At 71.0% G+C, this 54,366-nt stretch carries 58 protein-coding genes and 1 pseudogene (1 of these 59 running past the window's edge); 22 read left to right on the top strand and 37 right to left on the bottom strand.

All coding sequences use genetic code 11. From position 1 onward, the window contains the following. The first annotated feature begins 173 nt into the window (after window positions 1-173). Window positions 174-551: an STAS domain-containing protein gene (locus tag A3CE_RS0111130; RefSeq protein WP_020640162.1), complete on the top strand. Its 378-nt coding sequence runs from the start codon at window positions 174-176 to the stop codon at window positions 549-551. A gap of 52 nt (window positions 552-603) precedes the next feature. Here the strand turns inward: A3CE_RS0111130 and A3CE_RS50835 are convergent, their stop codons facing one another. Next, window positions 604-855, bottom strand: a complete 252-nt coding sequence (locus A3CE_RS50835) for a 2OG-Fe dioxygenase family protein (RefSeq protein WP_020640161.1) — start codon at window positions 853-855, stop codon at window positions 604-606. A gap of 86 nt (window positions 856-941) precedes the next feature. On the opposite strand from A3CE_RS50835, the gene A3CE_RS56420 reads away from it, so the two are divergent. Then, window positions 942-1,427 carry a hypothetical protein gene (locus A3CE_RS56420; protein ID WP_169523885.1) on the top strand — a complete coding sequence of 162 codons (486 nt, stop codon included), beginning with the start codon at window positions 942-944 and terminating at the stop codon, window positions 1,425-1,427. Window positions 1,428-1,464: 37 nt separating this feature from the next. Here A3CE_RS56420 and A3CE_RS0111120 read toward each other — a convergent pair whose 3' ends face one another. Continuing rightward, the gene (locus A3CE_RS0111120) at window positions 1,465-1,782 is read right to left on the bottom strand and encodes a hypothetical protein (protein WP_020640160.1); all 318 of its coding nucleotides are present in this window, start codon (window positions 1,780-1,782) and stop codon (window positions 1,465-1,467) included. A 123-nt stretch (window positions 1,783-1,905) separates the two neighbouring features. Here A3CE_RS0111120 and A3CE_RS0111115 point away from each other — a divergent pair, with 123 nt between their 5' ends. Both A3CE_RS0111115 and A3CE_RS0111110 read left to right on the top strand, forming a co-directional pair. After that, window positions 1,906-2,823 carry a hypothetical protein gene (locus tag A3CE_RS0111115; protein ID WP_020640159.1) on the top strand — a complete coding sequence of 306 codons (918 nt, stop codon included), beginning with the start codon at window positions 1,906-1,908 and terminating at the stop codon, window positions 2,821-2,823. 68 nt (window positions 2,824-2,891) lie between these two features. Beyond that, window positions 2,892-3,329 (top strand): L,D-transpeptidase, encoded by a 438-nt coding sequence (locus tag A3CE_RS0111110; protein ID WP_026468367.1) that lies wholly within the window; start codon window positions 2,892-2,894, stop codon window positions 3,327-3,329. On the opposite strand, the gene A3CE_RS0111105 is transcribed toward A3CE_RS0111110, so the two are convergent. Beyond that, window positions 3,284-3,727 carry a hypothetical protein gene (locus A3CE_RS0111105; protein ID WP_020640157.1) on the bottom strand — a complete coding sequence of 148 codons (444 nt, stop codon included), beginning with the start codon at window positions 3,725-3,727 and terminating at the stop codon, window positions 3,284-3,286. The two genes, A3CE_RS0111110 and A3CE_RS0111105, sit on opposite strands and share 46 nt — an antisense overlap. Beyond that, window positions 3,724-4,161 (bottom strand): hypothetical protein, encoded by a 438-nt coding sequence (locus tag A3CE_RS0111100; protein WP_020640156.1) that lies wholly within the window; start codon window positions 4,159-4,161, stop codon window positions 3,724-3,726. The genes A3CE_RS0111105 and A3CE_RS0111100 overlap by 4 nt, the downstream gene beginning before the upstream one ends. Before the next feature lie 66 nt (window positions 4,162-4,227). Between A3CE_RS0111100 and A3CE_RS0111095 the strand changes: the two genes are divergently transcribed. Continuing rightward, a complete protein-coding gene (locus A3CE_RS0111095; protein WP_026468365.1) occupies window positions 4,228-5,589 on the top strand; it encodes an NAD-dependent succinate-semialdehyde dehydrogenase in 1,362 nt (453 codons plus the stop codon). Between the two features lie 26 nt (window positions 5,590-5,615). Here the strand turns inward: A3CE_RS0111095 and A3CE_RS0111090 are convergent, their stop codons facing one another. The 7 genes from A3CE_RS0111090 to A3CE_RS0111060 form a co-directional block, all read right to left on the bottom strand. Continuing rightward, window positions 5,616-5,870: an AMED_5909 family protein gene (locus A3CE_RS0111090; protein ID WP_020640154.1), complete on the bottom strand. Its 255-nt coding sequence runs from the start codon at window positions 5,868-5,870 to the stop codon at window positions 5,616-5,618. Then, entirely contained in the window at window positions 5,857-6,135 is a 279-nt protein-coding gene (locus A3CE_RS0111085; protein WP_020640153.1) for a hypothetical protein, read from the bottom strand. The genes A3CE_RS0111090 and A3CE_RS0111085 overlap by 14 nt, the downstream gene beginning before the upstream one ends. 378 nt (window positions 6,136-6,513) lie before the next feature. Further along, window positions 6,514-6,786, bottom strand: coding sequence for a hypothetical protein (locus A3CE_RS0111075; RefSeq protein ID WP_026468364.1), 273 nt, complete (start codon window positions 6,784-6,786; stop codon window positions 6,514-6,516). A gap of 102 nt (window positions 6,787-6,888) precedes the next feature. Continuing rightward, window positions 6,889-7,446 carry a flavoprotein gene (locus A3CE_RS0111070; protein WP_020640150.1) on the bottom strand — a complete coding sequence of 186 codons (558 nt, stop codon included), beginning with the start codon at window positions 7,444-7,446 and terminating at the stop codon, window positions 6,889-6,891. Between the two features lie 4 nt (window positions 7,447-7,450). Further along, the gene (locus A3CE_RS0111065; protein ID WP_026468363.1) at window positions 7,451-8,686 is read right to left on the bottom strand and encodes a helix-turn-helix domain-containing protein; all 1,236 of its coding nucleotides are present in this window, start codon (window positions 8,684-8,686) and stop codon (window positions 7,451-7,453) included. Window positions 8,687-8,742: 56 nt separating this feature from the next. Further along, window positions 8,743-10,986: a hypothetical protein gene (locus A3CE_RS56415; protein ID WP_125591981.1), complete on the bottom strand. Its 2,244-nt coding sequence runs from the start codon at window positions 10,984-10,986 to the stop codon at window positions 8,743-8,745. Between the two features lie 739 nt (window positions 10,987-11,725). Continuing rightward, window positions 11,726-12,307, bottom strand: a complete 582-nt coding sequence (locus A3CE_RS0111060; RefSeq protein ID WP_020640148.1) for a dihydrofolate reductase family protein — start codon at window positions 12,305-12,307, stop codon at window positions 11,726-11,728. Between the two features lie 269 nt (window positions 12,308-12,576). On the opposite strand from A3CE_RS0111060, the gene A3CE_RS0111055 reads away from it, so the two are divergent. Next, on the top strand, window positions 12,577-12,948 hold the full coding sequence (locus tag A3CE_RS0111055; RefSeq protein WP_020640147.1) for a DUF742 domain-containing protein: 372 nt from the start codon (window positions 12,577-12,579) through the stop codon (window positions 12,946-12,948). Between the two features lie 58 nt (window positions 12,949-13,006). Here A3CE_RS0111055 and A3CE_RS50830 read toward each other — a convergent pair whose 3' ends face one another. After that, window positions 13,007-13,867, bottom strand: a complete 861-nt coding sequence (locus A3CE_RS50830) for an alpha/beta fold hydrolase (protein ID WP_020640146.1) — start codon at window positions 13,865-13,867, stop codon at window positions 13,007-13,009. Window positions 13,868-13,929: 62 nt separating this feature from the next. Beyond that, window positions 13,930-14,544, bottom strand: a complete 615-nt coding sequence (locus A3CE_RS0111045; RefSeq protein WP_020640145.1) for a TetR/AcrR family transcriptional regulator — start codon at window positions 14,542-14,544, stop codon at window positions 13,930-13,932. 32 nt (window positions 14,545-14,576) lie between these two features. On the opposite strand from A3CE_RS0111045, the gene A3CE_RS0111040 reads away from it, so the two are divergent. Further along, entirely contained in the window at window positions 14,577-15,431 is an 855-nt protein-coding gene (locus A3CE_RS0111040; RefSeq protein WP_020640144.1) for an SDR family NAD(P)-dependent oxidoreductase, read from the top strand. 6 nt (window positions 15,432-15,437) lie between these two features. On the opposite strand, the gene A3CE_RS0111035 is transcribed toward A3CE_RS0111040, so the two are convergent. Together A3CE_RS0111035 and A3CE_RS0111030 are read right to left on the bottom strand one after the other, a co-directional pair. Next, complete coding sequence (locus A3CE_RS0111035; protein WP_020640143.1) at window positions 15,438-15,998, bottom strand: DinB family protein; 561 nt, start codon at window positions 15,996-15,998, stop codon at window positions 15,438-15,440. A gap of 18 nt (window positions 15,999-16,016) precedes the next feature. Further along, window positions 16,017-19,283, bottom strand: a complete 3,267-nt coding sequence (locus A3CE_RS0111030) for a glucodextranase DOMON-like domain-containing protein (protein ID WP_020640142.1) — start codon at window positions 19,281-19,283, stop codon at window positions 16,017-16,019. A gap of 123 nt (window positions 19,284-19,406) precedes the next feature. On the opposite strand from A3CE_RS0111030, the gene A3CE_RS0111025 reads away from it, so the two are divergent. Further along, complete coding sequence (locus tag A3CE_RS0111025; protein ID WP_020640141.1) at window positions 19,407-19,817, top strand: ATP-binding protein; 411 nt, start codon at window positions 19,407-19,409, stop codon at window positions 19,815-19,817. Window positions 19,818-19,854: 37 nt separating this feature from the next. Here A3CE_RS0111025 and A3CE_RS0111020 read toward each other — a convergent pair whose 3' ends face one another. The 6 genes from A3CE_RS0111020 to A3CE_RS0110995 all read right to left on the bottom strand — a co-directional run bounded on the left by A3CE_RS0111020 (window position 19,855) and on the right by A3CE_RS0110995 (window position 27,763). Beyond that, entirely contained in the window at window positions 19,855-20,589 is a 735-nt protein-coding gene (locus A3CE_RS0111020) for a GAF and ANTAR domain-containing protein (RefSeq protein ID WP_020640140.1), read from the bottom strand. A 245-nt stretch (window positions 20,590-20,834) separates the two neighbouring features. Continuing rightward, the gene (locus A3CE_RS0111015; protein WP_020640139.1) at window positions 20,835-21,137 is read right to left on the bottom strand and encodes an STAS domain-containing protein; all 303 of its coding nucleotides are present in this window, start codon (window positions 21,135-21,137) and stop codon (window positions 20,835-20,837) included. Beyond that, window positions 21,134-25,219, bottom strand: a complete 4,086-nt coding sequence (locus tag A3CE_RS0111010) for a SpoIIE family protein phosphatase (protein WP_020640138.1) — start codon at window positions 25,217-25,219, stop codon at window positions 21,134-21,136. The genes A3CE_RS0111015 and A3CE_RS0111010 overlap by 4 nt, the downstream gene beginning before the upstream one ends. A gap of 164 nt (window positions 25,220-25,383) precedes the next feature. Next, entirely contained in the window at window positions 25,384-25,815 is a 432-nt protein-coding gene (locus A3CE_RS0111005) for an ATP-binding protein (RefSeq protein ID WP_020640137.1), read from the bottom strand. Next, window positions 25,812-27,395 carry a PP2C family protein-serine/threonine phosphatase gene (locus A3CE_RS0111000; RefSeq protein ID WP_020640136.1) on the bottom strand — a complete coding sequence of 528 codons (1,584 nt, stop codon included), beginning with the start codon at window positions 27,393-27,395 and terminating at the stop codon, window positions 25,812-25,814. The genes A3CE_RS0111005 and A3CE_RS0111000 overlap by 4 nt, the downstream gene beginning before the upstream one ends. Continuing rightward, the gene (locus A3CE_RS0110995) at window positions 27,395-27,763 is read right to left on the bottom strand and encodes an STAS domain-containing protein (RefSeq protein ID WP_020640135.1); all 369 of its coding nucleotides are present in this window, start codon (window positions 27,761-27,763) and stop codon (window positions 27,395-27,397) included. The genes A3CE_RS0111000 and A3CE_RS0110995 overlap by 1 nt, the downstream gene beginning before the upstream one ends. A 168-nt stretch (window positions 27,764-27,931) precedes the next feature. Here A3CE_RS0110995 and A3CE_RS0110990 point away from each other — a divergent pair, with 168 nt between their 5' ends. Further along, entirely contained in the window at window positions 27,932-28,315 is a 384-nt protein-coding gene (locus tag A3CE_RS0110990) for an STAS domain-containing protein (RefSeq protein ID WP_020640134.1), read from the top strand. 22 nt (window positions 28,316-28,337) lie between these two features. Here the strand turns inward: A3CE_RS0110990 and A3CE_RS0110985 are convergent, their stop codons facing one another. Then, window positions 28,338-29,561 (bottom strand): PP2C family protein-serine/threonine phosphatase, encoded by a 1,224-nt coding sequence (locus tag A3CE_RS0110985; protein ID WP_020640133.1) that lies wholly within the window; start codon window positions 29,559-29,561, stop codon window positions 28,338-28,340. Window positions 29,562-29,643: 82 nt separating this feature from the next. Here A3CE_RS0110985 and A3CE_RS0110980 point away from each other — a divergent pair, with 82 nt between their 5' ends. Next, on the top strand, window positions 29,644-30,363 hold the full coding sequence (locus A3CE_RS0110980) for a histidine phosphatase family protein (RefSeq protein ID WP_020640132.1): 720 nt from the start codon (window positions 29,644-29,646) through the stop codon (window positions 30,361-30,363). Window positions 30,364-30,367: 4 nt separating this feature from the next. After that, window positions 30,368-31,210, top strand: a complete 843-nt coding sequence (locus tag A3CE_RS0110975) for an NAD(P)H-hydrate dehydratase (RefSeq protein WP_020640131.1) — start codon at window positions 30,368-30,370, stop codon at window positions 31,208-31,210. Window positions 31,211-31,364: 154 nt separating this feature from the next. On the opposite strand, the gene A3CE_RS0110970 is transcribed toward A3CE_RS0110975, so the two are convergent. From A3CE_RS0110970 to A3CE_RS0110960, 3 genes are read right to left on the bottom strand one after another with little or no spacing between them, the layout of a single operon-like run. Next, complete coding sequence (locus A3CE_RS0110970; protein ID WP_020640130.1) at window positions 31,365-32,084, bottom strand: SDR family oxidoreductase; 720 nt, start codon at window positions 32,082-32,084, stop codon at window positions 31,365-31,367. Continuing rightward, window positions 32,081-32,944 carry an oxidoreductase gene (locus A3CE_RS0110965; protein ID WP_020640129.1) on the bottom strand — a complete coding sequence of 288 codons (864 nt, stop codon included), beginning with the start codon at window positions 32,942-32,944 and terminating at the stop codon, window positions 32,081-32,083. The genes A3CE_RS0110970 and A3CE_RS0110965 overlap by 4 nt, the downstream gene beginning before the upstream one ends. Window positions 32,945-32,988: 44 nt before the next feature. Beyond that, window positions 32,989-33,843: a helix-turn-helix transcriptional regulator gene (locus A3CE_RS0110960; protein ID WP_020640128.1), complete on the bottom strand. Its 855-nt coding sequence runs from the start codon at window positions 33,841-33,843 to the stop codon at window positions 32,989-32,991. Window positions 33,844-34,010: 167 nt separating this feature from the next. Between A3CE_RS0110960 and A3CE_RS59270 the strand changes: the two genes are divergently transcribed. Next, a complete protein-coding gene (locus A3CE_RS59270) occupies window positions 34,011-36,242 on the top strand; it encodes an extracellular catalytic domain type 1 short-chain-length polyhydroxyalkanoate depolymerase (RefSeq protein WP_026468360.1) in 2,232 nt (743 codons plus the stop codon). Window positions 36,243-36,395: 153 nt separating this feature from the next. Continuing rightward, window positions 36,396-36,608 (top strand): hypothetical protein, encoded by a 213-nt coding sequence (locus A3CE_RS0110950; RefSeq protein ID WP_020640126.1) that lies wholly within the window; start codon window positions 36,396-36,398, stop codon window positions 36,606-36,608. 207 nt (window positions 36,609-36,815) lie between these two features. Here the strand turns inward: A3CE_RS0110950 and A3CE_RS0110945 are convergent, their stop codons facing one another. Further along, the gene (locus tag A3CE_RS0110945) at window positions 36,816-37,337 is read right to left on the bottom strand and encodes an ATP-binding protein (RefSeq protein ID WP_245589490.1); all 522 of its coding nucleotides are present in this window, start codon (window positions 37,335-37,337) and stop codon (window positions 36,816-36,818) included. Between the two features lie 98 nt (window positions 37,338-37,435). Between A3CE_RS0110945 and rho the strand changes: the two genes are divergently transcribed. Further along, the gene (gene rho / locus A3CE_RS0110940) at window positions 37,436-38,644 is read left to right on the top strand and encodes a transcription termination factor Rho (protein ID WP_260473781.1); all 1,209 of its coding nucleotides are present in this window, start codon (window positions 37,436-37,438) and stop codon (window positions 38,642-38,644) included. A gap of 172 nt (window positions 38,645-38,816) precedes the next feature. Here rho and A3CE_RS0110935 read toward each other — a convergent pair whose 3' ends face one another. From A3CE_RS0110935 to A3CE_RS0110925, 3 genes are all read right to left on the bottom strand, one after another. Next, window positions 38,817-39,017: a DUF3072 domain-containing protein gene (locus A3CE_RS0110935; RefSeq protein ID WP_020640123.1), complete on the bottom strand. Its 201-nt coding sequence runs from the start codon at window positions 39,015-39,017 to the stop codon at window positions 38,817-38,819. A 66-nt stretch (window positions 39,018-39,083) separates the two neighbouring features. Continuing rightward, window positions 39,084-39,506 (bottom strand): hypothetical protein, encoded by a 423-nt coding sequence (locus A3CE_RS0110930; RefSeq protein ID WP_020640122.1) that lies wholly within the window; start codon window positions 39,504-39,506, stop codon window positions 39,084-39,086. Between the two features lie 61 nt (window positions 39,507-39,567). Then, complete coding sequence (locus A3CE_RS0110925) at window positions 39,568-40,620, bottom strand: C40 family peptidase (RefSeq protein WP_020640121.1); 1,053 nt, start codon at window positions 40,618-40,620, stop codon at window positions 39,568-39,570. A 492-nt stretch (window positions 40,621-41,112) separates the two neighbouring features. Between A3CE_RS0110925 and A3CE_RS0110920 the strand changes: the two genes are divergently transcribed. After that, window positions 41,113-41,955 (top strand): peptidoglycan-binding domain-containing protein, encoded by an 843-nt coding sequence (locus A3CE_RS0110920; RefSeq protein WP_020640120.1) that lies wholly within the window; start codon window positions 41,113-41,115, stop codon window positions 41,953-41,955. A gap of 82 nt (window positions 41,956-42,037) precedes the next feature. Continuing rightward, a complete protein-coding gene (locus tag A3CE_RS0110915) occupies window positions 42,038-42,856 on the top strand; it encodes an LLM class flavin-dependent oxidoreductase (RefSeq protein WP_020640119.1) in 819 nt (272 codons plus the stop codon). On the opposite strand, the gene A3CE_RS0110910 is transcribed toward A3CE_RS0110915, so the two are convergent. Together A3CE_RS0110910 and A3CE_RS0110905 are read right to left on the bottom strand one after the other, a co-directional pair. After that, complete coding sequence (locus A3CE_RS0110910; protein ID WP_020640118.1) at window positions 42,810-43,757, bottom strand: threonine/serine dehydratase; 948 nt, start codon at window positions 43,755-43,757, stop codon at window positions 42,810-42,812. The two genes, A3CE_RS0110915 and A3CE_RS0110910, sit on opposite strands and share 47 nt — an antisense overlap. 129 nt (window positions 43,758-43,886) lie before the next feature. Beyond that, window positions 43,887-44,810 (bottom strand): LysR substrate-binding domain-containing protein, encoded by a 924-nt coding sequence (locus A3CE_RS0110905; protein ID WP_026468359.1) that lies wholly within the window; start codon window positions 44,808-44,810, stop codon window positions 43,887-43,889. Between the two features lie 73 nt (window positions 44,811-44,883). Here A3CE_RS0110905 and A3CE_RS0110900 point away from each other — a divergent pair, with 73 nt between their 5' ends. The 3 genes from A3CE_RS0110900 to A3CE_RS0110890 are packed head-to-tail and all read left to right on the top strand — an operon-like array spanning window position 44,884 to window position 47,295. Further along, window positions 44,884-45,807, top strand: coding sequence for a DMT family transporter (locus A3CE_RS0110900; protein ID WP_020640116.1), 924 nt, complete (start codon window positions 44,884-44,886; stop codon window positions 45,805-45,807). Between the two features lie 10 nt (window positions 45,808-45,817). Continuing rightward, entirely contained in the window at window positions 45,818-46,714 is an 897-nt protein-coding gene (locus A3CE_RS0110895) for an NAD(P)H-binding protein (RefSeq protein ID WP_020640115.1), read from the top strand. Further along, window positions 46,711-47,295, top strand: a complete 585-nt coding sequence (locus A3CE_RS0110890; RefSeq protein WP_020640114.1) for a CPBP family intramembrane glutamic endopeptidase — start codon at window positions 46,711-46,713, stop codon at window positions 47,293-47,295. Before A3CE_RS0110895 ends, A3CE_RS0110890 begins: the two co-directional genes overlap by 4 nt. A 3-nt stretch (window positions 47,296-47,298) precedes the next feature. On the opposite strand, the gene A3CE_RS0110885 is transcribed toward A3CE_RS0110890, so the two are convergent. Beyond that, window positions 47,299-47,772, bottom strand: coding sequence for a MarR family winged helix-turn-helix transcriptional regulator (locus A3CE_RS0110885; RefSeq protein WP_020640113.1), 474 nt, complete (start codon window positions 47,770-47,772; stop codon window positions 47,299-47,301). 82 nt (window positions 47,773-47,854) lie between these two features. On the opposite strand from A3CE_RS0110885, the gene A3CE_RS0110880 reads away from it, so the two are divergent. Then, window positions 47,855-48,496 (top strand): FMN-dependent NADH-azoreductase, encoded by a 642-nt coding sequence (locus A3CE_RS0110880; protein WP_020640112.1) that lies wholly within the window; start codon window positions 47,855-47,857, stop codon window positions 48,494-48,496. 109 nt (window positions 48,497-48,605) lie between these two features. Here A3CE_RS0110880 and A3CE_RS0110875 read toward each other — a convergent pair whose 3' ends face one another. Beyond that, on the bottom strand, window positions 48,606-49,325 hold the full coding sequence (locus A3CE_RS0110875; protein WP_020640111.1) for a M24 family metallopeptidase: 720 nt from the start codon (window positions 49,323-49,325) through the stop codon (window positions 48,606-48,608). Window positions 49,326-49,430: 105 nt separating this feature from the next. On the opposite strand from A3CE_RS0110875, the gene A3CE_RS0110870 reads away from it, so the two are divergent. Then, on the top strand, window positions 49,431-49,937 hold the full coding sequence (locus A3CE_RS0110870) for a hypothetical protein (RefSeq protein ID WP_026468357.1): 507 nt from the start codon (window positions 49,431-49,433) through the stop codon (window positions 49,935-49,937). A gap of 65 nt (window positions 49,938-50,002) precedes the next feature. After that, complete coding sequence (locus tag A3CE_RS0110865) at window positions 50,003-50,626, top strand: response regulator (protein WP_020640109.1); 624 nt, start codon at window positions 50,003-50,005, stop codon at window positions 50,624-50,626. Here the strand turns inward: A3CE_RS0110865 and A3CE_RS56410 are convergent. The 4 genes and pseudogenes from A3CE_RS56410 to A3CE_RS0110845 form a co-directional block, all read right to left on the bottom strand. Next, a pseudogene (locus A3CE_RS56410) lies at window positions 50,607-50,906 on the bottom strand (DUF6537 domain-containing protein); the annotation flags it as partial. The gene A3CE_RS0110865 and the pseudogene A3CE_RS56410 overlap by 20 nt on opposite strands. Further along, window positions 50,907-51,905: a hypothetical protein gene (locus A3CE_RS0110855; RefSeq protein WP_020640107.1), complete on the bottom strand. Its 999-nt coding sequence runs from the start codon at window positions 51,903-51,905 to the stop codon at window positions 50,907-50,909. Between the two features lie 90 nt (window positions 51,906-51,995). After that, window positions 51,996-53,615 carry a thiamine pyrophosphate-binding protein gene (locus A3CE_RS0110850; RefSeq protein WP_020640106.1) on the bottom strand — a complete coding sequence of 540 codons (1,620 nt, stop codon included), beginning with the start codon at window positions 53,613-53,615 and terminating at the stop codon, window positions 51,996-51,998. After that, window positions 53,612-54,366, bottom strand: partial view of a cyclase family protein gene (locus A3CE_RS0110845; protein ID WP_020640105.1) — the 3' portion only. Its footprint extends 19 nt past the window's final position; 755 of the gene's 774 nt are visible here — the last part of the coding sequence; the start codon falls outside the window, past its right edge — the gene reads right to left on this strand; it ends in the stop codon at window positions 53,612-53,614. The genes A3CE_RS0110850 and A3CE_RS0110845 overlap by 4 nt, the downstream gene beginning before the upstream one ends.

Raw genomic sequence — 54,366 nt, 5'->3', positions numbered from 1 at the left:
GCGTCACTCCTTCTCCTCGTGCGGTGCTACTGCCCGTTACAACTGCTTCCGGCCCTCGATGATTCCACGCGGGGATTACGGAAGCCTGACGTCCGGCGCCCCGGTTTCGCCATCGCTTCGCGCGGTCCGGCGTGGCACGATGGTCCCGGGACGGGACGGCTCCAGGAGGCGCGATGCGCTACGGAATCGCCTCGGAACAGTCCGGCGGAGTGCTGGTCCTCGAGGTGTGCGGCGAGCCGGGCATCACGACGGTGCTGCGCTGGGCGACGGTGCTCGAGACCGCCGTCTGCGAACTGCCGTGTCCCCGGCGGCTGGTGATCGACCTCGGCCGGCTGGACTTCCTCTCCGAGCGCGGCGCCCGCGGCCTGCTCGAGGCGTTCGGGCACTGCCGCGCCCGCGGCCTCCCGGGCTGCCTGGTCGCCCCGCCCGGCACCGGCGTCGACCGGGTGGTCCGCCACGCCGGCCTCGGCGACCACGTGCCGGTCTTCCCGGACCGCCTGGCGACGGTCGCCGCGTACCAGCCCGTGGAGGTGCGGTGGCTGGCGTGCTAGCTCGCGACGGCGACCGGGGACCTTTTCGAGGAGCGCGAGGACGCTGTCACGTTCAGCCGAGCCCGTAGGTTTGCGGATAGTCCACTGTGCCCACGAGCGCCTCACGGTGTGCGCGACGGCCGGGTGGGGCGATCAGCGGGCCGGCGGTGTGCGCGAACCGGGCGTCCTCGAAAACGATGAGCTGCCCGGGTTCCAGCCGCTGCGTGTGGACGGGCGTGTCCGGGTCGTCGGCGCGGAACAGCGCCGTCTCCGCGCCGGTGCGATCTCGGGGTGCTCGGTGAGTGTCGGGACGTCGCCATTCCACGCGTATTCGACGACGTCACGGGCTCGCTCGCGGTCGACGGGGATGTCGGCGGGGTAGCGGCGCAGGACGTCCGCGGTGAAGTACGTGTGCGGGAGAAGGTGCATCGGCGCCGGCGCCCTCTTGTCTCGAACGGCGTAGCGAATCTTCTTGTCTCGTGGATATCTCTGCTGGTGTCGATCGGCGCTGTGGGGGCGGCGATCTGGGTGACTCGTCGGAACGGTGTTTCCTTGCTGAAAGCCAATTCGCTTCGCGTGACGACCGAAGTCTTCCAGCAAGTCCGCTCGGTGGAGTTCGGTGACCACCTGGCCAAGGTTTTCGCCGGGATCGGTGAGGAACCTTCCGAGGAGGGAGGAATTGATCATCTTTCGGGAAAATATCGTGGCAGTGTGTACGCGGTATGCTACTTCTTCGATTACCTGGGAGTGTTGTTGGCTTTTGGGATGATAGAAAAAGATGTCATTTTGAGCGCCCTGGGAACGCACACCATGCGGGCCTGCGGCGGCTGGGACTGCCCGGGTTCGACATGTCCGCGGTCGGTGGCGCGAGCGAGGCGGCGAACGGCCGACCCTTGAGTTGGTGAACCGTGTTCACAGCTCGTAGGGGTTCAGGTCACTCGCCGCGCATCGAGCGGCGGATCTCGGCCAGCCGGTCCTTGGCCGCCTGGTCGCGGTCGGCGATCTTCTTGTCGAGGGTCTCGGCCGTGTTCTCGGTGCCGAGGCCGGCGACGTCGACCGAGCCGAGCGACGTCGTGTAGCGGTTCTCGATCTTGTCGCGGACGAAGTCGAAGCTCGGCACGCCGCCCTCGCTGTAGTCCGGATCCGGCAGCGATTGCGGCAGTGGCGGCGACGGGATCGCCAGTGCGGCGGTCGGTGTCTCGTCGACGATCTCGCCGTCGACCACGTCCGGGTCGCCGTGGGGTTCGCTCATCACCCGACTGTAGCGCCGGTGTGGGCAGTCCTGCCGGGACCAGTGGGTAATTCGGCCGTGGAGCGGGGCGGTGCGGTCCGGAATTCTCGGGTGCGCACAGCCGATGTCCGGAGGGAGCAGACCATGAGTGCCGGGGCCTACCACGCCGAAACGGCGGAGATGGGGACGGTCGCCAGGGCGGTCGAAGACGTCGGATCGGCCTTCCTGTCGGTGACGCGGGACCTGGAGGGCCTGGTGCTGGACGCGGTGTCCTTCGCCGGGATCGGCAGCGGGGTCGCCGCGGCGAACGCGGCCCTGCACTCGACGCTGGGCCACGCCCTCCAGAAGTTCCTCAGCCTGATCACGAACGTCAACCAGAACGTCCAGGCGGCCGCGGATGCCTACCGCGCGGCCGACTCCGACGTCGCCCGCGCCTACGGCGGCGGTCAGGACGCCGCTCACGGCGGGGGCGGCGCGGCCGCGGCGGCCCCGCCGCAGCAGCTCGACCCGCGCGTCGTCGACTCGATCATGCGGTCCGAAGGCGCGACGGGGGAGCAGGGCGGAGTGCCCGAGGCGTACGGCTTCCGGCAGAACATGCACAACGGCTACGACCGGATCATCGCCGCGCGCGAGCTGTACGGGCAGGGCAGCGCCGAGGAACGCGCGGTCGTCGCCGACCTCATGACCGCCGGCGCGCGCCGGGCGGGCGCGCTCAACTTCACCGACCCCGGCACCCAGGCCGCGATCATGTCGGGCGCCCACATGCGCGGCGCCGGCGGCGTCCGCGCGATCCTGAACCACATGGCGGGCGAGGACGTCGTGCGGAGCTCGCGCACCCTCGGAGACGCGACGATCCAGCACGTCCAAGGCCTGACGCCCGAGCAGTTCCAGCAGGAGTTCCGCGACGCTCGCATCGAATACGACCGCCAGATCTACGGCGGGACGAACACCACCCAGGGCGGCCACACGCAGAACTGGTGGGACCGCTACGGCACCGGCCTGACCCGGCGCTACGACCGCGAACAGGCCGAGTTCCTCGGGCTTTCGCAACCGCAGAACTGATTGCCGGTTCGAAGATCGCCCGGGTGGGCACTCTCATGGTGTAGCCGAACGACAACGGGAGGCACACGATGAACCGGAGGATGATCGCACTACTGGGCGGGGTCGCCGCGATGGCGGGGACCATGGCGTTCGCGGGAACGGCCGAAGCGGCGTCGACGCCGTGCAGTGCCGAAGCGAAGGCCTGCGTCCAGCGCGGTTCGAATACCGCGTGGCTGACGGACGGCGCCGGGAACGTCACCTACGGCGGCGTCCCGATCACCGTCGGGCTGCCGAAATACCCGACCCCGCTCGGAAAGTTCCACGTGCAGTACAAGGACATCGACCACTACAGCAAGCAGTTCCACGGGCCGATGCCGTACTCGGTGTTCTTCACCACCACCGGGGTCGCGTTCCACCAGGGGAGCCTGAAGGTCAAGTCCCACGGGTGCGTGCACCTTTCGCACGGTGCCGCGGTGACGTTCTACAACTCGCTGCACCCCGGTGACGTCGTCGAGGTCGTGCCCTGATCCGTCCCTTGCGGACGGTCGAGGAGCGCGCCGGTGACGGCGCCGAACACCAGGTGGTCCAGGATCTGCGGCCCGCGCGGCAACGCCCGCACGGCGGGGTACGCGCGGGCCGCGATCCCGAGGTCCAGCGCCGCGATGGCCAGCCCGGCGACCGCGCCGCCGCCGGCACCCAGCCGGTGACGGCGCACGGCCGTGGCGAGCACGCACGTCCAGAAGGTCGAGACGGCGACGTGCGCGATCAGCCCGGTGGCGATGCCGGGCCGGTCGCGCCGGCCCGGCAGCAGAGTGCCCGCCGCGCGGGTCGCGGCCAGGACGTCCCCGCCGGTGAGAAGCGCGTGGACAGTCGACGGTATACCGCTCACCATCGCCGCGACGGTTCCGGCGCGTACGGCTTTCATGCGGCCAGGTAGGCCGCGACCCGGATCCGCAGGCCCCGGACGTGGGGGAGCGTGATGGTGAACGCCCGGGCCGGGCGGTAGCCGGGCCACGGGTGGCCGTGGGTGCACGGGCCGGCGAAGTACACGAAGCCGTCTTCGTCGTCGTAGCGGCCTGACGACCAGACCGCCGCTTCGCCCGCGTGACGATCTCCGCAGGCGGCTCGGGCGATCCAGTAGGCGTCGTCCTTCATGACGCGACGCAGCTGGGCGGCGAACCCGGCCAGTTCCGCTTCGGGTAGGCCGAGGCCTCGTCCGCTCCAGACCCGCGGCGCGCGTTCCGACGTGCGTGCGGGGCAGCCGAAGGTGACCGCGTCGTCGGCGTACTGCCGGGTCCAGCGGGTTTTTTCCGGTGCAGGCGCGGCGAATTCGGGTCCGCCGGTGAGGTCCAGCGTCATGGGGAAACGATAGTCGATCAAGTCGCTGCAGGTACCGCCGCGCGGGTATCGATCATTACTCACATAGTGTATACAGTCACCGACCCTGCGACGGGTGAGCTGGTGGAGGAGGTCCCGAACGCGACCGACGAGGAGATCGGGGCCGCGATCGCGCGGGTGCACCACGGGTACGCGGCCTGGCGGGCCCGGCCGGTCGCCGAGCGCGCCGCGATCGTGCTGCGGGCGGCGGAGCTGTTCGCCGAACGCGCCGACGAGCTGGCCGCGATCATGACGGGTGAGATGGGGAAGCGGATCAACGAAGGCCGCGGCGAAGTCGGCGTCGTCGTCGACATCTTCCGCTACTACGGCGAGCGCGGCCCGGACCTGCTGGCGGACGAACCCCTGTCGATCCGCGGCGGCGAAGCGGTGCTGACCAAGGAGCCGATCGGGCCGCTGCTCGGCGTCATGCCGTGGAACTTCCCGTGTTACCAGGTGGCCCGGTTCGTCGCGCCGAACCTGGTGCTGGGCAACACGATCCTGCTGAAGCACGCGTCGATCTGCCCGCGTTCGGCGGTGGCGATCGAGTCCGTGCTGCACGATGCCGGAGTGCCCTCGGACGCGTACGTGAACGTGTTCGCGTCGAGCCGCCAGGTCCCCGGGATCCTCGCCGACCCGCGCATCCACGGCGTGTCGCTCACCGGAAGCGAGCAGGCAGGCATCTCTGTGGCGGCCGACGCCGGCCGGAACCTCAAGAAGTGCGTGCTGGAGCTCGGCGGATCCGACCCGCTGATCGTGCTGGACACCGACGACCTGGACGAAACGGTCAAGATCACCGCGACGGCCCGCATGCGCAACTGCGGCCAGTCGTGCAACGCGCCTAAGCGGATCATCGTGCTGGGCGAGCTGTACGAGGAGTTCGCCGCCCGGTTCGCCAAGCGCGTCACGGAGTACTACGTCCCGGGCAATCCGGCGGACCCGGCGACGACGTTGCCCCCGTTGGCCTCGACCGCGGCGGCGGACGAGGTGGCGGCCCAGATCGAGACGGCGATCCGCGAAGGAGCAACCCTGCGAGCGGGCGGCCACCGCATCCCGGGCCCGGGCGCGTACCTGGAGGCGACGGTGCTCACGGAGGTGACACGCGAGATGGCGGCGTACCACGAGGAGATCTTCGGCCCGGTGGCGCTGGTGTTCCGCGCGGAGACGGAGGAAGAGGCGATCACCCTGGCCAACGACACACCATTCGGCCTGGGTGCGAGCGTGTTCGGCACGGACCGCGAGCGGATGCTGCGGGTGGCGCGCCGTCTTGAGGCGGGGATGGTTTACCTGAACAAGTCGGGTGGTTCGGAGGCGGACCTGCCGTTCGGTGGCATCAAGCGGTCGGGGATCGGACGTGAACTGGGGCCGCTGGGTATCGAGGAGTTCATGAACAAGAAACCGATCCGCCTCTGAACGGGGGTTATCCCCGACTCCGCCGTCTATGTGCGTCTGGTCGGTGGCTTGCCTTCCGTCTGGAGTTCGGCCGAGACCTCACCGGCCTTCCGTTCTTCGTAGCCGGCCCAGTACAGGGCTTCGTGGTGGTGGCCACGGTCGACGTCGGCGATCGCCTTGTACAGGCGTGCGTTGCCGAGCCGGAACGCCAGCCAGTCCGAGGGGTCCGCGTTCTTCGGCGGTCGGCGCTCCAGCACGACGTCGTGGGCTTCCTGCAGCGTCTTCAGCTCACGTATCGGCACGGTCAGGCCTCTCCGCGCGGGCTTCCAGCAGGGCTTCCAGCAGGGCGGCCAGTTCGTCCGCGTGGTCGCGGAGCCGGCGCAGGAACGCCGCGCATCCATTCCAGGCGTTCTGGTTCTCCGGCGGCCTCAGCGTCACTACGCAGTGTCGGCCGGCCAGAACCAGGACGGGTGGGCACGACGCGCCCGGCCCCGTCTCCTCCACGGTCACTTCGGTGTCCGAGCACACCGTCAACCGGAGCCCCAGCCCGTCCCTCGTTGCCGTCATGCTTTTCCCAATCTCGAGCCAGATCGGCGAACCCCTCAGCCGCCGACTCCAGCGCAGCCACGCACCACCACGGCAGTCCGCGCGACTGCGCAAGTTCGTGCCACGCCCGCGACACCCGCCGAGCGGCGTTGGCCGTGTTCGCCGCACTCACCGGCGACAGCACCGCGTGGCCGTGCTCCCACGCGGCTGTGTAGTCGCGATAGGCGTGCTCCCACGTCTCAACCCTTTCGCGGAAGCTCATGTCCCTCATGCCGCCTTCGGCTTGCCGGTCACCTCGTCGACCTGTTGCCACACCGGGTGGTGGGCGGTCCGGTCCTCCCGCGACTGGTCCTCGATAGCCATGCTTAATTCCCTTTACTGGTATGGGTTTCTTTGCGCTCAGTCGCGCACTTCCGACCACTGGTCGCCGACAGGAGAGGAGTCGGTACGTGTGCGGTTCTGCGTCTCGCACCACTCACCGAACTCGTTCGCGGCCTCGGCGAGGCTCCGCGCGAACCGCGCGGTGTCGATCAGACCGCCGATCCGAGCCGGTACCTGGATCATGATCGCGGTTTCATCGCCCCCGGCCACCAGTTGGCGGACTCCCGGGGAAGGTGACATGACGGCTGCGCCGTATCCGACGAGGGGCTGAATCACCACGTGAATGCCCATGTGCTCTCCCGATGTCTCGGCTTCGACGCGTCCGATTGGGCGCGCTGAGACCAGGAGACACCCGGGAGGGAGAGATCACCCGGACAAACTGTCCGGGTGGGTTCAGCGGTCGGCCGGAATCGCCTTCTCGATCGCGTCCAGCATGGCTGACCAGGGCAGTTCCCGGCCAGGAGCGGACCGCGGTTCGTGCAGCGGCCAGACGTCGTCACCGTAGAGCAGGTCTACGCCGACCCTCTTGAGGTTCTCGATGTGCATGGTCCAGAACGGCTGCCGCGCGTGGGCCGCGTTGACGCGCGGGAATACGATCACCGGCAAATTGAGGGTTCCGATTGCCTCGTTGACCTGTGTTAACGCCTGGTTGTCGGCGATGCCGAGGGACATCTTCGCGACGAAGTTCGCCGAGGCCGGCGCCACCAGGTAGCAGCTCGGGGCGGGGTGCGGGCTCTTCTGCGACGGCGAGCGGGGCTCGACCCGCACCGGGTAGCCGGTGGCCTGTTCGATCTCGTCGAGCTGCCCGGTCGCGGCCAGCCAGCGGCCGGCGGTGGGGGTCAAGGTAACCGCGACCGTCCAGCCTGCTTCCTGGGCAGGCTTGATCAGGCGCGGAAGCAGGTCTTCGACCCCGCCGGCCCCGGAGGCGACCAGCCCGAGAACTCGCGACATGCGGCTACCTAACCGCGCCGCAGCGCTCAGCCAGTGCGAGTAGCGCCGATGACTTGCCGGCCGTCGCCGGGGCACGCCGGTACATCGAACGTACGACCTCCCGGACCATGGTGTTGTGCCGGACGATGGACGGCGACTTCTGCTCGGCGTCCAAGAGGACCTGTAGGGCGTCGCCGTCCTTGGCGAGAAGGCTGAGTGCCCGGGCGAAGTCGACCAGGTGCGTGACCTGGCGTTCCACGGGCAGGTGATCGACGTTGACGCGCGGCGCGGTCTCGATGACCTGGCTGACGTCGCCGAGGTCGAGGGCGGCCGACAGCCGGTGGAGTTCCACGTTGGCCGGCCCGAACCCGGTCTGCCAGTAGTTCGCGTCCGCGCCCAGCTGGTCAGCGGCGGTTTTCGCGTGGCCGAGTAGGTCGTTCGCGGTGTTCCGGTCTTGGTGTCGCGCCGCCGCGACAGCGGTACGGAGGTAGAGCATCCCGTACAGGCTCAGCGCAGCCGGGTCGCCCTCGGCCATCCTCGGCAGCAGCCACTTCGCCGCGACGTCGCTCAGCTCAAGCGCGTCATCGAACCGCCCCATGGCCAGGAGCGCGTGCGTGCCGGAGCGGGCGGCCGAGGCCAGGACCAGTGGGTCATCGGAGTCGTCCGCCGCCTGCATCGCGCGCTCGGCCGCGATCCAGGCGAGGTCAGCCTCACCGATCTTGCTTAACGTCGTCGCGGCCAGATGGTGCACCCGTGCCGAGATCGCCGCGCAGGCCCGCTTGTACCCGGCATCATCAGCTGCGGCAGCCTCTATCGCCTGCGTCGTCTTGATCAGCCCGGGCAGTGCGGTCACGACCCGCCCCAGGTCACCCTTCTGGTAGCTCGACCAGGCACCCTCGACCAGTGACCGAACAGGCTGGGGGTCGATGTACTCGGGCGACATGGCCGAGGAGAACAGCGTCCGCGACAGCCGGCGGGGAGCCATCAGCGCGTCCCGGATCGCCGGAACGTCGTCGTGCTTGTCCTGCTCCTCCATCAGCACCGGTTCGCCGAGCAGGTCACCCAGCGTCACACGCAGCGCCCGCGCGAGATCAGCGAGCACGTCCAGCCTGCGGATGTCCCGCTCGCCGCGCTCGATCTTGCTCAACCAGTCCTCAGTACGGCCCACCAGGTCAGCAAGCACCGCCTGCGACAGCCCACGCCGCCGCCGGTAGAACGCGATCCGCTCACCAATGCTGAGCTGGTCACCCGCACCACGCATGTCCACAGGCTAGCAGCGCACCGAGAAGTGCCCGCTGTTCGGCAACTTCTTAGTCGTCATCTCGCTCGTGCAGCCGCGATGAGCTTTACCTTGATTTCCTCCGACAAGCCCACCTCGCCGGCTTTACCCTTCGGGCCGAGCAATCGACGCGCATCTTCGAGCGTCTCCCTAATCTTTCTCCGAACAACTCGGGCGGGGAGATCTGACAGCTTCGCGCGAAGTTCATCAGCAAGAGCAAGTAGGTCCTCCGGGACAGCATCGAGAACGGACATGTTCAACATGAGAGGAAGATTTGCCGTCTTCTGACCGGCCCGCTTGCGCACCGGACCAATCGCGAGATAGTTAAGCATAAAATCGGGGCTGATGGCAGGAGTGGCCGGAGCCTTTCCGTCGATCATTCCGGCGATTTTATCTCGGATCCTAAACGCTGTCCGGTCTAGCGTGAGCCACCAACTCTTATATCCGAAAGCCGATCGATTTTCACGGCGCTCTTGTCTTCTAACTACTATTCCCACGTAGTTCTCGACGTCGTGGTTAACCAGGCGGTCACGTGTCGTAGCGTCCATTGCCGGAATACCCAGTGCGGCTTGACGGCGCTCCTTATGCTCGCGGTTCTCATACCAAACTTCAGCAACAGCTGCGCGCAGCTCAATGGGTGCTCGGTTGACGTAATCTGTCAATGGCTCATTGTCTATGCCGTGTTCTTCTAGTAAGTATTCGGCAATATCGACCTCGGGATCGACTTTGCCGCAGAAGTTGTCTAGCCAATTCTCAAGATCCGAGTCATCTTTACCGGCGAGTCTATGCGAGTTAAAAAGGAACGGCATGGAGCCATGGGCACCCTCGCGCGACATTGCTCGGAGATACGAACGGCACCGGCGAACATGGGTTGCCAGTTCTTCGATTACTCCATCGGTAACACGCAAGGATAAACCGCACTCTCTGGCTGCGGCCAAGAGTTCCGAATGCGCTCGCTGGTCATCTTCCAAAAGTTCCTCTGCAAAAAGTGGTAGAACGACAGAAGTATCAAGCCAGATATCTCCTTCTGCGAAGATTTTTACTACAGCGGATTGAACATCTGGAGTTTCGCGCATAAAGGAAAAGAGTGTATAGGTATCCGCCAGACTTCTAAGGTATGCTCGAACGTCGGGAGGCGGTGAAACCAAAAGAGATTGAAGTGTTGCGGCGATCACGTGGACGGGCAATAAAGGTTGCTTCCCGGACTTGGTTACAACACTCGATACCACGGCCTCGATGTCAGCTGGCCGTACGTCGGTTCCCTGGTCGCGTGACACGGCTACGGCAAAGGCCTCTCCGCGGCTTAGGAGGACGCTCTCAATCATTGTTCGACAAGAATCAATGAGGGTGTCGAGTTGGCGCGAGTCAATTTCAATGCCAGATTCGGAAGCGGAAGTGGTCAACGCGGAAGTCAAGTGTTCACGAAGGGTGGCATCTTGCACTTCAAGATCGGTTAGTCGGTCGGCTAGTCGAACACGCTCTGCCCATGTGAGGCAAAACTCATCAACCTTCTGCCAATGGCGCAAGTACTTCTTATTTAGTCTGTTCAGTGCGCCGTCTACCTGTTCGCGCATAGTTCTCTCGTGATGGCCCGGCAAAAGCGAGGAAACCATCTCGTACACTTGACTTCGGGTCAGTCGATTGTCGCTATCCGTATCGCGTAGAACGGATCGCACTATCGCTTCGAAGCAAACCTTCGTTAACCCCTTTTCTCGGGTGTCATCCTGCCATTGTAGACCCAGGTAGACGAAAGCTGCCTTTGCCTCAGTGTCATCCAAGGCTTGTGCCTGTCGTTTAATAAGGTCATCTGGTTCTGCAATTAAGGGGTCTACTACCAATCTTGCCAGTTCTTCGGCTTCGGCCATAGTTGCTGAATTCATGTTGCGAACCGAGATAAGCCAGTCTATGCCGCGCGGATCAAGATGTATTCCGTGATTTGCGCGAGCGGATCGACGAAGCTCTACACTTTTTGAGTCGATCGGCTGATTGGTTACGTAGACCAAGACGTTGACGTCCGGAAAGGTTTCCTTGATTCTCTTGCAGGTCTCGGAGATTTTGGCTGAGACGTCCACGCGAACAGAATATTGAATAATGGTCGATGGGTCATCTTCCACCGAGAACAGGAGGGCGTCAGCACCGCCATCGCCGGATAATCCACTTACTGGACGTATGTTCGGGAATTCACTTTCAAGGAAAACCGTCGCCATTCGCTCGAAAGGGCGCCATTGAGTAGAGTCAAGGTTTTTTAGGGCGAGCGCGAAACGCTCGGTCGTGATACTCATCTGCGACGTCCTCACGAAGGTAATCTAGCGATCGCTTCTACATCAATGAAACAAGTTCACCCGGTCAGCGGCAAGTGGCCCCCAGACGTGTTGCCGAACTTAGCTCTATGGAATCAAGGCGCGCCGCCAGCGGCGGCGCGCACGTCACCACCCGTGCGGCGGGCCCGCTCTCATGCGACACGGACGGCCTGCCGCTCCGCTTCGGCCGCCGGTCGCCGGGCGGCCCGCCGGAGGGCCGGCCGCGTACGCGCGCCGCCGGGAGCTGGTTGATCCACTCGTCCCCATACGGCCAGAGACGTGACCGAGTCGATCTGTGTTACGCCGATCAGGTCACCATCTGATGACCGCTCCCTCGTCGGCGATCGTTTAACACCGGCCGACCGCCATCAAGGGCGCCTCCGGCGTCGCTGCGCGATGGACGCAAGCGCCCACCCTTGACGCCGGCCTTCCGGTGCTAACGGCAGCAGGGACGAGGAAGACGGGGGAGGGCTGCCACCAGGCCAGACGGGCACAGGGAGCAGCAGGAAGCCAGGCCGTCTACAGGCCGTCAGACGTCCAGACGGGCCCGGACGCGACCGGACCCAACAGTCACAAAAGAGCAGGTCAGAGGCAGTGCGCCCAAGAACATCCACAGGCCCGTTGACCGCCTGGATAGTTCATGAACAAGAAACCGATCCGCCTCTGACCCGCTCTTGGTGGCGCTCGACCCCGCCGGTCCGGCGGGGCCGTCGTCGGCTGACTATGCGGTCTTCAACGGCCCCGCGGCCCGGTAAGTCGTGAGGATGATGCCCGACGGCATGCCTTTCGTCTCCGCCACCTCGAATGCCTGTGCCGGAGTCCCCTCCGAGAAGAAGCGCTTGCCCGTCCCCAGCAGGACCGGATAGGCGAGCAGCAGAACCTCGTCCGCGAGCCCGTGTTCGACCAGTGTCGAGGTCAGCGTGGAACTGCCCGAGAGGACGAGATCCGGGCCGTCCTGGGACTTCACCCGGCGGATGCCCTCGATGATGTCCTCGCCGAGGCTCTCGCACGGGCCCCATTCGAGGCTGTCCGGACGGTGGGTCGCGACGAACTTCGTTGCCGCGTTGAGGCGGTCCACCATCGGGTTGCTTGGCGCCTTCGGCCAGAAACCCGACCAGATGTCGTACGTCCGGCGGCCGAGCAGGAGGTCGAAGCTGTCGCCGTGGGCGGCGAGCATCGCGTCTCGGCCTTCGGGGCTCCGGTAGGGCGCAGTCCAGTCCGGGTAAGGGAAATCGCCGTCGTCGGCGGAGTGCTGGATCACGCCGTCCAGCGAGATGTGTTCGATGATCTTGAGGTTTCTCATTCGGGCTCCCTGGTTGGCTTGCTGTCAGCCTCCCGCTGACAGTGTGAGTTGTCAAGACAAAAAAAGTTGTCGGTACCGCTGACGGCGACTTGGTTGTCAGGGATCTGATAATCCATCCGTGGACGGGAGCCACGGATGGCCGAACCCGTTCACCGGCGCGCCGTTGACCTGCGGCTTTTCCGGCGTTGCTCTGTTCGGTCGATTGCGGCACAGTCGATCACCGTGTCGAATAATCGCCTACAGGGATTAATCGCCGTGAGGAGTTGGCCGTGCATTGGGGGACCGCGCTCGATGACGGAGGGGCGGCGGGGCTCGTCCGTCCGTACTTCCGGACCCATGGCCGGACCCGGCCGACGCGTGACCTTCCCGTCGAAACGCTCGTCTCGACCACCGCGCGGGGGCGGGCCGTCGTGCGGGGGAGTTCGCAGGAAGAGTCGGAAATCTGCGTGCTGTGCCGCACTTCGCAGTCGGTCGCCGAGGTTGCCGCGCGGCGGCGGATTCCGCTGGGGGTTGCCCGGGTCCTGCTCTCCGACCTGGCCGACCGCGGACTGGTTGCCGTGCACACCGCGAAGATGGGGGCCGGCAACCGGCCGAGCGTCGACCTCATGAAGCGCATCCTGTACGGCCTCAGCCGGCTGTGACTGTGCCGATCGTTCCTAATCCGACCACAGTCACGGCCGAATGGCTTCGTAGCAACGGTTACGTGCCGCGTGGGGGTCGGCCTACTTTTGGCCGGATTAGGAACTCCCTGATCAGCCGCGCGAACTCCGCCGGCTGGTCCAGTGGCAGCAGCGTGTAGCTGTCGGCCACCTCGACGAGCTTTCCCTTGGGCAGCAACGCAGTCAGGCGCTTGCCGTGCTCCGGGGGCATCACGCGATCTTCGGTGGCCCAGACCACGAGCGCCGGCCGGTCGAAGCCCGGCAGCCGCTCGGCGGCCTCAAGCAGGATTCCCGGTGACGCCGCGGCCGCCCGCAGGAGGCGGACCGTGTCACGGCGGATGGCGGCCTGGCTCAGCAGTGGCCTGATCCAGTCGCGCGTGGCCGCGTCGCCGCGCTTCGTCAGCCAGCCGAACGCGATCGGGAGCCGTCGCACCGGCCGGAGGCGCATCTGCTGCATGAACAGCCCGAACAAACCCGGCGAGAGCTTCCCGGTGAGGAACAGCGTCTTGCCGGTGAGTCCCGGCGGGAAGTTGTCGAACGCGTCGCACGACGCGAGGATCACGCGGCTCACCCGGGAGGCGCCGTTCGCCATCAGCAGCTGCACCAGTGCGCCACCCGTGTCGACGCCGACGAGCGTGACGTCCAGCAGGTCGAGGCGCTCGAGGAACTCGGCGAGCAGGGACGCGATGCCCGGCAGCGACAGGTCGGCGTCCTCTCGCATCGGGTGCCGGTGCGCGCCCAGCGGGAGCGTCGGGACGACGCGGCGGAGGCCGTCGAGCTCCGCGACCGGGCCGTCCCACAGTGAGCCGTCCATCAGCAGGCCGTGGACGAAGACGACGACCGGACCCGGACCGCCGGTGTCGGTGTACTCGACGGTTCCCGCGGACAGCTCGACCTGCATCCCGGCCTCCCAGTGAAGTCCCCCGGCAGAAGTGAACCATGTGGTTCGCAACCTGTCGAGGCTCAGGGGGCCGCTTCCTCCCGTTCGACCGCTCGCAGCAACGCCTCGACGCCGGCTGTCGCGAAGTCGTCATCGATCAGCAGGCTCACCAGGAAACCGCGCAGCGCGGCGAGGATCATCGAGGCGACCTCCAGCTTCCGCCGCTCCGGCCAGTCCGCGGGGCAGAACCTCACGAGCGTCGGCAGGTACTGCTGCGACGCGCCCCGGCCGAGCGCCGCGTACCGGCCGGGGTCGTACATCGCCAGGCCCATCGCCTGGTCGAGCACGCGACGTAGCTGCGTCTCCTCGTCGCGCAGGCTTTCCCAAGCCGCGCGGACGCGGTCGGCTAGGGTCGACGACGAGCCGGCGACCGCCGCCAGCGCGTTGCCGACCCGCCGCTCGCGCAGGGCGGCGACCACCTGCCGCAGCAGGTCTTCGGTGCCTTCGAAGTGGTAGAGCAGCACCTTGTGCGTCGTCCCGGCCGCCCGCGCGGCGCGCCGCAGCGAGAAGTCCACCAGACCGTTCTCGGCGACGTCGTCGGTGATCTTCGCCAGCAGTTCCCGGCGCCGGGCCTCGCCGCGCGGCGAGCCGGCCGAGCGCCGGTAACCCGCCCCACCCGAGTCGGTAGCGTTGTCCACGGGGGACAGCTTGGCACGACGAGGGGAAGACGATGCGGGTCCTGGTGACCGGGGGCAATGCCGGAATCGGCTACTTCGCGGCCGAGCAGCTGGCCTCGGCGGGCGCGGACGTGGTGATCGGCAGCCGCGACCCGGCGAAAGCCGAAACCGCCGCCGCTTCGATCCGCTCCCGGGTCGCCGGCGCGCGGGTCGGACACGTCCGGATGGACCTGGCCGCCCTCGACGCGGTCGGCACCGGCGAGCTCGACGCCGTCGTGTGCAACGCCGGGGTGGCGCTCGACCACCCGCCGCGCCGGGAGACCCCGGACGGCCACGAGCTCATGTTCGGCACCAACCACCTCGGCCACTTCGCCCTGGTCGCCCGGCTGATGCCGGTGCTGACGGCGGAGGCGCGCATCGTCACCACCGGCAGCTTCGCGGCGAAGTCCGCGAGCCTGGATTTCGCCGACCTGCAAAGCGAAACCGATTACCACCCCAAGCGCGCCTACGAGCGGTCCAAGCTCGCGCAGATGCTGTTCGCGGTCGAACTCGACCGGCGGCTGCGGGCCGCGGGCTCGAAGCGGCTCAGCGTGCTTGCCCACCCCGGCGGCGCGCTCGACTCGCTGACGCCGTCGCGGCCGCCGGTCCACACGCGAACCGCCGGCCAGTGGCTGGGCGGGCTGCCGGCCCGTCTTCTGCTGCACGGCAAGGACGCCGGCGCGCGGCCCGCCGTCCGGGCGGTGCTCAGGCCGGACGTCGAAGGCGGGCAGCTGTGGGGGCCGCGGGTGTTCGGCCTGCGTGGCCGGCCGCGGCTCGAACCGTTGTGGGCCAACCTGACCGACGAAGCGGCCGCGGCGCGGCTGTGGACCGAAAGCGTCAAGCTGACCGGGCTGGACCCGCTGCCCTGACCGGCACTACCGAAAAGCTCGAGCGGCCTGTTCGATCTCCGCGTGCCGGTCCACCCAGAACGCCGCGTCGCGACGCCGGTCGGCGCCGTTCGTGCCGTCGAGCTGTTCCCGCAGGATGTCGGCGTGCCCGGCATGCCGGTTCGTCTCGGTGAGCACGTGCACGAGGATGTTGAACAGCATCACATCCGGCCGGGGCCACCACGGCACGTGACCCGGCGCGTCGACGGCGAGCGCGTCGATTGTCGCGTCGGAGTGGGCCCACGCCCGCCGGTAGCGGCTGATGATCTCCTCGCGCGGCTCGTGCTCGGTCGCCCACATGTCCGTGCCGCGCGCGGCGAGGTCGTCCCACCGGGGCAGCGGCTCGGGGAACGGCCTGCCGAAGATCTCGCCGAAGTACCGGGCTTCGGTCAGGGTCAGGTGCTTGACGAGACCGAGCAGGTTGGTGCCGGTCCCGGTCAGGGGACGGCGGACGTCGTATTCGCCGAGCCCGTCGAGCTTTCCGAGCAGCTCTTCGCGGATCTCCCGCAAATCGCCGTGCAGGTACTGTTTCGCGAACTCGTCGATCATGGCTCCCACCATGCCAGCTCAGCCCACGGGCACGCCACGCACCGCGACCGGCCCACGCGTGGGATCCAGCTCCAGCTTCTGGTCCACCCCGGCCGGCGTCAGCACGTCGAACGCCTTCGGCGCCGTCGCCGGGTCCGCGGTGCAGATCGGCGCCGTGCCCCCGGCCGCACAGAGGCCGAACGTGTACTGCCCCGCCGTCGGCGTGAACGGCCGGGCCTGGTCGGGGGAGTTGCCGTCCTGGCCGGTGAGCACCACGGCGAACGTCCAGCCCGGGCCCGGCGTCCCGAACGCCGCCTTCGCCACGCTGACCGTGATGTACCGCGTCGCCTGCGAAGCCTGCACCGACGGCGTCGCGAGCGAAGTGCCCGAAGCATCGACAAGCGCCGGTTCCGCGAAGCCCTGGACCTCGATGCGCCGGCTCCACGCGTCCTGCGGCGCGATCGTGTACGCCCGGCTCGGGAAGGGCGCCGCGGTCGACGTCGCCGTCGCGGCCGGGTCGTGCCCGTAGACCGTCAGCAACTGGGCACCCAGCGGCGAGCCGAACGTCGGCGACAGGTCGCGGAGCAGCGCCCGGAACACCAGGGTGGTGCCGGAATCGATGACCTGGAACCGCTGCAGGTCGAACGCGCCCGCGTGGAAGTCGCCGGCCGTCGGGTAGGTGTACGTGCCCGGGCCGTTGTCGTCGCCGTCCGGGTCCGTGGTGTCCAGCAGCACCGTGCCGGTGACGAAGTCCGAGCTGATCGTCTTCTGCGCGTACCCGGTGCCCGCACCCGTCGCGGCCGCCGTGACAACGTTCGCGCCGAGCGGCGTCGGCACGGTCGCGCTGAACGTCCCCGCCGCGGAAGCCCGGGTCGACAGCACCGAAGTCGTTCCCGCGTCGGTCGCGGAGACGGCCAGGTCGACGCGGCTGCCGGCGGGCGCGGTGCCGGTGACCACGGCGGTCGCGGTCGACACCGACGCGGGTGCGTCGAGCGTGACTGCCAAAGCGGGCGGCGCGTGGACGTACCGCGTGCGGACCTCGGCGGGCTGCTCGGGCAGCCGTCCGTCGTCGAGGGCCCTGGCCAGCCGCACCGACTGCGACTGCGCCCAGCTCAGCGGTGCGACCGAACCGACAGACTGTCCCGGCGTGAAGCCGATCGACGCCGTCCGCGGGTCCGTGCCGTACGGCGACGCGGGCACGGCCGGGTTTTCCCACACCTGCTCCGGAATCAGCCCCGTGCCGCCGGTCTGGGCCCGCATCGCGCGCAGCAGGGCCGCCGCGCCGGCGCGGTCCCCGGTCTGCACGGCCTGCTCGCCGCGTTCGCCGGCGAGCACCGGCCACAGGTGCCCGGACCCGGCGTTCGTCGACGGCCACGGCGCGCCGGTGGGCGCGCAGTCCGTCGGGTCCGGCTCGTAGCAGTCGCCGTAGCCGTCCTCGCTGCCCGGCGCCGACGTCCCGTAGCGGTACCAGCCCGGCCCGGCCGGGGTGTCCCGCTTGATCACGCGGTCGACGACCCCGAGCGACGCGGCGACGTCCGGGTCGTTCGCGGGCAGCACGCCGAGGCGCGTCAGCTCGAGGAACCCGGCGTCGACGACCGCGCGCTGGTCGGCATCGACCGAGCCGTTGCCCAGGTTGTAGATCCACTCCGAGTCCGGATCGCCGTTCTTGGTCAGCCGCAGGAAGTACCGGCCGCCGTACGGCCCGGTGGACGTCACCGTCCAGCCCTTGATGCTGCGCTGGAAGTGGTCGGCGGTGGCGCGGTAGACGTTCGCGCGCGCACTGTCGCCGTTGCGGTCGGCGATCACTCCGGCCGCGACCAGCCCGGCGATCTCGGCGGCGATCGTCGAGGGCGAGTAGCCGCCCTGTTCCTCCCAGCGCTCCGAGCCGAACGCCGGTCCGTGCGCGACGACGAAGTCGGCGGCCGCGCGGATGTGGCCGGTGTAGAGCGTGCGGTCGCGGTCGAGCCCGGCCTGCAACGCCATCAGGATCGGGTACGCGCTCTCGTCGAGCTGGTCACCGCCGGAGTCGGGCGCCTTCTTGCCGTTGAGCAGCGAGTTGCGCGGGAACCGGCCGTCCGGCTGCTGCTGGCGCGCGAACAGCCACCGGACGCTCGCCCGGGCCGTCTCGCGGTCACCCGCGGACAGCAGGCCGGAGAAGCTCTCGTAGAGGTCGCGGGCGAAGATCTCGCGGTAGGAACCGAAGTAGACCGGCTTGCCGCCGGGCGCGTCGCCCGCGGACACGGCCTGTCCCCACGGGCTGCCCAGCGAAGCGACCACCGCGCCCGGGAAAGTCTTGTCTTCACTGGCTTTGAGCACGTTGACGGACTGGTAGTACGCGTCAGAGTCCTTGCCCCGCACCGGGATCAGCCCGTTGTCGTAGTCACGCCACTGGCGCGCGTACTCGCGGTAGCTCTGGTCGAACGGCGTGCGCAGGCTCGCCCCGGCCGTGGCGACGGCGGTCCGCGCGTCCGCGCCGAACCCGAGCGCGAGCACGGCCGGGCGGCGCGGCTGGAGGTCCAGCTGGGCGGTCTGCACGACGTTGCCGTTCACCGCCGACGGCGTGGTGTCGGTGAGCCGGTGGTCCCGGTCGAGCTGGGCCAGCCCGTCGCCCGCGGTGCCGGCGAACCCGCTGCCGGTGGCCAGGAACCGCCGGTCGGCGCGCAGCGCGGCGGCCAGCGGCGTGCCGTAGTCGCGGGCCGGCGCGCTGGACACCGTGTTCGCGTCGGCGCTGACCAGCGCGGACGTCGCCGCGTCGACGGTGGCGGTGTCGCCGCCGCCGTTGGCCGGGCCACCCCCGCCGTTGCCGTTGACGCTCGCGTCGAACCGCACGTAGACCTTCAGGTCCCGGCCGGAACCCCGCAGCGGATCCAGCCGGGTGCGGATGAGCACGCCGGTCCGGGCCGGGTCGGCCAGGTACTCGGTGACCAGCCGGTAGGCGCCGCTGCGCGCGGTCGACGTCACCTCGCAGGCCATCCCGCCCGCGCTCGTGCGCACGGTGTAGGTCATGTCACGGGCTTGCAGGTCGGTGAAGCCGCGCCCGTCGGTGACGGCGAACTGCAGCGTCTCGACGTTCGTGTTGTCGATCACCGGCGCGTAGACGTCGGACAGCACGCCGCCGGCCACGGTGAACCACGCCTTGCTCGCCGTGTTCCGCGCGGTGCCCAGGCAGTCCTTGCGCGCCAGGCCGAAGTGCGAGACCACGCCCGGTCCCGGGGCCGCGGTGGCCGCGTCGGATGCGGGGGCGGGCAGGAGGGCGGCCGCGGCCAGCACCGCGCACAGCACCACGGACGACGTCGACCGAGTCATCCGCTCATCCGATCACGACCGCCCGGGTCGCACCAGGTCCGAACGGCGCCAGGGGAATCACTAGCGGTGATTGAGAATCCGAACTCGTGGGTAGCAAACCTGAAGCCCCCCGAGGAGGTGAACGTGGAAGAGCTGGGATCGGACGGCTGGCGGTACCGCGGCACGATTTCGCCACGGACGATGCCGAGCCTGCGGCGGCACCTGGTGTCGTGGCTGCGGCGGCGGGCCGGTGACGAAGTCGGGCGGCAGGCCGACGACGTCGTCCTGGCCTGCTGGGAAGCGATGGCCAACGTGCTCGGCCACGCCTACCACGGCCGTCCGGGGCTGATCGACATCCGTGCCCGGATCGACCAGGACGTGCTGATCGTCACCGTGGCCGACCAGGGTCGCTGGGAGTCGGTGGCGGAGCGCGCGGACGACGGCCGCGGCCTGCGCCTGATCCAGGCCCTGGTCGACGGGCTCGACCTCCGCTCGACCGACAACGGCACCGTCATCACGCTCACCTGGCCGTTCCCTGCCCGCCACAGCGCCTGAGCCCCACAGCGCCTGGGCCCTACATCGCCTGAGCCGGTCAGGCGGGCGAGTCCGCCGAGGACAGCTCGTCGACGAACCGCGCCGCGATGTCCCGCAGCTTCACGTTGGTGCGCTGCGATTCCGTGACCAGGAGCTTCATGGCGTCGTCCGCGCTGATCCGGTGCACGGCCATCAGGATGCCCTTGGCCTGCTCGATCACCGCGCGCGTCCGCATCGCCGCCTCGAGGTCGGACGCCCGCCGGCGGGCCTGGTGGTAGCGCCGCGTGGTGCGCAGCCCGAACGAGACGACCGTGGTGTAGAGCCTCAGCAGCTGCGAGTCGGTCTCGGCGAACCCGTGGTCGCCGTAGCCGAAGAGGTTGAGGGCACCGGAAAGGTGCTCGTCGACGCGCAGCGGCGCGGCCAGGTAGCTGCCGACCCCGAGCTCCCGGGCGCGGGCGGTGAACTCGGGCCACTCCGCCCCGGCCGTCGCGAGCGGCACGCGGACGACCTTGCCGGTCTCGGCGGCCTGCAGGCACGGGCCGGCGCCCGCCGCGTACTGGGCCCGGTCGATCTCGACGGCGCGGTCGTCGGTGGAGGCCGCGGTCGACGGTTCGCCGTCCCGGATCGCGGTGATGCTGGCCATGTCGGCGCCCGGCACGGCCCGGATGGCCTCGGCGCAGACGGCTTCGAGGATCTCGGCCTCGACGGGCTCGGTCTCCAGTGCGCCGGTGAGGTCCGCCATGGCGGCGGTCAGCTCGTCGAGGTGCTCGGGCAGGATCGGCTCACCGGTCACGTGGTCATCTCCGTCCCGGACAGATGCGGCAGATGTCGGACGGCTGTGGATTCAACGCCAACATCGAAACCTTACTCGCGTCCGTCGCGTCCTCCGCAACACCGACCGGGCGGTGGCTCCGGCCCGGCGCTCGCTGCTGAACGTCGTGGGTTGGGCGCCGGGGCCACCTGGCGACAGCCGGTAGCACAACCCATCGGGCGGCCGTCGCTGCCGGAGGCTTACCCCGTGGGCCGCCGGCCAACCGCTCAGCGGATCATCACCTTCGTCACCCGGGGCAGCCCGGAGATCCGCAGCACCCGGTCGAGCAGCCGCGGCGCCACCAGCCGCAGGTCGTGCCCGTCGGCCCGGTCGAAGAGCACCGCGATCCCGGCGCTGTCGAGGTAGGTCACCCCGGTCAGGTCCAGGGTGACGGCGGTCCGTGCCGCCAGCTCGCGGTCCAGGGCCGCGCCGAACTCCGCGGCGTTGCTCATGTCGATCTCCCCCGTGGCGGTCAGGACCCGGTTCCCGTCCTCGCCCGGGCCGGCGACCACCGTGAGTGCCGTCGTCACGAACCGATCCTCCATTCCAGCGTGACGGTGGTCCCGGTCGTGTCGTGCCGGAAGCTGACCGCGTCGGCCAGCGCCTCCATCATCGGCACGCCGCGCCCGCGCAGCACGTGGTTGTCCGGCGGCGGCCGCTTCCAGTGCCCGTGGTCGGTCACCGCGACGACCAGGTGCGCGCCGGTGAGCCGGGCCGCCAGGTGCGCGGCCGCCCCGGCGCCGCCGAAATAGGCATGCTCGACGGCGTTGGCGCAGGCCTCGCCCGCCGCGACGAGCACGTCCTGCGCGAGGTCCTCTCCGATCGCCGCGTCGGCCAGCCACGCGCGCAGCCGGCGGCGGGCGGCGGCAAGGCTGTCCGGGTGCGCCGGGAAGTCCATGGCCAGCGGCGGCACCGACCGGCGGTAGAGCAGCAGCGCGACGTCGTCCTCGTAGCCGTCCTCCGGCCGGAGCCTGCTCATGAGGGTGGCCGCCAGGTCGGGCAGGTCGGCGTCCCGCGCGTCGTGGGCGACCTCGGTGACCCGCCGGATGCCGTCGTCCAGCGACTCGCGGCGGCGTTCGACGAGCCCGTCGGTGTAGAGCATCAGCAGCGCGCCGATCGGCACGACCGCCGTGGCCTCCGGCCGCGGACCGTCGACGCGGACGGCGAGCGGCACGCTGCCGCCTTCGTCGAGGAACTGCGCCGCGCCGTCGCGGTGCACGAGGGTGCCTGGCGGGTGCCCGGCGCTGCTGTAGGTGAGCGTGCCGCTCGCCGGGTCGAGGACCCCGCAGAAGACGGTGGTGCACAAGGCACCCGGGAGCCGTCCGGCGAAGCGGTCGAGCGCGGTCAGCGTGTGCGCCGGGCTGCTGGCCTCCAGCAGCAACGCGCGGCAGGCGCTGCGCAGCTGGCCCATCACCGCGGCCGCCGCGAGCCCCCGGCCGACGCAGTCGCCGACGACGATGCCGATCCGCTCGCCGGCCAGCGCGACGACGTCGTACCAGTCGCCGCCGACCTCCAGCGGCGGGTTCGCCGGCTCGTAGCGCACCGCGAAGCCGTCGGGCAGCCGGGCCGGGCCGAGGATCGAGCGCTGCAGCGCGATCGCGACCTCCCGCTGCCGGTCGTCGCGGTGGGCGCGGCGCAGGGCGTGGGCGAGCGTTCCGGCGAGCAGCGCCAGCAGCGTCCGGTCCTCGGTGCCGAAGGGACGTCCCGGTGCGGGTTCGACCCAGAGCGTCAGCCGGCCGCCGGGGTGGTCGAGGGTGGTGCCCGCCCCGCCGTCGGCCGGGCTCGCGTGCAACGCCGGGAGCGAGCGGACGTCGTCGAGGGTCGCGCGCAGCGGCGCGGGGAGGTCCGTCCAGCGCCGGTCGACCGGATCGGTGGAGGCGATCCCCGGTTCGCCGTCGTGCGGCCAGCTCACCGCGAGGGCGCGCTCGGCCTGCCACAGCTCCCGCAGCAGCTCCAGCGCGGTGCGCAGCACCTCCGGAACCCCGCTGACCCCGGCCAGGCGCTGGTTCATCGAGGCGAGCGCGCTTTCGCGCTGCACGGCGTAGCGCTCGGCCGTGACGTCGCGGATCGTGCCGACGAGCCGGCGCCGGCCTTCGTCGTCGTGCAGTTCGTTGTAGGCGACCGCGGCCCACACCCGGTGGCCGTGCCGGTGCCGCAGCGGCAGCACGAAGCTGCCCGAAGGCTCGTCGCGCGCGTGGCCGAAGGCGTCGGCGACCTGCCGGTAGGCGACGGGATCGGTGTCGCGGCCCGGCCACCACGGATGCGGCGGCGCGTAGGGCAGCCCCTCGGGGCCGAACCCCAGCAGCTCGGTGCACGCGGCGTTGATCTCCACGACCTGCCCGCCGGCGTCGCAGACGAAGAACCCCTCCTGCAGGGAGTCGATCATCGCCGCGCGCCACCGCGAATGCTGGGTCCGCAGCCGGGCCAGCCGGATGGTGGTGCGGACGCGCGCCAGCAGCTCCCGCGCCGAGAACGGCTTCACGAGGTAGTCGTCGGCGCCGGCGGCCAGCCCGTCGACGGCGGCCTCCTGCCCGGCCCGCGCGGACAGCAGCAGCACGGGCACGGCGGCGGTGCGCGGGTCGCCCCGCAGCTTGGCGAGCAGGCCGAGGCCGTCCAGCCGCGGCATCATGACGTCGCTGATGATCAGCTCGGGCGGGTCGGCGGACGCGGCGGCGAACGCTTCGACGCCGTCGTGCACCGCCGTCACCGCGTAGTCGTCGCGCAGCAGCCGGGCGAGGTAGTCGCGCATGTCGGCGTTGTCGTCGGCGACCAGCACCCGGGCGCCCGCCGCCACCGCGGGCGCCGGGCCGGGCGCGGGCCGGCCGGCCGGCAGCCAGCGCAGGGCTTCCTGCACGTACGGTTCCGCGGTCTCCTCGGCGATCCCGCCGGCCGAGGGCTCGCTGACGACGTGCTCGGCGGGCAGGTGCCGGGTGCCCAGCGGCAGCCGGATCCGGAACGTCGTCCCGGCGCCCGGCGTGCTTTCCACCGCGACGCCGCCGCCGTGGATGCCGACCAGCTCGCGCACCAGCGCCAAGCCGATCCCGCTGCCCTCGTTCGAGCGCGCCCGCACCGACGGGATCCGGTGGAACCGCTCGAACAGCCGGGGCAGCTCCGCGGCGTCGATCCCGATCCCGGTGTCGGACACCGCGACGACGGCGTGCCCGCCGTCGCGGGCGGTGCTCACCCGGATCGTGCCGTCGAAGGTGAACTTGACCGCGTTGGACAGCAGGTTGAAGACGACCTTCTCCCACATCCCGCGGTCGACGTGCACCGGCTCGCCCACCGGGCCGCAGCCGACCTCGAAGGCCAGCCCGGCCCGCTCGACGGCGGCGCGGAAGACGCTCGCCAGCTCCGCGGTGAGCGCGGCGAGGTCCACCGGCTCGAACCGGGCCTGCATCCGGCCCGCTTCGATGCGGGAGAAGTCGAGCAGGGTGTTCACCAGCCGGCCCAGCCGCAGCGCGTTGCGGTGGATGACGTCGACCTCCTCCCGCACCCGCTCGCCGGCGTCGCCCAGCGCGTCCCGCAGCTCGGCCGCGGGGCCCAGGATCAGGGTGAGCGGGGTCCGGAACTCGTGGCTGATGTTGGCGAAGAACGTTGTTTTCGCCGCGTCGAGCGCGGTCAGCTCCTCGGCGCGCTGCTGCTGGACCTGGTAGGCGATCGCGCTGTTGACCAGCGCCGTCGTCTGCTGGGCGACGAGCCCGAGGAACGTCCGGTAGGACTCGTCGAGCGCGCGCCCGGCGCTCGCCGCCAGCACGATCACGCCGGTGGCCGCGTCACCGGCGTCGCCGGGCAGTGGCAGCACCATCGCCTCGGTGGGCGGTGTGGACCAGCCGCCCGGCGGCAGCTCGCCGAGAGCTCCGTCCGGCACCGTCCGCGCGACGCCGTCGCCGAGCACCTCCGCCAGCGGCCAGGCGGCCGGGTCCCCGGCGCCTTCGCCGCCGGGGGTGACGGCCGCGAGCGCCGGCCGGCCGTCGCCGTCGCCGTCGCGGACGTGGATCGCGGCGTACGGGACGTCGGCGCCGGCCCGTCCGAGCACCCCGGCGACCAGTTCGCAGGCCTCGCCGACGGTGCGGGCGACCCCGGCCTGGGCGCCGATCTCGCGCAGCGTCGCCAGGCGCCGCTCGCCGATGACGCGCTCGGTGGTGTCGGTGACCGCGGTGAACACCGCCCGCACGGTGCCCTCGTCGTCGTGCACCGGGCTGTAGGAGTAGGTCCAGTAGGTCTCTTCCCAGTAGCCGTGCCGGTTCATCGGCAGCAGCAGGTCCTCCGACCAGGTCGCCTCGCCGCCGGCCATCACCCCGGCCAGCATCGGGCCGATGATGTGCCAGATCTCGGCCCAGACCTCGGCGCCGGGCTTGTCCAGCGCCGGGTGCTTGGTGCCCAGCAGCGGCAGGTACGCGTCGTTGTAGAGGAACCGCAGTTCCGGGCCCCACCAGACGATCATCGGGAAGCGCGAGGTGAGGCAGATGCGGACCGCCGTGGTCAGGCAGGCCGGCCAGTCCCGCGGTTCGCCCAGCGGGGACGACGCCCAGTCGAAGTCCCGCATCCGGGCGGCCATCCGGCTGGTCCCGGGAAACGCGGCGCGGTGGCCGGATTCGCTCCCGACGCTCATCACACTCCCGGTTCACGCGGCCCCGAGCGAGCCTACCCGCCCGGGAACCGGCCTGCCGTCCGTGCGGGATTCACCCGTGCGGGAGGCACCGCCGAAGGAACGTCGTGAACGACTCTTTCCTGTCATCCGACGTCATGAACGAGTCGTTCACGGCGTTTCGCGGGTCAGTCCGCCGGAAGATCCTCGGTCAGCCAGGTCATCGTGACCGTCGTGCCGTCGTCGCGGTGCACCTGGGCGCAGTGGTCGGCGAGGCTGTCGATGAGCAGCAGGCCGCGTCCGCGTATCCCGTTCGTCTCCGCCGGTGGCTGCCAGGTGCCGTAGTCGCTGACCGTCACCGTCAGCCGCCCGGGCAGCGCTTCGGCCCGGACGTCGATCGGGCCCGGCTCGCGGTCGCGGTAGGCGTGCTCGGCCGAGTTCGCCATCGCCTCGTAGCCGGCGAGGACGACGTCTTCCTGCCGGTCGACGCTCAGGCCGAGCGTGTCCAGCCAGCGGCCCAGTGCTTCGCGCAGGTCCGGCAGCCGGTCGGCGACCGCGGCCGAGCGCCGGTGGAACGAGGCCGGGGGCGCGGGGGCGCCCGGCGGGAGCGGGTCCGTCATGTGCCGTCCTCTCCGCGGTGGCGCACGTGGATGACGGCGATGTCGTCGTCGTGCCGGCCGCGGGTCAGTTCCTCGACGAGCTTGTCCCATGCCGTGCCGAGGTCGGTGGCGGTCAGCAGCTCCGGGATACCCGCCAGCAGCCACTCGACACCGATCGTGAGGTCGCGGGTGCGGCTCTCGACCAGCCCGTCGGTGTACAGCACCAGGTCCGCGCCGGGCGGGAACGCCGTGGTGCGCTGGGGAAAGACCGAGCCGACGCCCAGCGGCTGCGCCAGCGCCTCGCCGATCTGGTCGAGCGAGCCGTCCGTGCGGACCAGGATCGCGGGGAGGTGGCCGGCGTTGGCGTAGGTCAGCGTGCCGTCGGCCGGCCGGTGGACCGCGTAGAAGCAGGTCACGAAGCTTTCGCCGAGCAGCCCGACGGTCAGTTCGGAGGCGTTGCGCAGGACCTCCGAAGGGGGCAGCTCCAGCAGGGCGTAGCTGCGGACGGCGGTCCGGACCTGGCCCATCACGGTCGCGGCCGTGACGCCGTGGCCGACGACGTCCCCGATGACGAACGCGGTGGCGCCCGAGGGCAGCCGGATCACGTCGAACCAGTCGCCGCCCACCTTGCTCCCGGTGGCCGCGGGCAGGTACCGGGTGAGCACGTCGAGGCCGGGGGTGGGCGGGGCGACCGGCAGCATGCCGCGGGCCAGTTCCGTGGCGAGGGTGCGCTCGCGTTCGTACAGGCGGGCGTTGTCCAGCGCGATGGCCGAGTAGCCGGCGATGCCCTCGGCGAGGTATTCGTGCCGCGCGGTGAACCGGTCCGGTTCCGGGTGGCCGAAGAAGAAGCCGCCCAGCACCTCCCCGCTCGTCGGGCCGAGCACGGACACGGCCAGGTAGCTGCACACGGGCAGGTGGCCTTCCGGCATCCCGTGGTACGGCGCGTTCTTCCCGAACCGCGGGTCCTTCGTGATGTCGGGACTGCGGACGGTGCCGGTGCCGTCGAAGGTCGGGCCGAACACCGCGGTGTTGCGCGGCATCGGGAACCGGGCGAACGCCTCGCGCGGCACGCCCGAAAGCGTGTAGAGCGTGTACGACTCGCCGAACTCGTCGACCAGGTTGTAGAAGAACGCGCCGAAACCGGCTCCGGTCGCCTTCGTGGCCGCGTCGGTCGCGTCCTGCACGATCCGGTCGATTTCGAGCTGGGCGGTCAGCTCGCGGCCGGTGGAGTGGAGGGCGTCGAGCACCGCGGCTTCGCTCTGCAGCCGCCGCACGGTACCGGCCAGGGGCGTGGTGACGGCGTCGATGGCGGTGGCGACGGCGGACGGCAGCTCACCGGTTTCGGCAGTGGTGTAGACCACTGCGCCGTGCTCCCTGCCGTCCGCGGCGACGGCGATCGCGTGGGTGATTTCCTTACCCGGCACCAAATCCGCCAGCAGCGCGGAGTCGGTCACGGCGACCGCGACGTGACAGCCGAGCACCGCGCGCGTTTCGGCCGGGCCGAGAGCCCGGACCGCGGTGGCCACCGGAGCACCGGCGTCGTCGACGAACGCCCGGCGCACGGCGTCGAGCACGGCGTCGAACCCCGGCGGGGACGTCATCAGGAGGCCAGCGCCTCGGACAGCGACGGGTAGATCGCGAGCTCGTCGGTCAGGCAGGTCAGTTCCAGCGGCCGCAAGGTGATCCGGCCGCTGGCCACCACGCGCAGCGGCACCGACGCGGCGGGCCCGCGGTGCGCCCGGACGAGTTCGGCCATCCCGGCCGAGGCCAGGAAAGTCACGCCGGTCAGGTCGATGACGACCATCGCGGGCCGCAGCCGCGCCGCGCGTTCGACCAGCTGCCGGAGCTTGGGCGCCAGCGCGAGGTCGAGGGCGCCGTCGACGTGCAGCACGGCCGTGCCGTTCCGGTCCTCCAGTGCCACCGACCCCGCGTCGCCGAGTCCGCCCCCGGTCACGTCTCTTTCGGCCATGGCGCCCATCCTGCCTGCTCGTGGGCCCGGCGGAAAGCGGAACGGGCGCTGACACGGCGGCGTGTCCCCCGGGCGGGCATGATGGGGAGCGGTTGAGCAAACAGCCTTCGTGATCACGCACGCCCACCGGACGTTCCGGTGGAGCTGCCGAAGGCGAGGAGAAACACCATGACCGAGCACACCCACACCGAGGGCTCGGCCACCGCTGTGCCGTTCGGGGAATTCCGGATCGGCCGGACGGAGCAGGACGGCGCGATCATCGTCGAGGTCGCCGGCGACGTCGACACGACGACCGCGCCGGCGCTCGTCCAGGCCGCCGACACCGCGCTGGCGGAGCAGCCGCCGGTGCTGGTGGTCGACCTCAGCCGCGTCGAGTTCCTCGCCTCACCCGGCCTGACGGCCTTGCTGACGATCCACCGGAACGCCAGACCGGGCACCGCGGTCCGGATCGTCGCGTCCGGCCGGGCGACCCTGCGCCCGATCCAGCTGACCGGGCTCGAGGAAAGCCTGTCGCTGTTCCCGACCCGCGAGGCGGCGCTGACCGGGTCCTGAACCTCGTCGTCCCGGTCGCGGCTCAGGACCCGGCCGGGACGGCCCGGCGCTGGATGGCCAGCAGCGCGACGTCGTCCTGGGCCGGCCGGTTGCCGATCATCGCGGCCATGATCCGCGCACAGACGCGCTCCGGCTCCCCGGCGTGGACCGCCGCCTCGAGCTGGTGCATGCCGGTGTCCACCGGACGGTCCCGCCGTTCGACCAGCCCGTCGGTGTAGAAGGCGAGTACCGCACCGGGCGGCAGGGCGATCACGTTGGTACGCCGTTCGGGCCGGCCGATGGTCAGCCCGATCGGCGGGTCCGGGGGAACGTCCACCAGCCGGCCCGCCTCGCCGGGCAGGGCCAGCACCGGGGGCAGGTGCCCCGCGAGGGACAGCGTCAGCGCCTCGCGGCTCGGGCCGATGATCCCGTACGCCACTGTGGCCATCGCGCCGTGCTCGAAGTGGTTGGCCTTCCGGTCGAGCTTGGCGAGCACCTCGGCCGGGCTTTCGCAGTCGAGTGCGTAGGCGCGCAGGGCGCTGCGCAGCCGTCCCATGATCACGGCCGCTTCGAGGCCGTGGCCGGAGACGTCGCCCATCACGACGCCGAGCCGGTCACCCGGCAGGGAGAACAGGTCGTACCAGTCGCCGCCGAGGCCGGTCTCCGCGCCGGGCACGTACCGGGCGCCGAAGGCCAGGCCGGGCACCTCGGGCAGGCTGCTCGGCAGCAGGCTGCGCTGCAGGGCCACGGTGGCGGTGCGGTTCTCCTCGAGCGCCTCCACCTGGATCGCCATCGCGAGGCGGTCGGCGAGCAGCTGCAGGGTGGCCACGTCGGGCTCACCGAAGAGCCGCGGCGCGACGGAACCGACGTGCAGCACGCCGACGAGCTCCGTCCCGGCCAGCATGGGGACGCCGAGCATGGAGTGCAGTCCCCGCTCCCAGAGCAGGGAGTTCACCACGGTGCTTTCGTCGACGTGGTCGATGATGACCGGTGCCCGTTCGAGCGCGACCTTGCCGGCGAACCCGCTGCCGACCGGCACCCGCACGCCCTGGTGGACCTCCTCCTCGATGCCCGCCGCCGCGAAGGCCACGAGCTGACGGCCGTTGGCCTGGTACCGCAGCACAGTCGCGGTGTCGACCGCCATGACCTCACGCAGGCGCCGCAGCGTTTCGGTGAGCAGCTCGGCCAGACCGAGGTGGTCGGCCGGCGCACCGATGATCGTCTCCAGCTGCTGCAGCCGGTCGTGGGCGTCGAGACTTCGCGACATGGAACGACCCTAGCCGCAGGTCCTTTGCCCGCCTAACCATCCCGGGTTTCGACGGCGGGTCCCCCGGGGTAATCAGCCGGGCGTGAGCGTCGACTTGGAATGGGTGGGCGTGCTTCGGCACGGACAGAGCGCCGGGAACGTGGCGCGGGAAGAGGCGGAGTCGGCGGGGGCGGACGTGATCGACATCGCCGAGCGCGATGCCGACGTGCCGCTCACGGAACTGGGGGAGGAGCAGGCGAAGGCCGCCGGGGAGTTTCTGTCCGGGCGCCCGCTGGACGTCGTGATCACCTCGACCTACCGCCGGGCCTGGGACACCGCCCGGCTGGCCGCGCCGGACGGCGTGGCGGTCGTCCCGGATGAACGGCTGCGCGACCGCGAGCTCGGCGTCCTGGACCTGCTCACCTCGCACGGCGTCCGCGAGCGGTGGCCCGACGAGCTGCGGCGCAAGCGGCGGCTGGGCAAGTTCTACTACCGGCCGCCGGGCGGCGAGTCCTGGGCCGACGTCGTGTTGCGGCTGCGGTCCCTGCTCGCCGAACTGAGTGTCCAGCGGCCCGGCGGCCGCGTGCTGCTGGCCGCGCACGAGATGACGATCTTCGGCCTGCGGTACCTGCTGGAAGGCCTGCCGGAACCCGACCTGATGCGGGCCGCGGACGCCACCGAGGTACCGAACGGCTCGGTGACGGCCTGGGAACGCGACCGCGACGGCGGGTTCACGATGGTCCTCGCCCAGGAGGTCGGCCACCTGCACGCCACCGGCACCCCACCGACGACGGACGACGATGCCGCGCAGCAGCTCTCCTGACCCGGTGCCGATCAGCCCGGCCCTGTTGCGGGACAGGCAGATCGGCACCGAAGACCGCGGAACCGTCCTCGTCGTCGGCGGGGCCCGGACCGTACCGGGGGCACCGGCGCTGTCCGGGACCGCCGCCCTGCGCGCCGGGGCCGGCACGCTGCAGCTGGCGGTCGCCGAACGGCACGCGACGGCCATCGGCGTTTCGGTACCCGAGTCGTCGGTGTTCGGCCTGCCCGAGACGGCGTCCGGCGCGATCGGCGGCGACGCCGTCGACCGGCTCGCCGACGTGCTGCCCGGGGCCGGCGCCGTCGTCGTCGGTCCCGGCCTCACCGGCGTCTCCGAGACCGAAGACCTGCTGCGGCGGCTGGTGCCCGCCATCGCCCCGGACGCGCGGGTGGTGCTCGACGCGTTCGCGCTCGGCGCGCTGAGCCGGGACCCGGCGCTTGCGGAACCCTTGGCGGGCCGGCTCCTGCTCACCCCGAACCGGGTCGAAGCCGCCTACCTCGACGGGTGCGAGGAGAAGGACGTCGACGACCTGGAGACCGCGGTGCGGATCGCCGGCCGCTACGGCGGCGTGGTGCTGCTCATGGGCGTGGTCGCCGAGCCGGGCGGGCGCACCTGGCGGGACGGGAGCGGCCACGTCGGGCTGGCGACGTCCGGCAGCGGCGACGTGCTGGCCGGGCTGACCGGCGGCTTCCTCGCCCGCGGCGCGGCCGTCGACCAGGCGGCCTGCTGGGCGACGCACGTCCACGCCGTGGCCGGCCGGCGGCTGATCCCCGGCACCGGGAGCACCGGGCTGCTGGCCCGGGAGCTGGTGGCGGAGATCCCGCGGGTCATCGCGGAGCTGGAACGCTGACTTCAGCGCCGTGTCGACTCTTCAATCACGCGTGATGCCCCTTCAATCACGCGTGATGCCTGGCTGATCACGCGTGATGCCGTGCGGGAACGGACGACACGCGTGACTGGAGGGACGACACGCGTGATTGAGCGGACGACACGGCGCTGAGCCGCTAGCGCTGGGCGGCCGGCCGCACGATGACCTCGTTCACGTCGACGCCGTCCGGCTGCCCGATGGCGTACGAGATCGCCGCGGCGATCGCGTCGGGCGGGAGGGTCACCGCGCGGTAGTCCCGCATCGCCGCCTTCGCCCCGGCCTCGGTGATGCTGTCCGCCAGTTCGGACTCGGTGACGCCCGGCGAAACGGTCGTGACGCGGAGGCCGGGCCCGGCCTCCAGCCGCAGGCCTTCGGTGATCGCCCGGGCCGCGTACTTGGTGCCGCAGTACACCGCGGCCGTCGGCACCACCTCGTGCGCGCCGGTGGAGGCCATCGTCACGAAGTGCCCGGAGCCCTGCCGCCGGAAGTGCGGCAGAGCCGCCGCGATCCCGTGCAGCAGGCCGCGGACGTTGACGTCGATCATCCGGTCCCATTCGTCGACCAGCAGGGAATCCAGGCGTGACAACGGCATCACGCCGGCGTTGGCGACGAAGACGTCGAGCCGCCCGTGCGCGGCCACGGCGGCGTCGGCGAACGCGGCGACGTCCGCGCGGTCGGTGACGTCGAGGCGGTGCACGTCCGCGGTGCCGCCGGCGTCGTGGATCTCCTTCGCCAGCGTCGTCAGCCGGTCTTCCCGGCGGGCGCCGAGGACGACGTGGTGGCCTTCGCGGGCCAGCCGCAGCGCGGTGGCGTACCCGATGCCGCTGCTGGCACCGGTGATGAGGACGGTCTTCACGGGGTTCCTTCCGGGAAGTCGGCGCCGAGGGTGGTCTCGCGCCAGGTGTCGAACGTGGATCGGAGGGTGTCGAGCCGGGCGGTGGCGATGTCGTAGGCGGCCTTGCCGAGGAGCAGGCGAAGCGGAGGCTCTTCGGCGCCGACGGCGTCGATGACCGCTTCGGCCGCGCGCACCGGGTCGCCCGGCTGGTGGCCGTACGTCGCGGTCGTCGCCGCCCGGCGGGCCCCCGCCGTCTCGGCGTAGTCGTCGATGCGGATCGCCGACTGCCGCATCGAGGGCCCGGACCAGTGGGTGCGGAACGCCGCGGGCTCGACGATGGTCACCTTGATGCCCAGCGGGGCCACCTCGGCGGCCAGTGACTCCGAAAGCCCTTCCACGGCGAACTTCGTCGCGTGGTAGTAGCCGGTGGCGCCGAAGGCGGCCAGGCCGCCGAGCGACGACACGGTGACGATGTGCCCGCTGCGGCGCGCCCGCATGCCCGGCAGCACCGCGCGGGTGACGTCGGCGAGGCCGAAGACGTTGGTGTCGAACAGCTTGCGGACCTCGTCGTCCTCGCCTTCTTCGACCGCGGCGAGGTAGCCGTAGCCGGCGTTGCCGACCAGGACGTCGATCCGGCCGAACGCCGCTTCGGCCTGCTTCACAGCGTCGACGACCTGTGCGTGGTCGGTGACGTCGAGCGGGAGGACCAGCGCGCGGTCGCCGTGGCCGGCGGCCAGGTCGGCCACCTGCTCCGGGTCGCGGGCGGTGACGACCGCCCGCAGTCCGCGGTCGAGCACGGCGGTCGCCAGTGCGCGGCCGAGGCCGGAAGAGCAGCCGGTGATGAACCAGACAGCGTTTTCGGGTACGGGGTTTTCGGGCATGACGAACTGCTCCGTCCATTGTGGAATGAAAGAAAAGAGGGTAATTACGCCCGGCGAGTGTTTTCCCGGGTTTCCGCTGTTTCGGCGGTGAGACTGCCCAGCAGCGACAGTGCCGCTTCCGACGGGCTGCCCGGCTCCGCCTGGTAGACGATCAGCTGCTGGCCGGGCGCGCTGTTCACGGTCAGCGCTTCGTAGCTCAGCACGAGCTCGCCGACCAGGCGGTGGTGGAACCGCTTGGTTTCGTGGGTCTTCTGCCGGATGTCGTGCCGGGCCCACAGCCGGCGGAACGCCTCGCTCTTGAGCGACAGCTCACCGACGGTCTCGACGAGCTGCGGGTCGTCCGGGTCGATCCCGGCCGCCGCGCGCAGGCCGCCGACGGTGTTGACCGCGACGCGCTCCCAGTCCGGGTAGAACTCGCGCGCGTCCGGGTCGAGGAACACCAGCCGGACCAGGTCTCCGCTGTGGGTGTGCCCGTCGAACAGGGCCTGGCCCAGCGCGTTGTGCGCCAGCACGGTCAGGCAGCGGTCCAGGACCACCGCGGGCGTGCCCGGCCAGCCGTCCATCAGGCGCAGCAGGTTCGGGCTGACCTGCTCCCGCCGCCGCGCGCGACGACGGGCCTTCGGGGCCGGGCGGGCCAGCCGGTGCAGGTGGGCGACGGCGTCGTCGTCCAGCGCCAGCCCGCGGGCCAGCGCGTCGACGACCTGCGCCGACGGGTTCCGCTCCCGGCCCTGCTCGAGCCGGATGTAGTAGTCGGTGCTGACCCCGGCCAGGAGCGCGATCTCCTCGCGCCGCAGCCCGGTCACCCGGCGCGAGCCGCCGGCGGGCAGGCCGAGGTCGGCGGGCCGCACCTGCGCGCGGCGGGCCCGGAGGAACTCTCCGAGCGCGTTCTCCTTGACCATGATCCGAGGCTAACCCGGATCCCGCCGGGACGGGTGGCCGTGCGGCACCCACCTTCGGGCCGGCCCGTTCGAAAGCTTCCGAAACATTGCGATAATCGTTGACCACCCGGACGCGGAGACGAACCATCGTCGCAGTTCCTCTCCTGCTCCGGAAAGGATGGCCTCGAGTGCGAAGGCTCCTCACTGCCCTCTCCGCCGCCATGCTGTCGATCGCCGCCGCGATCGTCTTGGTCGTGGCGGCGCAGCCGGCGTCCGCGGCCTCGCTGACGCGGGTGACCGACTTCGGCAGCAACCCCAGCAACCTCAACATGTACACCTACGTCCCGGACCGCGTCGCGAGCCGTCCGGCGCTGCTCGTCGCGGTCCACTACTGCACCGGTTCGGCGTCGGCGGTGTTCAACGGCTCCGCCCACGACTACGTCACCGCGGCCGACCAGTACGGGTACGTCATCGTGTTCCCGGAAGCCACGCGCAGCGGGCAGTGCTTCGACGTCTCCTCGCCGCAGGCTCTCACCCGCGGCGGCGGCAGCGACCCCGTCGGCATCCTTTCGATGGTCAACTGGGCCAAGCAGCGTTACAACGTCGACTCTTCCCGCGTGTACGTCACCGGGTTCTCCTCGGGCGCGATGATGACAAACGTGCTCGCCGCGGAGTACCCGGACGTGTTCGCCGCCGGTTCGGCGTTCATGGGCGTGCCCGCGGGCTGCTTCGGCACCACCGACGGGTCCAGCTGGAACAGCCAGTGTGCGAACGGCCAGATCACCAAGACCGCGCAGCAGTGGGGCGACCAGGCCCGGCAGATGAGCGGCGGGCGCAGCGGCCCGTTCCCGCGGATGCAGCTGTGGCACGGCACGGCCGACGACACCTTGCGCTACCCCAACTTCGGGGAAGAGATCAAGCAGTGGACGAACCTGCAGGGGGTGAGCCAGACGCCGTCGTCGAGTGACTCGCCCCAGTCCGGCTGGACGCGCACCCGCTACGGCGGCACCGGCACGCAGGCGCCGGTCGAGGGCATCAGCGTCCAGGGCGTGGGGCACGCGCTGCCGCAGAGCGGGATGGTGCAGTACGCGATCGCGTTCCTCGGCCTGAACAGCAGCGGCCCGGGCACCACGACGCCGGGCACGACGACGTCGTCCGCGCCGCCGGCCGGGACCACCTTGGGCAGCGCCGCGGCCAGGACAGGGCGTTACTTCGGCACGGCGGTTTCGGCGGGCAAGCTCTCGGACAGCGTCTACACCGGCATCCTGAGCCGCGAGTTCACCATGATCACGCCCGAAAACGAGATGAAGATCGACGCGACCGAGCCGAACCAGAACCAGTTCAGCTACGGCAACGCCGACCGGATCGTGAACCAGGCGGCGAGCCAGGGCGCCCGGATGCGCGGGCACACGCTGGCCTGGCACGGGCAGCAGCCCGGCTGGATGCAGAGCATGGAGGGCGCGGCGCTGCGGCAGGCGATGCTGAACCACATCACCCAGGTCGCGACCCACTACCGCGGCAAGATCTACGCGTGGGACGTGGTGAACGAGGCGTTCGCCGACGGCGGTTCCGGCGCCCGGCGCGACTCCAACCTCCAGCGCACCGGCAACGACTGGATCGAGGCGGCGTTCCGCGCCGCGCGGGCGGCCGACCCGGACGCGAAGCTCTGCTACAACGACTACAACACCGACGACTGGAACCAGGCGAAGACCCAGGCCGTGTACCGCATGGTGCAGGACTTCAAGTCCCGCGGCGTGCCGATCGACTGCGTCGGCTTCCAGTCGCACTTCAACAGCAACAGCCCGGTGCCGTCGAACTACCAGACGACGTTGCAGAACTTCACCGGCCTCGGCGTGGACGTGCAGCTCACCGAGCTGGACATCGAAGGGTCGGGGACCGCGCAGGCGAACAACTTCCGGACCGTCACACAGGCCTGCGTCGCGGTTTCGCGGTGCACCGGCATGACCGTGTGGGGAATCCGGGACACGGACTCCTGGCGGGCGTCGGGCACACCGCTGCTGTTCGACGGCAACGGGGCGAAGAAGGCGGCCTACACCGCGGTGCTCGACGCGTTGAACAACGGCGCGCCCCCGGACGGCGGCCCGACGACGACACCGACGACGCCAACCACCCCGACCACCACTACTCCGCAGCCGTGCACCGCGGTTTACGCCAAGACGGCGGAGTGGAACGTCGGCTTCAACGGCCAGGTGACGGTGTCGGGGACGAACAACTGGGTGCTCACGGTGACGTTCCACGCGCCCCAGAAGGTGATCGGGAGCTGGAACTACACGGGAACCTGGGACAGCACGGGATACGTGCTGACGGCGAGGCCCAACGGCAGCGGCAACGTCATCGGCTTCACCGTCGAGCACGGCGGGAACCTGACGGCTCCGACCGTGACCTGCGCGGTGGGCTAGTGGCTCACGGGCGGTTCCGCCAGGCGCGGAGGAACCGCCCGTGTCCCAGCCCGTGTCCGGCCCTGTCCACAGTGGAGGTGCTCGTCGTCACACCGGTGATCACCGGGTCCGGGCCGCGCGGAAACTGTCGGTGGTGGCGGCTAGCCTCAACGCATGAACACGGACGACGCGACGGTCCTGGCGTACCAGCTGACCAAGGGCCAGTGGTTCTGGCACGAGCCGGCGCCGGGGCTGCCCGCGTGGCAGCTGCAGGTGAATTCGGCGGAGCTGCTGGAGGATTCCGTCGAGATCTTCACGACGGACGAGGAACGGGAGCTGGTTTCGTACCCGCGCAACCGCTTGGTCCGTCTGGCCGGCGCGGCCTGAGGGGTGGCCGCGGCGTGGCCGGCGGGCCTTCGCGGCGTGACGGGGGAGAGGCGATGCTGCGATGAGTGACTGCGGCATGGCCGGGGGTGAGAGGACATCGTTGCCACACACTCAGGGTTGCCACGCGGCCAGGCCGCGGTCGAAAGCTGACCTGGCGTTTTGTGTCGCCGCGAGCCGGCTTCTCGTCGGCGCGGCGTCACCGCCGATCTAGGCCGCGCCGACGTCTCGGAGGGTGGCCGGGCGCCAGGTCATGCGGACCGTCGTCCCGTGGCTTCCGGAGTCGATGTCGGACTGGTCCGTCACCTTGTCGATCAGCAGCAGACCGCGGCCGCCGGAGGTGCGCAGCCCCGCGAGCCGGGGACGGGTCGCGGGGATACCGCGGCCGGTGTCGGTGACCGTGACTGTCACCGTGTCGCCGGTGCGCTCGGCCCCGAGGCGCGCCCAGCCGTGGCCGTCCGGGTAGGCGTGCGCCACCACGTTCGCCAATGCTTCATACGTGGCCAGCGTGATGTCGTGCGTGCTGCCCGGGTCGAGCGGGAGCTCGCCCAGCCAGCGGGTCAGCTTGCGGCGCAGGTCGGCCATCTCGTTGGGCAGCGCCGGCGCCAGTTCTTCGAACGTCGAGACGACCACGGTTCCGGAGGTGTGGCGTCCCGGGGCCGTGGTCCCGGCTTGGTCGGCGTCGGTGTTTTCGCCCGTATCGACGCCAGTTTGCGGGGTATGTCGATACACGATCCACTCCCATCGGTCAGCCGGGGTTTCCCCGTTTCGGCGGGCTTCTCCTGTGGGCTACCCAGCGCCACGGCGTCTTATCCGTTGTGTTTCGTGAGATGGCTCGCTACAGTGGAGGTGCTCCTCGCGGATGTCGGCCCGTCGGCCGCCCGGAGGAAGCTCCCCGGATCCAGGCCGATCGGCCTCTTTCCTCATCTACCGGCCCGCCGTCCGTGCGCGCCGGTCGTCATCATCAGGAGACACCCATGTCCTTTCACGGAATCCTTGACCTGTCCGGAAAAACGGCGTTCGTCCGGCCCGGCTACCGGCCGGAGCCCGACGACGTCGCCCTCCCGCTTTCCCTGGTCCGCAAGCACAAGCTGCGCCCCGGCGACGAAATCACCGGCACCACCGAGGAGATCACCAGCGTCAACGGCGCCGACCCGGGCGAGCCGCGCCCCTGCTTCGCCGACCTCGTCCCGATCCACCCCGAACGCCGGCTGTTGCTCGAAACGACGCCGACGCGGCTGCTGCCGCGCGTCATCGACCTCGTCACCCCGCTCGGCAGGGGACAGCGCGCCCTGGTCGTTTCGCCGCCGAAAGCGGGGAAAACCACGGTGCTGCAGGAAATCGGCCACGGCATCGCGGCCAACCACCCGGACTGCCGGCTGCTGGTGCTGCTCGCCGACGAACGACCCGAAGAGGTCACCGAGCTGAGCCGGACCGTGCGCGGCGAGGTGATCGCGTCCACATTCGACCGTCCGCCCGCCGAACACGTGGCGGTGGCGGAACTCGCCGTCGAGCGCGCGAAACGCTTGGTGGAGCGCGGCGAAGACGTCGTGCTGCTGCTCGATTCGCTGACCAGGCTGGGGCGCGCGTACAACCTTTCGGTGCGCCCGTCCGGCCGGACGCTCTCCGGCGGCGTCGACGCGGCCGCGTTGCAGCCGATGAAGCGGATCCTCGGCGCCGCCCGCAACGTCGAGGGCGGCGGTTCACTCACGATCGTCGCGACGGCGCTGGTGGAAACGGGATCGCTGGCGGACACGGTGTTCTTCGAGGAGCTGAAGAGCACCGGCAACGCCGAGCTCAAACTGGACCGCAAGACCGCCGAGCGGCGCATCTTCCCGGCGGTCGACCTCGCCGCCTCCGGCACCCGACGCGAAGAGCTCTTGGTCACCCCGGGCGAACTGGCCGCAATGCGCGAAGTCCGGCGGGCGTTGCCGGGCCCGCACGCGATCGAGCAGCTGCTGGACCAGCTCCGCAAGACCGGGTCCAACGCCGAGTTCCTGCTGCGTGTGACAGGCGCGGCGCTGCCCCAAGCGGCTTGAGTCTTCAGTTTCGCGACATTCCCGCAGCTCGCCGCAACCAACCGCGAGCCGGCCGAAACAGGCCACGACCCAGCCGGAACCGCTGCGAGCCGGCCGAAACGCCCACCGCGCCGACGAGCGCCCGGCCGCGAGCCGGCCGAAACCGGCCGCGGCCCAGCCCCGAAACCCGCCCTCAGCTGCCGCGCCCGGTCGCCTTCTGCAGTTCGTCGATCCGGGCGGACGCCTCCGCCTTCGTGAGGTTGTCCGGCACCTCTTCGCCCGCCTCCTGGGCGAGCGTCTGCAGGTACGACTTCTGCGGGCCGGTCATCGGCTCGTCACCGGTCGTCCAGTCGCTCGGGTCCTTCTCCGGGTTCGGTTCCACCTGGTCAGCCATGACTCCTCCAATCGAACATCTGTTCGTCTGCATTCGACTGTAGCGCAGGGGTCCGACAATCACCGGTCACGAGGCGGGAGGCGGCGTGCTCGGCGCGCCTGCCTCGTGACCCGGCCTGCCGTGGGTGCGGCGGTCGTCCTTCATCTGCTGTTCGTGCAGGTGGCGGCGCCCGTCGGTGAGGGCGGCCAGCAGCTCGCGCTCGAAGTCGCGGCATGACTTGTAGTAGCCGTCGTCGTACTCTTCGACGACCTGGAATGTCCACCGATCGGGTAATACGTTGAGCCCGATGAGCTCTTCGGAGATTCGCCGCGCCCAGTCCGGGTGGCCGGCCTTCTCGAGCTTTTCCACGGCAGTGCCGAGCGTCAGGTCCGCGCTGCCGGTCAGCTGGTGGAACGAGTAGAGGTGTCCGCGGGCGCGCTCGATCGTCTCGAGCGCCTCGGTGACCTTGCCCACGGCCTCGACCGTCGCGGCGTCGTAGTTGTCGACCATGCGCGAAAAGTGCCCCGTTCCGGGATTTCTACACCTCCCGGAACGGGGCACCCGCGCGAACTCAGGCCGTCGGCCGCGTCGCGCCCGCGTACTCGCTCAGCAGCGGCGAGATCTTGACGACGTCGCCGCTCGTCGGCGCGTGCACCATCTTGCCGTCGCCGATGTACATCCCGATGTGGGACACGGGGGAGTAGTAGGCGACCAGGTCGCCCGGCTGCAGCTGGTCCCGCGACACCGGCGTGCCGAAGCCGGCCTGTGCCGAGGACGTGCGGGGCAGGGTGATGCCCGCCTGCTTGTACGCCCACTGCATGAGGCCGGAGCAGTCGAACGTGCTCGGCCCGGTGGCGCCCCAGACGTAGGCGCTGCCGAGCTTGCTCAGCGCCGCGTTGACCGCGGTCTGCGCGGCCCCGGTGGCCGCCTTGACGTTGGGCGCCGAACCGCCGGTGTCCTTCTGGGCGGCGCGGTCGGAGCTGCTGAGGTTGCGGCTCTGGGCCTCGATCTGGTCGATCTGGGCCTGCAGGTCCTTCTTCTTGGCCTGGATGTCCGAAGCCAGCTTCGCCGCCGCGTCCCGGGCGTCCTGCGCCCGCTTCGCCGCGTCGGCCGCCGCCTTCTCGGCGGCCGTGGCCTTGTCGGCCGCGGTGCCGAGGTTGTCCATCGCGGCGTTCTTGTCGGTCGCGATGACCTCCAGCGCCGCCGAGCGGTCCAGGAAGTCCTGCGTCGACGTGCCGGCCAGCAGCGCCGACAGCTTGTTCATCTGGACGCCGCTGGTGAACGAGGCGCCGGCGAACTTGTCCACTTCGGACTGGTACTTCCGCTTCGCCTCGATGGCCTGCGCGCCGCTGTTCTTCGCGGCGGTGACGTCGGCGTTGGCCTTGTCGAGCTGGCCCTGTTTGGCGGTCAGGTCGTCCTGGGCCCGGAGCAGGTCTTCGTTGAGCTTTTCCGCCTGTGCCGCGAGGTCGCGGTACTTGGCGAGGGCGTCCGACCCGGTGGGCGGCGCCTGGAGGACGGGGACGGGGGCGGCGGTGGCCGTCGGCTGGGCCACGGTGACGAGGGTGATCACCGAAGCCGCGGCGAGGACACCTGACACCACGCGCTTGATCGGATGCGAACGCATTCTCGCGCGGGTCTCCTTTGCTGATCGGCCGCCGACGGGTACCGGGCGGGCGAGTCGGGGGCCTCGCCCGTGCCCGGCGCGCGCTCGACCGCAACAGGAAGAGCGCGCAGTGGGGTCCGGTACCCGGCAGGGGGTATCGGCGGCGATCTCGCGTCGCCGTCTCGTGACGACCGGGGGCCGCGAGATCTCGAACAGGTTACGAAATGAGCACGACTACGTCCAGCTCGGGAGCGCCGGAACTCTCCGTGACACTCGGCAACACGCTTGGACCAGCCGAAACGCAAAACCGGTGTGGGCGGCATTACTTTCCGCTATGACACTGTGGCACCGGCGGACCACCGACGGTGAGCCGAACCCGAGTTCAGTCCTTTGTGGATCTTGGCGGGAGGGTGTCCAAAAGGTGCTCGCCGGGGTGAATCCGGTTTGTACGTCCCTTGTACCCGGTTGCGTGATCCTTCTCCTCGTAAGCAAATCCGAGCATGGAGGACAGGAATGTTCACGAAGGCCGCCGTCTTGACGGCACTAGCTTCTGCGGCGTTGGCCACCTTCGCCGTGGCCACCCCGGCGCAGGCCGGGACCGCGGCCACGACGGCGTTGCCGACGGCGAACATGGAGGCCGTCCTGAAGGCGGCCCAGATCGACCCGCGCCGGGCCGACGACACCCTGACGCCGGGCGCGCACGACAGCGTCCTGCTCGTCGAGCAGGCGCTGCAGGCGAAGGGCCTGCTGGCGAGCCAGTACGTCGACGGCTACTTCGGCAGCACGACGATCACGGCGTACTCGCAGTTCCAGAAGTCGTTGGGCTACACCGGGATCGACGCGTCCGGCCTGCCGGGCAAGACGTCGCTGGAGACGCTGGGCGAAGGCCGCTACACGGTCACGAACCCGGTTTCCGCGGGCAGCCAGGTGACTTACCACAGCAAGACCCTCAACACCCGCACCAAGGCGATGCTCGTGGCCGCGGAAGGGATCTACGGCTCGCAGGTCACCCTCACCCAGGGCTCGTACAACCCGGGTGGCGTCGACGCTTCGGCCGGCACGCACGACGGTGGCGGCGCGATGGACATCTCGGTATCCGGCATGTCGTCGGCGAACCGGACGAAGCTGCTGACGGCGCTGCGCAAGGTCGGGTTCGCGGCCTGGCTCCGCACGCCGGCCCAGGGCTTCGACGCCTACCACATCCACGCCATGGCGGTCTCCGACCCGGACCTGTCCTCGGGCGCGCAGCACCAGACCGGTGACTACTACCTGGGCATGAACGGCCTAGCCGGCCGCGGCGCCGACGACGGCCCGCAGGTCACGAAGGTCACCTGGGAGGAGTACCAGCGCGGCTGACGCCGGGCGCGCCCGGCCGTGGTGGCACGGCTGGGCGCACCGGTGGTTTGATCGAAGGACCAATGACTTTGGGGGTGCTTCGATGCCGCAGAAGGCGTTCCGGTTCGGCGTGGTCGCGGGAGCGACCGAAGGCGGCGCGAAATGGCTCGCCACCGCCCGCCGCGCCGAAGAACTCGGCTATTCGACGCTGCTGTGCCCGGACAGCCTGGACCTGCCGACACCGACCGCGGCGCTGGCGGCCGCCGCCGCGGCGACGACCGAGCTGCGCGTCGGCTCGTTCGTCCTGGCCAGCCCGCTGCGCACCGCGCGGGCGGCGGCGTGGGAGGCGCACAGCCTGACCGTCGTCACCGAAGGCCGGTTCGAGCTCGGTCTCGGCACCGGACGGCCGGAAATGCGGCAGCAGGCTGAAGAACTCGGGCTGCCGTACGGCTCCGGCCAGGAGCGTCTCGACTCGATCTCCGAAACCGTCGACCACGTCCGGCGGCTCGACGGGGACGCGCACACGCCGGTCATGATCGCCGCGGGCGGCCCGAAAGCACGCCACCTCGCCGGGCTGAAGGCCGACATCGTCACGCTCGCCGGCGGCGTGCTGACGACTCGCGAAGAAATGGCGGAGTACGTCGGGGAAATCCGCGCGGCGGCCGGTGACCGCGACCTCGAGCTCGCGATGAACATCTGGGTGATCGGCGACGAGATCCCGCCGTGGATCCGCGGCTTCCTCGGCGTCGACGCCGAGACGCTCGTCGAACACGATTCGCTCGGGATACTGCGGGGTGACATCGACGCCATGGCGGAGGAACTCGAACGTCGCCGCGAAGAGCTCGGTATCTCCTACGTCAGCGTCAACAGCGCGTTCATCGAGCAGTTCGCGCCGCTGGTGGAGCGGCTGACGGGGAAGTGAGCGTCGCGGGGTCGGTGTTGGCGCCGCAGAGCACGACGGCGACCCGTTCGCCCGGCGCCGGCCGGTAGGCGCCGCCGAGCAGGGCGGCGAACGCCGTCGCCCCGCCGGGTTCGACGGCGAGGCGGTAGCGGTCCCACAGCGCCGCGCGTGCCTCGATGACGGTGGTGTCGTCCACCAGCACCGAACCGGCGCCGGTGCGGGTGGCCACCGCGAACGCGATGTCGCCGAGCCGGGGCGCGCCCAGGGAGTCGGCGGCGACGCCGGAGACCTCGACCGGCACCGGCGCTCCCGCGGCCAGCGCCGCGTTCAGCGTCGGGCACGTGCGCGGTTCGACGCCGACCACCCGCGCCCGGCCCTCGACCGCGGCGGCGATGCCGGCCAGCAGCCCGCCGCCGCCGACGGCCACGAGGATCGTGTCCGGTTCGCCGGCCTGCTCCAGCAGTTCGAGGCCGAGGGTCCCTTGCCCGGCACAGATGTCCGGCTGGTCGTAGGGGTGGCAGAAGAGTGCGCCGGAGTCCGCCGCGTGCTTCACGGCGGCGTCGTAGGCTTCCGCGTACTTCTCGCCGGCCAGTTCGACGGCCGCGCCCAGCTGCCGCAGTTTCGCGACCTTCACCACGGGCGCGGTCGCCGGCACGAAAACCCGTGCGGCCAGGCCGAATTCGCGAGCGGCGTGGGCGACGGCGACACCGGCGTTGCCGCCTGAGGCGGCCACCACCCCGGCCGCCGAGAGCTCGCCCGCGGCGATGATCCGGTTGAAGGCGCCGCGCGCCTTGAACGACCCCGTGTGCTGCAGCTGCTCCAGCTTGAACCACACGTCGTCGTCCGCGGCGAACACCGGGGTCCGGCGGACCCGGCCCCGGATCCGCGCGGCCGCCAGTTCGACATCGGCAGTGCTGATCATGGCTTCAGCATGCGCGCGGCGAGCCGTAAGCACCAGCGGCGACGCCGATGTTGTGAACGACTCTTTCCTGTCGTCCGACGACAGGAAAGAGTCGTTCACAACATCCGGATGCGGTGAGGATGCCGCGGGTCAGCCGGCCGGGCGTCCCGTGTTCACGAACCGCGCGGACGCCGCCCGGAGCGCGTCCAGGCACGCGCGCACCGCGCCGTGGTCTTCCTCGCCCGCCCGGCAGATCGCGTGGATCGTCCGGGTCAGCGCCGGGCGCGTGGCCAGGATGCGGACGCCGTCAGGCACCCGGTCACGGGCCAGGCGGGGCACGAGCGCCGCGCCGACGTTGCCCGCCACGAGCGCCAGCTGCGTCGGGTAACCGCCGACCGTGCAGCTGATCCGCGGCTCCAGCCGTTGCTTGCGCAGCACCTGGACCAGCCATTCGTAGCAGCCGGACCCGGCGCTCCAGCCGATCCACGGCAGATCGTCCACTTCGGACAGATCGACCGCTTTGCGGCGGGCGAGCCGGTGCCCGGCGGGCAGGGCGAGGTCCGCGACGTCGGAGAACAGCTCGACGCGCGTCGTCGAGGGCGGGATCACCGTCGGCCGGTCCGTCCAGCTTTCCACCACCGCGACGTCGAGGTCGCCGGCCGGCACCCGGGGCATCGTCTGCTCCGCCTCGCCCTCGTGCAGCGTCACCTCGAGCCGCGGGTGCCGCTCGGCGAGGGTGGCCAGCGCGGGGGGCAGCAGCGCGTGCACCGTCGTCGGGATCGCGCCGATCCGCAGCGGCCCGATGACGTCCTCCTGCAGCAGCTCCAGGTCCGCTTTCGCGTCGGCGACCTGCGCGAGGATCCGCTCGGCGTGCCCGGCCAGCACCTGGCCCGCCTTCGTCAGCCGGACGCCGCGGCCGCGGGGCTCCAGCAGCGGCTGGCCCGCCTCCCGTTCCAGCTTCGCCAGCTGCTGCGACACCCCGGACGGCGTGACGTGCAGGGCCGCGGCCGCCGCGGCGACCGAGCCCTGGGTGGCGACAGCGTACAGCGCGCGCATCCGCTCGAGTCCGAACACGGTAGCGATCGTACCGAATTCCACGCAGAAACATTCGCTTGTCGTTGACAGTCGCGGCCCCCAGGCTGGAGGGGTGACCACGACCGCGCCCCACCCGGCTCCCTCGTTGACCCGGCGCCTCGACCCGCGCCTGCTCGCCGCGCTCGGCAGCTTCTGCATCTCGCTGTCGTCGGTCTTCATCAAGGTCTCGCACACCAGCGGCAGCACGAGCGCGTTTTGGCGCTGCCTGCTGGCCCTTCCGGTCCTGCTCGCGCTCGCCCTGCGCGAACGGCGGAAGGCGGGCCCGGCGCAGCGCCGCCGCGTGCTGCTCCCCCTGCTGGCCGGTACCGGCCTCGGCCTGGACTTCGTGCTCTGGGGTGAAGCGATCCCGCGGGTCGGCGCCGGCATCGCGACGGTGCTCCTCGCCGTGCAGGTGGTGATCGTGCCGCTGCTGGCGTTCGCGTTCCTGGCGGAACGGCCGTCGAAGCGGTTCCTCGTCACGACGCCCGTCCTGCTCGGCGGGGTCGTGCTGGCCGGCGGGTTCGCCGGCACCGGCTCGTTCGGCCCGGACCCGGTCACCGGTGCCGTCGCCGCGCTGCTCGCCGGCGCCGGGTACGCCGGCTACCTGTTCCTGATCCGGCTCAGCGGCGGCTCGGGCACGCAGGTGCACTCGCTGGTGCTGGCGACGGTTTCGGCCGGCGTGGTCGCCGTCGTCCTCGGCCTCCCGAGCGGCACGCTGGACCTGTCGCCGGGCTGGCCCGCGTTCGGCTGGCTCCTCGCGCTCGCCGGGGTCGGCCAGCTCGCCGGCTGGCTGCTCATCTCCGCCGCGCTGCCCCGGATGTCCGCCACCGCCGGGGCGACGCTCATGCTGCTGCAGCCGGTCGGCGCGGTGCTGCTGGGCGTCGGGCTGCTCGGGGAGATGCCGGGCTGGGCGCAGCTGGCCGGCTGCGCGGCAGTCGTCGCCGCGGTCTGCTTCGCCGGGCGCGAGCGACCTGCGGGCGAAGGCCGTCCCGGCTAACGTCGGAGGCATGCGGGTGCTGGTGGCCGGAGCGTCGGGGTTCGTCGGCGCCCGGCTGTGCCCCGCGCTGGAGGCGGCGGGGCACGAGGTGCTCGCCATGACCCGCCACCCCGCGCAGTACCGCGGTGCCGGGAAAACCGTCCTCGGCGACGTCGCCGACGTCGGTTCCCTGCGTGACGCGCTCAGGGGCACCGAAGCCGCCTACTACCTCGTGCATTCACTCGACAGTGCGGACTTCAAGCGCCGCGACGCGGAGGCCGCGCGCGCGTTCGCCCGCGCGGCGGCGGACGCGGGCCTGCGCCGGATCGTCTACCTCGGCGGCCTCGGGGACGACGACGACTCGCTGTCCGACCACCTGGCCAGCCGCCGCGAGGTCGAGCGGCTGCTGGGGGAGACCGGCGTCCCGGTCACGGTGCTGCGCGCGGGGATCGTGATCGGCCACGGCGGCACGTCGTGGGAGCTGACGCGCCAGCTGGTGGAGCACCTGCCGGCGATGGTCACCCCGCGCTGGGTCGGCACCCGCACCCAGCCCATCGCGGTCGCCGACGTCGTCCGCTACCTGGTCGGCGTCCTCGACCACCCGGAAGCCGAAGGGCGGACGTTCGACATCGGCGGCCCCGAGGTGCTGGCCTACCGGGACATGCTGCAGCGGGTCGCGGCGATCGAGGGCAGGCCGCTGCTGATCCTGCCGGTGCCGCTGCTTTCCCCGCGGCTGTCGTCGTACTGGCTTTCGCTCGTCACCGACATCGACGTCACGACCGGGCGGGCGCTGATCGACTCGATGACCAATGAGGTCGTCGTGCGCGACGACGCGATCCGCCGGATCGTCGAGTTCGAGCCGATGGGCTACGACGACGCCGTGCTGCAGGCACTGGGCGAGCGGGCGAAGAGCAGGCGGACGGCGTGAAGGCGTTCCTCGCCGGCGTGACGGCCGCCGGGTCCGGGCTGCTCGGCGCGTCGCTGGCCAGCCGTCCCGGGTCGCGCCGGTTCCCCGTCCTCACCGCGTCGGTGGCGGCGACGTGGTTCGCCGGCGCCCGCGCGGCCGGGCCGGTGCGCCGGGGCCGCCGGGACGTCGTCCAGCCGGTGGCCGCGGGCGCGGGCGCGTTCGGCGTGTTCTACGGGTGCGCCCTGGTGGCCCGGCGCATCCCGCCGCTGCGCCGCGCGATCGCCGGCGTGCTCGACCACGCCCACCACGGCCCGGCGGTCTCGGTGGTGGCGGCGACGCTGGTCACGGGCGCGGCGGAAGAGGTGTTCTTCCGCGGCGCGCTCTACGACGTCCTCGGCGCGCGGGGGTCCACCGCGGTGTACGTGCTTTCGACGACGGCGACGAGGAATCCCGCGCTCGTGCTGGCGTCGGCGGTGATGGGGACGCTCTTCGCCGCGCAACGCCACCGGTCGGGCGGTGTGCAGGCACCCCTGCTGACGCACGTGACCTGGTCGGCGCTGATGCTCGGGTTCCTGCCGCGGCTCTTCCCGCCGCCGGGCTGAAGCTCAGCAGCCGGCGGTGTTTTCCCGGCAGGCTTCCGCGCCGGTCCTGCTGGCCGCCTGCTGCAGGAGTTCGTAGAGCGTCTCGCGCTGGTCGTCGCCGAGGGCGTGGAACACCTCGTCCTCGACCGCGGTGAGCGCGAACTCGGCGCGCGCGAGCAGCTTCGTGCCCACGTCGGTGAGCTCGACGAGGTGGCGGCGGCGGTCCGCGGGGGAGCGGCGCCGCTCGATCAAGCCCTCGGCCTCGAGCTCGTTGAGCAGGGTGACGACGTTGGTGCCGTCCATTTCCAGGATCTTCGCCAGGTCCTGCTGCGAGCTGCCGCCCTGGTCGCGCAGCACGGTGAGCGCGATGAGGTGCCGCGGCCGCAGCCCCAGCGGGGCCAGCACCGACTCGCTGCGCAGCCGCAGCCGGCGGGCGAGGTGGTCGACCAGCGCGCCGCACCGGTGGGGCGGCTGGTTGACGACCGGCAGCGAGGTCATGCGCCCAGTATATGGGCACAGCAATGGTCGATGTGCTATCAATAGTTTGTCCTACACCAACGATCTATGGGCGGCTAACGACATGGCGCATCTCCTCCACATCGACTCGAGCATCCAGGGCGACGGTTCGGTGAGCCGCCGTCTCACCGCGAGGGCCGCGGCGGCGTGGCGTGCCGCGCACCCGGACGGCACGCTCACCTACCGCGACCTGGGCGCGAACCCCCTGCCCCACTTCGACGCGGCGGGCGGCCTGGCCCGGAACGTGCCACCGGAGCAGCACACCCCGGAGCAGGCCGCGTCGTGGGCGCGGACGCGGGAAGTCATCGACGAGGTCAAGGCGGCCGACACGGTGCTGCTGGGCCTGCCGCTGTACAACTTCGGGCCGCCGAGCAGCGTCAAGACGTGGGTCGACCACCTCATCGCCCCGGGACTTTCGGTTGACTCCGAGACGTACGCCGGCCTCCTCGGCGGCCGGGAGTTCGTCGTGCTGGCCGCCCGCGGCGGCGGATACGGCGACGGCACGCCCCGCGAGGGCTGGGACCACGCCCAGCAGTGGCTGCCTCACGGCGTCTCGCTGACCGGGCTGGAGCCGCGGTTCATCACGGCGGAGTTGACGCTCGCGCCGGTGCGCCCGGCGCTCGCGGAGCTCATCCCCCTCGCCGAGGAGAGCCTGGCGGCGGCGGAAAGCGCCATCGACGAGCTGTGGGTCCCGGCCCGCGTCTGACCCGGCCCAAACGCCCCAATGTGGCATTGGGTGCGTCAGACGCACCGAACGCCACATTGGGTGCGCTGGACGCACCCAATGTGGCATTGGGGCGCTCGGTGCGTGCCGGTCAGGAGTTCGCGGCGCTCGGCCCGATGTCGAGGAGCTGCTCGAAGAACCCGCCGATGCCCAGCGCCCGGTCCACGAGGTGCACCTCGAGGATCCAGTGGGACGCGTGCCCGGCCGAGTCCGGGCGCCGCATCGGGCCGTCGCTGCCGGGGGCGATGTAGGAGTCGATGCGGGCGCCGTCGATCGTCTCGTGCGGGAACTGCCCGACCAGGTGGCCCGCGATCTCGCCGCCGAACTCCCAGCCCGCCTCCCGCGCCAGCTCCACCATGTGCGCGTACAGCTCGGCACCCGTGATGTCCGGCCGCGCGGCGAAGTACGCGCGGCCGGCGTCGAACACCTTCGGCAAGGCGTCGCGCAGCCGGTGCTTGACCGGGTCGTCGCCCAGCACGAACGTCCGGCCGAAGTCCGCTTCCCAGTCCTCGAAGATCGGGCCGAAGTCGGCGAACGCGATGTCGTCCTCGCCGAGGACGCGGTTCGGCGGGTTCTCGCGGTACGGCCGCAGCGTGTTGACGCCCGCCCGGACGATCCGCTTGTGCCAGTAGCGGCGGATGCCGAGCAGGTCACCGGCCAGGTCGCGGATCGCGTCGCTCGCCTCGGTCTCCCGGACGCCGGGCGCCAGGATGCCGCGGTCCGCCACCGCCGCGAACAGCTCGACCGCCTTCGCCTGCGCGTCCAGCAGCCGCTCGGCGCGGGACGCCTCGTCCTCGACCAGCTCACTCATGGCCCCGACGGTAGCAACGTGAACGCGGCCGGTACCGTGCCGCCGGAGGCCGGGTGGCAAGATGCGGGACCCGGAACGGTCACACCTGGGTGAGGAAGGTCAGGGTTGAGCGCGCACACCTCCCAGATGGACGACATCCGGCTCGTCGCGCAGCCCAGCGCGCTGCCGGTGACGGAGCTCTTCGTCCGCCTGATTCTCACCGACTGGTCCCTGATGCCGATGCTCGAGCAGGTGACCGGCACCGCGAAACGGCTGGTCGAGGCGGTGATCGACGCCAGCGACCCGAAGGCGCCCGCGTTCGTCACGCTGCGGCTGCGGCTCCGCGCCGAGGTGCTCTCGATCGAGGTCGACGACGACGTGCCCGGGCGGCCGGAACCGCAGGCCCGGCTCGGCGAGCGGATGGGCGTCGCGCCCGCCGACGGCGGAGGCCGCACGACGTGGTGCGAGCTGCCGCTGCCGGGCGGGATGACCGCGCGGCAGGTGCGCCTGCCGCGGCGGCAGGACCGCCGGACCCTGGTCGACGAGCCGGTCTCCGGCGATCCGGTGGTCGCGGACCCGCAGGTGCTCGAACGCCTGCTGACCCGGCTGAGCGGCTGGTCCGGCGACAGCTGAACGGTTCCGCTCGCGCGTCCGTGCATCCAGGCAGGGGATGACGTGGACGCGAGGAGGCAGCCGCCGTGCGCATCGTGATCGCGGAGGACGACGCCCTGCTGCGGGAGGGGCTGGTGCTGCTCCTGCGCAGCGAAGGCTTCGACGTCGCCGCCGTGGACCACCCCGGTGACCTGGTGACGTCGGTCGAGGCGCAGGCGCCGGACCTGGCCGTCGTCGACGTCCGGATGCCGCCGACGTTCACCGACGAAGGGCTCCGCGCCGCTCTGGAGGCGCGCCGCCGGGTGCCGGGGCTGGCGATCCTCGCGCTTTCGGCGTTCGTCGAAGACGGCTACGCGGGTGACCTCCTGGCCGCCGGCGGCGGGGGAGCCGGGTACCTGCTGAAGGAACGGGTCGGCAAGCCCGACGAGTTCCTCGACGCCCTGCGGCGCGTCGCCGCCGGTGGCACGGTGCTGGACCGGGACGTCGTCGCGGTCCAGCTGGCCAGGCCGCGGCCCGGCGACCCCGTGGCGACGCTCACCGAGCGCGAACGCGAGGTCGTGGCGTTGCTGGCCGAAGGCCATTCGGTGCCCACGATCGGGCGGCTGCTCGGCATCGGCACCGAAGCCGCGCGGCGGCACGCCGGGGACGTCAGCGCGAAGCTGCGCGTCTCCGACGAGACCCAGTCGATGCTCAGTTACCTGCGCGCGTGAGGATTTCGGCCTGCCGTTCGCGGTACCGGGCCACGTTCGCCAGCTTGACGCCCTCGTAGCCGCGGATGACGTCGGGGAGCTCGGCCGGCGCCAGCACCCGGTCCCGGTCGACGTCCTGGAGAGCTCGCAGGACCACGGCGCGGTAGTCGTCGATCAGCTCGCGCTCGACCCGCCGGACATGTGCCCGGCCGAACGGGTCGAGGCGGGTGCCGCGCAGCCGGCGCAGTGCGTGCAGCAGGAAAGCCGGCCGGAACCACGGGCCGAGGCTGATCTTGCGCCGCTAGCCGCGCAGCAGGACCCCGGACGTTCGCTCCCGCTCGAAGAACGTCTCCGGCCACTCGATCGAGTCCGGCGGCGCGTCCACCGCGGTCGCCCGGCGGCGCAACTCGGTGAGGTAGGCCTGGTCCAGCACCGCGCGGGCCGACAGCGGTTCGCGCAGCAGCAGGTCGGCCGGGCCCTCGTACAGATACGCGTCCACGCCCGGATATCCGTGCGTGCCCGGTGGGTAGTCGCGGTTCGTCGGGAAGTATCTCGTGTCGAGCGTGCCCAGCCAGGAACCCTTCAGTGGCACCAAGGCCGGCCACGACCCCAGCCGCTGTTCGAGCCGCGCGTTGTCCGAGGCGAAGCCGCGGTGATCCGCGATGACGTACGCCGCGCTCGGGTACTCGCGCTCCAGCTGCGCCACCGCGCCGCTGCCGCCGTCGTGCGTCAAGTGTCCCAGGCCGAACAACATCAGCGCCTTGCGATGCTTCTGCAGCACCTGCGTTTTCACCACGGACACGATCGACGCGTCCCGGTCCATGAACGGCTCCAGATCTGCCGGGGCGTGGACCGCGCTCCAGTCGATCGGCGGGTCGCACGCCAGCACGCGGATCTTCCGCGCCGCCGGCAACGTTGTGTTGACCTGGCGCACCAGGGCGAAAAGCTGTTCGTAGAACGTCGAAAACCCGCAGCTCGGCTGGGTCGTCTCACGCCAGACGCGGTTGATGCCGGGGACGTCGCCGCCGGCGATGTAGGCGTCCAGCAGCGGCTGGAGACGCGCGTTCCCGCACTCCACGGCGATGTCGTTCACCTTGCCCGGGAAACGCGGGTCGCGGACGAGGTCGAACAGGAACGTCCCGACGTCCGGGCTCGACTTCGCGACGATCGCGTGGTCGTCGAACGCGGCGAGCAGGGCGCCCGCGGGATGGGAAGGCGGCCGCGGCTGGCTCGCGTCGGCCGGGGCGGCCACCAGCGTGGCGGCCACGAGCACGGTCATGACCGTACGGAAGAAGCGCATGAAAGCTCCCGGAGTAGTTCCCCCACTGTCCTACGACTATAGGACAACTCGGCCAGCATCCAGCTCGCCCGGACCGCTGTCAAGGACAGGTCAGTGCCGGAACGCCTCCGCCAGCCACCACGAACCGCCGTCGTCGGCGATCTTCGCGTCGATCACCAGGGGCGCGGTGCGCGGTCCGGCGAGCCACTCGCGCACGGCGAAGAGGTCTTCGGCGGACCGGACGGTCACCCCGGCGCAGCCGAAACCGCGGCCGATCGCGGCGAAGTCGGAGTCGGGGAACCGGACGGTCGTCATGTCGGCGTCGCCGAAGTGGTGGATCTCCGCGCCGTAGGCGGCGTCGTTGTAGACGATCACGACCAGCGGCAGCCTGAGCCGGACCGCGGTGTCCAGTTCGGACAGTGCCATGTGGAGCCCGCCGTCGCCGGTGCCGAGCACCGGCAGCCGGTCCGGGCGGGCCAGCGCCGCGCCGATCGCCGTGCCCAGGCCCAGCCCGATGCTCTGGAACGCTTGTGTGAAGCAGAACCCCTGTTCGTCGGGCACCGAGAGGTACGCGCTCGGATAACCCATGAAGTTGCCCGAGTCGATCGAGACGATCCGCTCGGCGGGCAGCAGCTCGTCGAGGAGCTTGCTCAGCGTCCGCGGGTCGATCCGGCCGCCGCGGGAGAGGTCGTCGTGCTCGACGTCGTTCCAGCGCCCGGCCGCGATCCGGGCGGCGACGTCTTCCGTGCGATAGCCCTTGCGCTCCTTCGCCACGGCGAGAACGTCCGCAGCGGTGCAGGCGACGTCGCCGACGACGCCGAGGTCGATCGGGCGGTGCGCGCCGAGAGCCGCCTGCTCGACATCGACCTGCGCGAGCTTCGCGTGCGGGCTGAGCAGCGACCCGTGGCGCGTGGTCCACATGTTCAGCGCGCACCCCCAGCCGACGACCAGGTCGGCGCCCACGATCAGCTCGGCGGCCACCGGGGACGAGAACCCGCCCGAGATGCCCAGCGCGAACTCCTCGCCGTGGAACAGCCCGTGCGCGACGGCGGACGTCGCCAGCAGCGCCCCGCACCGGGAAGCCAGTGCCCGCAACGGTTCCCGGCTCCCGCGGGCGCCGCGGCCGGCGATGAACACCGGCCGCTCGGCGGCGGCGAGGAGGTCGGCGAGCGCGGTCACCGAACCGCCGTCCGGCCGCACCGGCGCGGGCCCCGGAACCGATGGCGGTGAGGGCTGCGCCGGCGCGGGCTGGGCCTGCACGTCGAGCGGCAGGTTCAGCACCACGGTCCGGCGCTGCTGCCGCGCGGTCCGGAAGGCCCGGACGGTGTCGGCGACCGCGCTCGCGGCCGAGTGCACGCGTTCCGGCACCGCGCCGACCGCGGCGGCCAGGCCGTCCTGGTCGACGCGGAAGTTCGACAACACCGACGACGCCGCGGAATCGGCCGTCAGCACGAGCATCGGCGTCCGGCTCTTGGCCGCCTCGGCGATCCCGGTCATGGCGTTGGTCAGCCCGCAGCCCTGGTGCAGCGACAGCACCGGCACCTTGCCGCTGATCCGGGCGTAGGCGTCGGCCATGCTCGCCGCGCCGCCCTCGTGCCGGGCGGCGACGAACCGGACGCCGCCCGCGCGCAGCGCGTTGGTCACCTCGAAGTTGCCGCTGCCCACCACGCCGAACGCGGTCCCGGCGCCGAGGCCGGCCAGGGTGCGGCCGACGAGCTCGGCGACGTTCACCGCTCCACCAGCGCCAGCACGCGCGCGGGACTGCCGGAGCCGCCGACGATCGGCAGCGGCGAAACCACCAGCAGCACGCCGGTCGGCGGTAGCGAAGCGAGGTTCCGCAGCTGCGTCAGGCCGTGCTTCCCGGCGCCCAGCAGGAGTTCGTGGCAGGGGAACATCGGCTCGAGCCCGGGTGCCTGGCCCGCGTCGGTGCCCACGGTTTCGACGCCGAGCCCGGTGATCGGCGTTTCCTCGGTGAGCCACCGCGCGCACTCCGGCGAGACACCCGGCGTGTGCGACCCGGTTTCGTCGGCGTTGAGGAACTCCTCCTGGTCGCCGCTGCGCGCGTCCCAGCCGGTGCGGTAGAGCAGCCAGCCGCCGTCGGGCAGCGGCCCGTGCTCGGCCGTCCACGCGTGGACGTCGTCGATGGAGAGGAGGAAGTCCGGGTCCTTCGCGGCCTGCGCGGAGAAGTCCAGCACGACCGCGGGGGCGACGAGCGTCTTCAGCGGCACCTGAGAGACGTCGTGACCGTCCTTTCCGGACACCCAGTGCACCGGGACGTCGAGGTGGGTACCGGTGTGCTCGCCGGTGTGGATGTCGTTCCAGTACCAGCGCGGGCCCCGCTCGTCGTAGCGGCTGATCTCCTCCAGCCGGAACGGGATGGTGTTGGCGAACGGCTCCGGCAGCTGCAGGATCGGCGTGCTCGAGCTCAGGGGAGCGGTGAGGTCGACGATCTCGATCGCGCCGCCGGCGATCGCCTTGCCGA

The sequence above is a fragment of the Amycolatopsis balhimycina FH 1894 genome, from assembly GCF_000384295.1.
In the GTDB taxonomy this organism is placed as follows: Bacteria; Actinomycetota; Actinomycetes; order Mycobacteriales; family Pseudonocardiaceae; genus Amycolatopsis; species Amycolatopsis balhimycina.
Note: the sequence above shows the minus strand (reverse complement) of the source record. Positions and strands in the feature narration are given on the sequence as shown.

Bases quoted from the DNA above. Each gene is read 5' to 3' on its own strand.
- A3CE_RS0111065 (WP_026468363.1), bottom strand. From the start codon at position 8,686: ATGCGTGGTGCGGGTGACCAGCTCAGCATTGGTGAGCGGATCGCGTTC.
- A3CE_RS0110950 (WP_020640126.1), top strand. From the start codon at position 36,396: ATGAACACGGACGACGCGACGGTCCTGGCGTACCAGCTGACCAAGGGC.
- rho (WP_260473781.1), top strand. From the start codon at position 37,436: ATGGCTCGCTACAGTGGAGGTGCTCCTCGCGGATGTCGGCCCGTCGGC.
- A3CE_RS0111060 (WP_020640148.1), bottom strand. From the start codon at position 12,307: ATGAGAAACCTCAAGATCATCGAACACATCTCGCTGGACGGCGTGATC.
- A3CE_RS0111030 (WP_020640142.1), bottom strand. From the start codon at position 19,283: ATGACTCGGTCGACGTCGTCCGTGGTGCTGTGCGCGGTGCTGGCCGCG.
- A3CE_RS0110880 (WP_020640112.1), top strand. From the start codon at position 47,855: ATGGCGCATCTCCTCCACATCGACTCGAGCATCCAGGGCGACGGTTCG.
- A3CE_RS0111115 (WP_020640159.1), top strand. From the start codon at position 1,906: ATGAGTGCCGGGGCCTACCACGCCGAAACGGCGGAGATGGGGACGGTC.
- A3CE_RS0110920 (WP_020640120.1), top strand. From the start codon at position 41,113: ATGTTCACGAAGGCCGCCGTCTTGACGGCACTAGCTTCTGCGGCGTTG.
- A3CE_RS0111085 (WP_020640153.1), bottom strand. From the start codon at position 6,135: ATGACGGCAACGAGGGACGGGCTGGGGCTCCGGTTGACGGTGTGCTCG.
- A3CE_RS50830 (WP_020640146.1), bottom strand. From the start codon at position 13,867: ATGCAGGTCGAGCTGTCCGCGGGAACCGTCGAGTACACCGACACCGGC.
- A3CE_RS0110960 (WP_020640128.1), bottom strand. From the start codon at position 33,843: ATGGTCAAGGAGAACGCGCTCGGAGAGTTCCTCCGGGCCCGCCGCGCG.
- A3CE_RS0110935 (WP_020640123.1), bottom strand. From the start codon at position 39,017: ATGGCTGACCAGGTGGAACCGAACCCGGAGAAGGACCCGAGCGACTGG.
- A3CE_RS0110965 (WP_020640129.1), bottom strand. From the start codon at position 32,944: ATGCCCGAAAACCCCGTACCCGAAAACGCTGTCTGGTTCATCACCGGC.
- A3CE_RS0111105 (WP_020640157.1), bottom strand. From the start codon at position 3,727: ATGAAAGCCGTACGCGCCGGAACCGTCGCGGCGATGGTGAGCGGTATA.
- A3CE_RS0110930 (WP_020640122.1), bottom strand. From the start codon at position 39,506: ATGGTCGACAACTACGACGCCGCGACGGTCGAGGCCGTGGGCAAGGTC.
- A3CE_RS0111130 (WP_020640162.1), top strand. From the start codon at position 174: ATGCGCTACGGAATCGCCTCGGAACAGTCCGGCGGAGTGCTGGTCCTC.
- A3CE_RS0110985 (WP_020640133.1), bottom strand. From the start codon at position 29,561: ATGTCGCGAAGTCTCGACGCCCACGACCGGCTGCAGCAGCTGGAGACG.
- A3CE_RS0111110 (WP_026468367.1), top strand. From the start codon at position 2,892: ATGAACCGGAGGATGATCGCACTACTGGGCGGGGTCGCCGCGATGGCG.
- A3CE_RS0111005 (WP_020640137.1), bottom strand. From the start codon at position 25,815: ATGACGGACCCGCTCCCGCCGGGCGCCCCCGCGCCCCCGGCCTCGTTC.
- A3CE_RS0111040 (WP_020640144.1), top strand. From the start codon at position 14,577: ATGCGGGTCCTGGTGACCGGGGGCAATGCCGGAATCGGCTACTTCGCG.
- A3CE_RS56415 (WP_125591981.1), bottom strand. From the start codon at position 10,986: ATGAGTATCACGACCGAGCGTTTCGCGCTCGCCCTAAAAAACCTTGAC.
- A3CE_RS0111120 (WP_020640160.1), bottom strand. From the start codon at position 1,782: ATGAGCGAACCCCACGGCGACCCGGACGTGGTCGACGGCGAGATCGTC.
- A3CE_RS0110885 (WP_020640113.1), bottom strand. From the start codon at position 47,772: ATGACCTCGCTGCCGGTCGTCAACCAGCCGCCCCACCGGTGCGGCGCG.
- A3CE_RS0111035 (WP_020640143.1), bottom strand. From the start codon at position 15,998: ATGATCGACGAGTTCGCGAAACAGTACCTGCACGGCGATTTGCGGGAG.
- A3CE_RS0110910 (WP_020640118.1), bottom strand. From the start codon at position 43,757: ATGATCAGCACTGCCGATGTCGAACTGGCGGCCGCGCGGATCCGGGGC.
- A3CE_RS0110915 (WP_020640119.1), top strand. From the start codon at position 42,038: ATGCCGCAGAAGGCGTTCCGGTTCGGCGTGGTCGCGGGAGCGACCGAA.
- A3CE_RS0111070 (WP_020640150.1), bottom strand. From the start codon at position 7,446: ATGTCGCGAGTTCTCGGGCTGGTCGCCTCCGGGGCCGGCGGGGTCGAA.
- A3CE_RS0110990 (WP_020640134.1), top strand. From the start codon at position 27,932: ATGACCGAGCACACCCACACCGAGGGCTCGGCCACCGCTGTGCCGTTC.
- A3CE_RS0111100 (WP_020640156.1), bottom strand. From the start codon at position 4,161: ATGACGCTGGACCTCACCGGCGGACCCGAATTCGCCGCGCCTGCACCG.
- A3CE_RS0111010 (WP_020640138.1), bottom strand. From the start codon at position 25,219: ATGAGCGTCGGGAGCGAATCCGGCCACCGCGCCGCGTTTCCCGGGACC.
- A3CE_RS0110875 (WP_020640111.1), bottom strand. From the start codon at position 49,325: ATGAGTGAGCTGGTCGAGGACGAGGCGTCCCGCGCCGAGCGGCTGCTG.
- A3CE_RS0110925 (WP_020640121.1), bottom strand. From the start codon at position 40,620: ATGCGTTCGCATCCGATCAAGCGCGTGGTGTCAGGTGTCCTCGCCGCG.
- A3CE_RS0110895 (WP_020640115.1), top strand. From the start codon at position 45,818: ATGCGGGTGCTGGTGGCCGGAGCGTCGGGGTTCGTCGGCGCCCGGCTG.
- A3CE_RS0110855 (WP_020640107.1), bottom strand. From the start codon at position 51,905: ATGCGCTTCTTCCGTACGGTCATGACCGTGCTCGTGGCCGCCACGCTG.
- A3CE_RS0110995 (WP_020640135.1), bottom strand. From the start codon at position 27,763: ATGGCCGAAAGAGACGTGACCGGGGGCGGACTCGGCGACGCGGGGTCG.
- A3CE_RS0111075 (WP_026468364.1), bottom strand. From the start codon at position 6,786: ATGGGCATTCACGTGGTGATTCAGCCCCTCGTCGGATACGGCGCAGCC.
- A3CE_RS0111000 (WP_020640136.1), bottom strand. From the start codon at position 27,395: ATGACGTCCCCGCCGGGGTTCGACGCCGTGCTCGACGCCGTGCGCCGG.